Annotated in this window: 49 protein-coding genes, 2 tRNA genes and 3 pseudogenes (2 of these 54 cut by a window edge); 23 read left to right on the top strand and 31 right to left on the bottom strand. The window is 55.6% G+C overall.

The features are described from left to right. Together aroG and AB1287_RS05050 are read left to right on the top strand one after the other, a co-directional pair. Window positions 1-917, top strand: the 3' portion of a protein-coding gene (gene aroG, locus AB1287_RS05045) for a 3-deoxy-7-phosphoheptulonate synthase AroG (protein ID WP_435617132.1). The gene continues 136 nt to the left of window position 1, outside the view; 917 of the gene's 1,053 nt are visible here — the last part of the coding sequence; its start codon lies off the left edge, out of view; its stop codon occupies window positions 915-917. 130 nt (window positions 918-1,047) lie between these two features. Continuing rightward, entirely contained in the window at window positions 1,048-4,623 is a 3,576-nt protein-coding gene (locus tag AB1287_RS05050; protein ID WP_435617133.1) for a restriction endonuclease, read from the top strand. A gap of 14 nt (window positions 4,624-4,637) precedes the next feature. Here the strand turns inward: AB1287_RS05050 and gpmA are convergent, their stop codons facing one another. The 7 genes from gpmA to modE form a co-directional block, all read right to left on the bottom strand. Next, the gene (gene gpmA / locus AB1287_RS05055) at window positions 4,638-5,390 is read right to left on the bottom strand and encodes a 2,3-diphosphoglycerate-dependent phosphoglycerate mutase (RefSeq protein WP_312627151.1); all 753 of its coding nucleotides are present in this window, start codon (window positions 5,388-5,390) and stop codon (window positions 4,638-4,640) included. Window positions 5,391-5,594: 204 nt separating this feature from the next. Further along, complete coding sequence (gene galM / locus AB1287_RS05060; protein WP_435617134.1) at window positions 5,595-6,635, bottom strand: galactose-1-epimerase; 1,041 nt, start codon at window positions 6,633-6,635, stop codon at window positions 5,595-5,597. Further along, window positions 6,629-7,777, bottom strand: a complete 1,149-nt coding sequence (gene galK / locus AB1287_RS05065; RefSeq protein ID WP_312627153.1) for a galactokinase — start codon at window positions 7,775-7,777, stop codon at window positions 6,629-6,631. The genes galM and galK overlap by 7 nt, the downstream gene beginning before the upstream one ends. A gap of 5 nt (window positions 7,778-7,782) precedes the next feature. Then, a complete protein-coding gene (galT, locus tag AB1287_RS05070) occupies window positions 7,783-8,829 on the bottom strand; it encodes a galactose-1-phosphate uridylyltransferase (protein WP_435617135.1) in 1,047 nt (348 codons plus the stop codon). A gap of 9 nt (window positions 8,830-8,838) precedes the next feature. Then, window positions 8,839-9,855 (bottom strand): UDP-glucose 4-epimerase GalE, encoded by a 1,017-nt coding sequence (gene galE, locus AB1287_RS05075; protein WP_312627155.1) that lies wholly within the window; start codon window positions 9,853-9,855, stop codon window positions 8,839-8,841. A gap of 204 nt (window positions 9,856-10,059) precedes the next feature. Further along, window positions 10,060-11,529 carry a molybdate ABC transporter ATP-binding protein ModF gene (modF, locus tag AB1287_RS05080; RefSeq protein ID WP_435617136.1) on the bottom strand — a complete coding sequence of 490 codons (1,470 nt, stop codon included), beginning with the start codon at window positions 11,527-11,529 and terminating at the stop codon, window positions 10,060-10,062. A 66-nt stretch (window positions 11,530-11,595) separates the two neighbouring features. Then, a complete protein-coding gene (gene modE / locus AB1287_RS05085; protein WP_312627157.1) occupies window positions 11,596-12,384 on the bottom strand; it encodes a molybdenum-dependent transcriptional regulator in 789 nt (262 codons plus the stop codon). Window positions 12,385-12,511: 127 nt separating this feature from the next. Here modE and AB1287_RS05090 point away from each other — a divergent pair, with 127 nt between their 5' ends. The 4 genes from AB1287_RS05090 (at window position 12,512) to modC (ending at window position 15,357) form a co-directional block, all read left to right on the top strand. After that, window positions 12,512-12,664, top strand: a complete 153-nt coding sequence (locus AB1287_RS05090; protein ID WP_312627158.1) for an AcrZ family multidrug efflux pump-associated protein — start codon at window positions 12,512-12,514, stop codon at window positions 12,662-12,664. A gap of 166 nt (window positions 12,665-12,830) precedes the next feature. Then, a complete protein-coding gene (gene modA, locus AB1287_RS05095) occupies window positions 12,831-13,607 on the top strand; it encodes a molybdate ABC transporter substrate-binding protein (protein WP_435617137.1) in 777 nt (258 codons plus the stop codon). Next, window positions 13,607-14,296 carry a molybdate ABC transporter permease subunit gene (gene modB, locus AB1287_RS05100; protein ID WP_435617138.1) on the top strand — a complete coding sequence of 230 codons (690 nt, stop codon included), beginning with the start codon at window positions 13,607-13,609 and terminating at the stop codon, window positions 14,294-14,296. The genes modA and modB overlap by 1 nt, the downstream gene beginning before the upstream one ends. A 2-nt stretch (window positions 14,297-14,298) precedes the next feature. Beyond that, window positions 14,299-15,357: a molybdenum ABC transporter ATP-binding protein ModC gene (gene modC, locus AB1287_RS05105; RefSeq protein ID WP_435617139.1), complete on the top strand. Its 1,059-nt coding sequence runs from the start codon at window positions 14,299-14,301 to the stop codon at window positions 15,355-15,357. Here the strand turns inward: modC and AB1287_RS05110 are convergent, their stop codons facing one another. Then, a complete protein-coding gene (locus AB1287_RS05110) occupies window positions 15,358-16,176 on the bottom strand; it encodes a pyridoxal phosphatase (protein ID WP_312627163.1) in 819 nt (272 codons plus the stop codon). A gap of 129 nt (window positions 16,177-16,305) precedes the next feature. Here AB1287_RS05110 and pgl point away from each other — a divergent pair, with 129 nt between their 5' ends. Beyond that, complete coding sequence (pgl, locus tag AB1287_RS05115) at window positions 16,306-17,301, top strand: 6-phosphogluconolactonase (RefSeq protein WP_312627164.1); 996 nt, start codon at window positions 16,306-16,308, stop codon at window positions 17,299-17,301. Between the two features lie 60 nt (window positions 17,302-17,361). Here pgl and AB1287_RS05120 read toward each other — a convergent pair whose 3' ends face one another. After that, on the bottom strand, window positions 17,362-18,645 hold the full coding sequence (locus tag AB1287_RS05120) for a putative acyl-CoA thioester hydrolase (protein ID WP_435617140.1): 1,284 nt from the start codon (window positions 18,643-18,645) through the stop codon (window positions 17,362-17,364). Window positions 18,646-18,702: 57 nt separating this feature from the next. Here AB1287_RS05120 and hutI point away from each other — a divergent pair. The 5 genes and pseudogenes from hutI (at window position 18,703) to hutH (ending at window position 25,154) form a co-directional block, all read left to right on the top strand. Continuing rightward, window positions 18,703-20,089, top strand: a pseudogene (gene hutI, locus AB1287_RS05125) (imidazolonepropionase). Next, window positions 20,086-21,045 carry a formimidoylglutamase gene (hutG, locus tag AB1287_RS05130; protein WP_435617141.1) on the top strand — a complete coding sequence of 320 codons (960 nt, stop codon included), beginning with the start codon at window positions 20,086-20,088 and terminating at the stop codon, window positions 21,043-21,045. The pseudogene hutI and the gene hutG overlap by 4 nt, the downstream one beginning before the upstream one ends. Before the next feature lie 28 nt (window positions 21,046-21,073). Next, on the top strand, window positions 21,074-21,796 hold the full coding sequence (locus AB1287_RS05135) for a histidine utilization repressor (protein WP_435617142.1): 723 nt from the start codon (window positions 21,074-21,076) through the stop codon (window positions 21,794-21,796). 152 nt (window positions 21,797-21,948) lie between these two features. After that, entirely contained in the window at window positions 21,949-23,637 is a 1,689-nt protein-coding gene (gene hutU, locus AB1287_RS05140; protein ID WP_435617143.1) for a urocanate hydratase, read from the top strand. Beyond that, window positions 23,634-25,154 (top strand): histidine ammonia-lyase, encoded by a 1,521-nt coding sequence (gene hutH, locus AB1287_RS05145; protein ID WP_435617144.1) that lies wholly within the window; start codon window positions 23,634-23,636, stop codon window positions 25,152-25,154. Before hutU ends, hutH begins: the two co-directional genes overlap by 4 nt. A 93-nt stretch (window positions 25,155-25,247) precedes the next feature. Here the strand turns inward: hutH and AB1287_RS05150 are convergent. Continuing rightward, window positions 25,248-25,323, bottom strand: a tRNA-Asn gene (locus AB1287_RS05150). A 66-nt stretch (window positions 25,324-25,389) separates the two neighbouring features. Here AB1287_RS05150 and AB1287_RS05155 point away from each other — a divergent pair. Both AB1287_RS05155 and AB1287_RS05160 read left to right on the top strand, forming a co-directional pair. After that, window positions 25,390-25,569, top strand: a pseudogene (locus tag AB1287_RS05155) (hypothetical protein); the annotation flags it as partial. After that, entirely contained in the window at window positions 25,517-26,941 is a 1,425-nt protein-coding gene (locus AB1287_RS05160; protein ID WP_435617145.1) for an EmmdR/YeeO family multidrug/toxin efflux MATE transporter, read from the top strand. The pseudogene AB1287_RS05155 and the gene AB1287_RS05160, both read left to right, overlap by 53 nt. 142 nt (window positions 26,942-27,083) lie before the next feature. Here the strand turns inward: AB1287_RS05160 and AB1287_RS05165 are convergent, their stop codons facing one another. From AB1287_RS05165 to puuD, 4 genes are all read right to left on the bottom strand, one after another. Then, window positions 27,084-28,364 carry an NAD(P)/FAD-dependent oxidoreductase gene (locus AB1287_RS05165; protein WP_312627218.1) on the bottom strand — a complete coding sequence of 427 codons (1,281 nt, stop codon included), beginning with the start codon at window positions 28,362-28,364 and terminating at the stop codon, window positions 27,084-27,086. A gap of 2 nt (window positions 28,365-28,366) precedes the next feature. Continuing rightward, entirely contained in the window at window positions 28,367-29,854 is a 1,488-nt protein-coding gene (puuC, locus tag AB1287_RS05170) for an aldehyde dehydrogenase PuuC (protein ID WP_435617146.1), read from the bottom strand. Between the two features lie 132 nt (window positions 29,855-29,986). Next, window positions 29,987-30,544 carry an HTH-type transcriptional regulator PuuR gene (gene puuR / locus AB1287_RS05175; RefSeq protein ID WP_312627222.1) on the bottom strand — a complete coding sequence of 186 codons (558 nt, stop codon included), beginning with the start codon at window positions 30,542-30,544 and terminating at the stop codon, window positions 29,987-29,989. A gap of 25 nt (window positions 30,545-30,569) precedes the next feature. Continuing rightward, window positions 30,570-31,334, bottom strand: a complete 765-nt coding sequence (puuD, locus tag AB1287_RS05180) for a gamma-glutamyl-gamma-aminobutyrate hydrolase (protein WP_312627224.1) — start codon at window positions 31,332-31,334, stop codon at window positions 30,570-30,572. Between the two features lie 212 nt (window positions 31,335-31,546). Between puuD and AB1287_RS05185 the strand changes: the two genes are divergently transcribed. From AB1287_RS05185 to AB1287_RS05195, 3 genes are all read left to right on the top strand, one after another. Continuing rightward, complete coding sequence (locus AB1287_RS05185) at window positions 31,547-32,965, top strand: glutamine synthetase family protein (RefSeq protein ID WP_312627225.1); 1,419 nt, start codon at window positions 31,547-31,549, stop codon at window positions 32,963-32,965. Between the two features lie 416 nt (window positions 32,966-33,381). Continuing rightward, window positions 33,382-34,770, top strand: a complete 1,389-nt coding sequence (locus AB1287_RS05190) for an APC family permease (RefSeq protein ID WP_097164325.1) — start codon at window positions 33,382-33,384, stop codon at window positions 34,768-34,770. A 103-nt stretch (window positions 34,771-34,873) separates the two neighbouring features. Further along, window positions 34,874-34,949: transfer RNA gene (locus tag AB1287_RS05195), tRNA-Asn, on the top strand. A gap of 45 nt (window positions 34,950-34,994) precedes the next feature. Here the strand turns inward: AB1287_RS05195 and AB1287_RS05200 are convergent. The 3 genes from AB1287_RS05200 to AB1287_RS05210 all read right to left on the bottom strand — a co-directional run bounded on the left by AB1287_RS05200 (window position 34,995) and on the right by AB1287_RS05210 (window position 36,036). Next, a complete protein-coding gene (locus AB1287_RS05200) occupies window positions 34,995-35,129 on the bottom strand; it encodes a hypothetical protein (RefSeq protein WP_435617147.1) in 135 nt (44 codons plus the stop codon). Window positions 35,130-35,150: 21 nt separating this feature from the next. Further along, the gene (locus AB1287_RS05205; protein WP_435617148.1) at window positions 35,151-35,498 is read right to left on the bottom strand and encodes a hypothetical protein; all 348 of its coding nucleotides are present in this window, start codon (window positions 35,496-35,498) and stop codon (window positions 35,151-35,153) included. 367 nt (window positions 35,499-35,865) lie between these two features. Next, window positions 35,866-36,036, bottom strand: a complete 171-nt coding sequence (locus AB1287_RS05210) for a hypothetical protein (RefSeq protein WP_435617149.1) — start codon at window positions 36,034-36,036, stop codon at window positions 35,866-35,868. 160 nt (window positions 36,037-36,196) lie between these two features. On the opposite strand from AB1287_RS05210, the pseudogene AB1287_RS05215 reads away from it, so the two are divergent. Beyond that, window positions 36,197-36,541 (top strand): annotated as a pseudogene (locus AB1287_RS05215) (phage portal protein); the annotation flags it as partial. Window positions 36,542-36,585: 44 nt separating this feature from the next. Here the strand turns inward: AB1287_RS05215 and AB1287_RS05220 are convergent. The 8 genes from AB1287_RS05220 to bioA form a co-directional block, all read right to left on the bottom strand. Then, entirely contained in the window at window positions 36,586-37,161 is a 576-nt protein-coding gene (locus tag AB1287_RS05220; protein WP_435617150.1) for a hypothetical protein, read from the bottom strand. Beyond that, window positions 37,154-38,587 carry an AAA family ATPase gene (locus AB1287_RS05225; protein WP_435617151.1) on the bottom strand — a complete coding sequence of 478 codons (1,434 nt, stop codon included), beginning with the start codon at window positions 38,585-38,587 and terminating at the stop codon, window positions 37,154-37,156. The genes AB1287_RS05220 and AB1287_RS05225 overlap by 8 nt, the downstream gene beginning before the upstream one ends. Window positions 38,588-38,945: 358 nt before the next feature. Next, window positions 38,946-39,923: an HNH endonuclease gene (locus AB1287_RS05230; protein WP_435617152.1), complete on the bottom strand. Its 978-nt coding sequence runs from the start codon at window positions 39,921-39,923 to the stop codon at window positions 38,946-38,948. Beyond that, a complete protein-coding gene (locus AB1287_RS05235; protein WP_435617153.1) occupies window positions 39,880-41,010 on the bottom strand; it encodes a DNA cytosine methyltransferase in 1,131 nt (376 codons plus the stop codon). Before AB1287_RS05235 ends, AB1287_RS05230 begins: the two co-directional genes overlap by 44 nt. 196 nt (window positions 41,011-41,206) lie before the next feature. Further along, window positions 41,207-42,973 carry an aminopeptidase P family protein gene (locus tag AB1287_RS05240; RefSeq protein ID WP_435617154.1) on the bottom strand — a complete coding sequence of 589 codons (1,767 nt, stop codon included), beginning with the start codon at window positions 42,971-42,973 and terminating at the stop codon, window positions 41,207-41,209. An 18-nt stretch (window positions 42,974-42,991) separates the two neighbouring features. Beyond that, on the bottom strand, window positions 42,992-44,446 hold the full coding sequence (locus AB1287_RS05245) for an AMP nucleosidase (RefSeq protein WP_312627311.1): 1,455 nt from the start codon (window positions 44,444-44,446) through the stop codon (window positions 42,992-42,994). A 143-nt stretch (window positions 44,447-44,589) separates the two neighbouring features. After that, complete coding sequence (locus tag AB1287_RS05250) at window positions 44,590-45,066, bottom strand: kinase inhibitor (RefSeq protein ID WP_312627232.1); 477 nt, start codon at window positions 45,064-45,066, stop codon at window positions 44,590-44,592. A gap of 42 nt (window positions 45,067-45,108) precedes the next feature. Continuing rightward, window positions 45,109-46,398, bottom strand: coding sequence for an adenosylmethionine--8-amino-7-oxononanoate transaminase (bioA, locus tag AB1287_RS05255; RefSeq protein ID WP_435617155.1), 1,290 nt, complete (start codon window positions 46,396-46,398; stop codon window positions 45,109-45,111). Between the two features lie 87 nt (window positions 46,399-46,485). On the opposite strand from bioA, the gene bioB reads away from it, so the two are divergent. Genes bioB through bioD form a run of 4 tightly spaced genes read left to right on the top strand, consistent with a single transcriptional unit; the run spans window position 46,486 to window position 50,101 of the window. Continuing rightward, complete coding sequence (gene bioB, locus AB1287_RS05260; protein ID WP_435617156.1) at window positions 46,486-47,526, top strand: biotin synthase BioB; 1,041 nt, start codon at window positions 46,486-46,488, stop codon at window positions 47,524-47,526. After that, entirely contained in the window at window positions 47,523-48,680 is a 1,158-nt protein-coding gene (gene bioF / locus AB1287_RS05265; protein WP_435617157.1) for an 8-amino-7-oxononanoate synthase, read from the top strand. Before bioB ends, bioF begins: the two co-directional genes overlap by 4 nt. Further along, window positions 48,664-49,419, top strand: coding sequence for a malonyl-ACP O-methyltransferase BioC (gene bioC / locus AB1287_RS05270; protein WP_312627237.1), 756 nt, complete (start codon window positions 48,664-48,666; stop codon window positions 49,417-49,419). The genes bioF and bioC overlap by 17 nt, the downstream gene beginning before the upstream one ends. Further along, a complete protein-coding gene (gene bioD / locus AB1287_RS05275) occupies window positions 49,412-50,101 on the top strand; it encodes a dethiobiotin synthase (protein WP_435617158.1) in 690 nt (229 codons plus the stop codon). The genes bioC and bioD overlap by 8 nt, the downstream gene beginning before the upstream one ends. Here bioD and AB1287_RS05280 read toward each other — a convergent pair. Both AB1287_RS05280 and AB1287_RS05285 read right to left on the bottom strand, forming a co-directional pair. Next, window positions 50,076-50,798 carry an ABC transporter ATP-binding protein gene (locus AB1287_RS05280; protein ID WP_312627240.1) on the bottom strand — a complete coding sequence of 241 codons (723 nt, stop codon included), beginning with the start codon at window positions 50,796-50,798 and terminating at the stop codon, window positions 50,076-50,078. The genes bioD and AB1287_RS05280 overlap by 26 nt on opposite strands. A 384-nt stretch (window positions 50,799-51,182) precedes the next feature. Next, the gene (locus AB1287_RS05285) at window positions 51,183-51,320 is read right to left on the bottom strand and encodes a hypothetical protein (protein ID WP_435617159.1); all 138 of its coding nucleotides are present in this window, start codon (window positions 51,318-51,320) and stop codon (window positions 51,183-51,185) included. Window positions 51,321-51,562: 242 nt separating this feature from the next. Between AB1287_RS05285 and uvrB the strand changes: the two genes are divergently transcribed. Further along, on the top strand, window positions 51,563-53,581 hold the full coding sequence (uvrB, locus tag AB1287_RS05290) for an excinuclease ABC subunit UvrB (protein ID WP_312627242.1): 2,019 nt from the start codon (window positions 51,563-51,565) through the stop codon (window positions 53,579-53,581). A 282-nt stretch (window positions 53,582-53,863) separates the two neighbouring features. On the opposite strand, the gene pmrB is transcribed toward uvrB, so the two are convergent. The 4 genes from pmrB to yvcK form a co-directional block, all read right to left on the bottom strand. After that, window positions 53,864-54,940, bottom strand: a complete 1,077-nt coding sequence (gene pmrB, locus AB1287_RS05295; protein ID WP_435617160.1) for a two-component system sensor histidine kinase PmrB — start codon at window positions 54,938-54,940, stop codon at window positions 53,864-53,866. Then, window positions 54,941-55,612 carry a two-component system response regulator PmrA gene (gene pmrA / locus AB1287_RS05300; protein WP_312627244.1) on the bottom strand — a complete coding sequence of 224 codons (672 nt, stop codon included), beginning with the start codon at window positions 55,610-55,612 and terminating at the stop codon, window positions 54,941-54,943. Further along, window positions 55,613-57,253 carry a phosphoethanolamine transferase EptA gene (gene eptA, locus AB1287_RS05305; RefSeq protein WP_435617161.1) on the bottom strand — a complete coding sequence of 547 codons (1,641 nt, stop codon included), beginning with the start codon at window positions 57,251-57,253 and terminating at the stop codon, window positions 55,613-55,615. Between the two features lie 92 nt (window positions 57,254-57,345). Next, window positions 57,346-57,671, bottom strand: partial view of a uridine diphosphate-N-acetylglucosamine-binding protein YvcK gene (gene yvcK / locus AB1287_RS05310; protein WP_312627246.1) — the final stretch only. Its footprint extends 583 nt past the window's final position; 326 of the gene's 909 nt are visible here — the last part of the coding sequence; the start codon falls outside the window, past its right edge — the gene reads right to left on this strand; it ends in the stop codon at window positions 57,346-57,348.

The raw sequence follows: 57,671 nt of genomic DNA on the forward strand, positions 1-57,671 counted from the left end.
TCCTCAAAGGTCATGACGATCGCCTGCTGGTGGTGATTGGTCCTTGCTCAATTCACGATCCGCTCGCGGCGAAAGAGTATGCGAGCCGTCTGTTGACGCTCCGTGAAGCGCTGCAGGGTGAGCTGGAAATCGTTATGCGCGTCTATTTTGAAAAACCGCGGACCACGGTGGGCTGGAAAGGGCTGATCAACGATCCACACATGGATAACAGCTTCCAGATTAACGACGGCCTGCGTATCGCACGTAAGCTGCTGCTGGAAATCAACGACAGCGGCTTGCCGGCTGCGGGCGAATTCCTCGACATGATCACCCCGCAGTACATGGCGGATCTGATGAGCTGGGGCGCGATTGGTGCACGTACCACTGAATCTCAGGTTCACCGTGAGCTGGCCTCGGGCCTTTCCTGCCCGGTAGGTTTCAAAAATGGGACCGACGGCACGATCAAAGTGGCTATTGACGCCATCAACGCCGCAGGCGCGCCTCACTGCTTCCTGTCCGTCACCAAATGGGGACATTCCGCTATCGTTAACACCAGCGGCAATGGTGACTGCCATATCATCCTGCGCGGCGGCAAAGAGCCGAATTACAGTGCGCATCACGTGGCGATGGTGAAAGAAGGGCTGCATAAAGCGGGCCTGCCATCTCAGGTGATGATCGACTTCAGCCATGCCAACTCCAGCAAGCAGTTCAAAAAGCAGATGGACGTTGCAACCGATGTTTGTGGCCAGATTGCCAACGGCGAAAAAGCGATTGTCGGCGTGATGATTGAGAGCCACCTGGTGGAAGGTAACCAGAATCTGGAAAGCGGTGAACCGCTGACCTACGGCAAGAGCATTACCGATGCCTGCATCGGCTGGGACGACACCGAAGCCGTTCTGCGCCAGCTGGCGAATGCGGTTAAGGCGCGTCGCGGGTAATTTTTCATAATTTACTGAAACCGGCCCCGTGCCGGTTTTTTTGTATCTGTGGGCGGGGTGCGTTTATTCATTAAGGATACAGGCGTAGAATCAATAAGTTAATTTAACCCTCATGCTGAACGTGATGCCCATGCTTAAACCTAATTTATATAAAGGCCAGCCGCTCCCTCTGTCCCAATTGACTCCTGACGAGTTCGAGGATTTTGTTTACGTCGCCATGGGAGAGTTGGGCAGTAAAAAAGGTTTTACTCTTGAGGCGGGAAGACAAAAATCGACTGACGGTGGTTTTGATTGCACGGCAAGAAATACTAAAACGCAGGGGGTTATTTGCATTCAGTGCAAACGCTATGCGACGGCGCTCGGCACGGACACGCTGGCCGATGAAGTGGTCAAAATTGCGCTAAACGGTGTTTTACAAGGAGATACTCCTGAGCAGCATCTTATCGTCACGACGGGCGAGGTCGCAAAAACGACCAGAGTGCTGCTGCGACAGACCGATTTTATCGGCCTGAAGAAAAAATGTCAGGAGGTGCTCGGCAAAGCGTATGCGGCGCAGCGAAAAGGTCTGGAAGCACTGAATTTAGATCCGGTAAATGTGGTCCATCACTATATCGACACGGCAAAAATCATCGTCTGGTCCGCGCTTGATTTTGACAATGAGTTGACGCTGGTCTGGCCATCAATTACCCCAGTGCTGGATAAGTATTTTTCTGTTGATGTGGTAGTACGTGAATACCCACGTGCCAATTTTGATATCCACCGCTATCGTGCCGGTATTAGAAATACGCCATGTCGTTATACCGAGTTATTGTTAAGTCAAAGCCAGGCACCGGAGAATATTCTGGTGGAGAACTCCGCTTATCGCGATGACGCAAGCCTGAAGTTTTCTTACTCAGACTTTATTAACCCATCCTCAAATGCCTTTGCCGCACCGGGTAAGACGCTGATAGTTTGCCCCGGCGGAGGCGGTAAAACGGCGTTACAGCATTATATTCGCTTCCATTTGATCGAAGAGGGAAGTGACGTTGTGCCGGTACTTATCCCACTGAATACCTACAGTCGTGGTGGGTTGAATAAGATGATCGAGTCCAGCCTGGGCATTAGCTGGGGAAGCTGGCAGTCGCTGCCTTCGCGTTTCATCTTTTTATTTGATGGACTGGATGAATTACAGGAGTCGGAAGTTAACGCCTTCATCAATGAATTACAGGCTATTTCTGTGGATTACCCCTGCCTGATAACGGTAAGAGATACCGGGCTGCGGATACCCGTCTATATTGACGGCATCAGCGCTATCTTGCGTATTGAACCCTTAACCTATCGACAGATAGTCAATATTGCTCGCTTGAACCTCCCGGTAAAGATGCAAAGCACATTTAATGATGAACTCAGAACCCTCATCCAGCTGCCTCAGGCCGCTTTCTTACGTTCCCCTTTTGGGTTAACCAAAGCGCTCGAATTCTTTCAAAAACATTCCGCTTTGCCCAAGGCATTCGCGGGGATGTTAAGCACCATTGTCGGGGATAAAATTACCCGGAGCCGGAGCAGAGTGACATCTGCCGATACTCTCCTGAATAAGTTGGATGATTTCACCATTGTGCGGGCGATGTCAGCGATCGTCTACGAGATACGGGTTGGGTTTGGCGCTTACGCGCTTGCGCAGGATAAACTGAATGAACTTGCGCAAAGGGTTAATCAAGCGCTAAGTGGTGAGAAGCTTCTCTTTTCATTTCAATCCATTGGTGTATTTAGCGACTTTATCACTAAGTTTGAACTGCTTAAAAAAGAAAAAGAGAGCTTTATCTTCACTGAGCACAACATTTTGCTGGATTATCTCCTGGCGATGGGGCTAACGAAAAGCTGGCGTGAAGTGGACAGCCATACCTTCAAAAGCATAGGTCGGGATGCGTGTTTTTTTGTGGGTGAGCAACTTTCCCCCGCTGACGTTCCGGAATTTCTGAACACCATACTGAAACAGGACGCAATCTGTGGTGCGGAGATTGCGAAAGCCCGTGGCGGGGACGGGATTGCAACGGCGGAAGACTGGTTGCTCGAACAAGAGCAAAGCGTGGAGATTCTGACGCGGAGCGCGGCAATTGTGGCTCTGGGCGTGTTGGGCACAGGCAGGGCTTACGCGCGCCTGCGGTCGAGTGAAGGGTTGTGCGATCACCATCATGGCGGACAGCGGCTGGCGGCACTGGCGTGCTCCGGTGATGTCGCTTTGCTTCAGCATTCATACAACGACTCTTCCGCCATGTTGCAGGCGGTGACAAAAATATCTGGAGGCGAATATCAGAATTGGTGGCGTGGACCAGCTGCCGTTATTACTGATATTGCCAGGGAGAGGCTGGCAACGTGGAAAAAGGACGCACAAGTATTTACCTGCCTTGCATCGGACACCTTAGGGATTTATGGCGATGAATCCGACATACCTATACTCGAAGAGGTTGTCGCCGCAACGGAGTCTCTGAAAGATATGAGCTCCGCGCTGTATGCAATCCAAAAAATCGACCCCGTCAGGTTGAAGGGGGCGTTATATCAGGCGCTGAAACAGCAGAAAAAATATCAGTTCTATATCAAAAAGGCCCTGTTTGAAATGGGGGAAGAGGTTGATTTTGAAGACGAGCTAAATGACCTCATTGGCTTAGTGAATGATGACAGAGTCTTTGACCGTTTAAATTATAGCTATCTCGAAAGCACGGTAAACCTTTTGAAACTGTGGCCGGGCATGCTCGTTCATGAGCAGCGTCTGCTCGATGCATGGGAACAGGGCAAGCAGCCTGCTGATTTTATAATCTATAGCTATCTGTGGAGCATTGCCAGCGCCCATCAATTTGCCTTATTCGCTGAAGCAGCCCTTGATATTGTTAAACATGACGACATGGATGCGATGATGTATGCCCTTTCTTTTTTCCGGTCATCACCGCTCGACAAGCTTAATCTCTATTTTGCTGAATTCGCGGCCTGCTATGAACGAAATATTGTTCCGGGACATAATTTATCTGGCGTTGAGGCCGAACTAATTCGTCTGATTGAGAAATGTGACGATCGCGAATTGATGTTCGAGTGGCTCAACCGTTTCCTTGCGACGTCTTTTCCAGCTGAAAATCAAACTAAGTTGAGTGAAGACATTTTTAGCTATGCTATGTCATTAGGCATGATGATTGAGATGATTTCTCGTTATGCGAGCTCTCTGGATGAAGGGATTATCAATAAAATAATCTTGCTGAATTGCCAAACATTTACCGAAATCGACACTCATCAACGCAAGATGGTGGATGCGCTTTCAGATGACCGGGCAACGGCACTGCTGGAGCGGGCTATTGCCAGTCAGTCAGAGCAAATCATCAATAATTTTCTGGCGAAATTGCTGGACGCAAAAGCGCATTTGTTGACCAAAGATTTAACCATAGGTCTTATCCCCTCGCTGATCAGCCATCAAACATGGCATGACACCCTGTTATCGCTGCTGGCGTTGAAATGGGATGACGACGTGGCCGAGGCATTTCTTCATAACATTGTCACTGCACACTGGCATCCAACAGTGGCGCAACTCTTTGAAAGCAGAGCCGGAGAATACGCTCAACTGCTGCGTCCTGACCAACTGAATAATTATCTTGATGCAGGGGATAAGATTGCCAATCCGTGTATACAGCGGGTTTTCAGGCTGTGGATTGAACTCGCCAGAAATGAAAGGCCCTCTCCGTAGAGAGGGCGGTTTTCTTACTTCGCTTTACCCTGGTTCGCGACCGCAGCGGCTTTCGCGGCGATCTCATCCGCGTTGCCCAGATAGTAGTGCTTGATTGGCTTGAAGTTTTCGTCGAACTCATACACCAGCGGCACGCCGGTCGGGATGTTCAGCTCAAGAATCTCATCTTCACCCATGTTGTCCAGGAATTTGACCAGGGCACGCAGGGAGTTACCGTGCGCGGCGATAATCACGCGCTCGCCGCTTTTAATGCGCGGCAGAATGGTTTCGTTCCAGTATGGCACTACGCGATCGATGGTCAGCGCCAGGCTTTCGGTGACCGGCAGCTCTTTATCGGTCAGCTTCGCGTAGCGCGGATCGTGGCCCGGGTAACGTTCATCGTCTTTAGTCAGCTCAGGTGGCGTCACGGCAAAACCACGACGCCACTGCTTAACCTGCTCGTCGCCGTACTTTTCAGCAGTTTCTGCTTTGTTGAGACCCTGCAGCGCACCGTAGTGGCGCTCGTTCAGCTTCCAGGACTTCTCAACCGGCAGCCAGGCCTGATCCAGTTCATCCAGCACGTTCCACAAGGTGTGAATGGCGCGTTTCAGCACAGAGGTATAAGCAAAATCAAAGCTGAAGCCTTCATCCTTCAGCAGTTTCCCTGCCGCTTTCGCTTCGCCAACGCCTTTTTCAGACAGATCAACATCATACCAACCGGTGAAGCGGTTTTCATTATTCCACTGGCTCTCGCCGTGGCGAACAAGCACAAGCTTAGTAACAGCCATACTGTGACTCCTGAACTAGATTGAATGATAACAATTCTCATTATATTGCCGCCTCGTTACGGTCGGCAACGCTTATCCTTAACCATAGCGAAAATAGCGGCGCAGTGTAAGCAGCATGTGAACCGGCCGTTATGTTTTTGCAGGTAAGTGGCGCGACTTTCAGCAATCTGGCGAAAAAAAGCCCTCAGTGAAGAGGGCTGGAGATTACAACGAGGTGAACTGGTATTCGGTGACGCTGATGTACTCTTCACCGGGCCGCAGTACGCAGTCCGGCTGAGTCCATTCCGGATGGTTCGGGCTGTCGGGCAGATATTCGCTTTCCAGCGCCAGGCCTTGCCAGTCGGCATAAGGTTCGGTTTCTCGCGATGGCGTGCCGCCCAGATAGTTGCCGGAATAGAACTGTAGAGCCGGAGCCGTGGTGTACACCTGCAACTGAAGCTTCTCGTCGGATGACCACATCGCCGCAGCTACCCGGGAAGGATCTCCCTGAGCCGAAAGCAGGAAGCCGTGATCGTAACCCTTCACTTTGCGCTGATCGTCATCGCTCAGAAACTCGCGGGCGATCGTCTTCGGCTGACGGAAATCAAAACTGGTATTGTCAACGGCTTTCAGGCCTGAACGCGGGATACCCATCTCATCCACGGGCAGATACGCTTCTGCTGCAATCTGCAGCTTGTGTTGACGAACATCGCTCTGCCCGCCGTCGAGATTGAAATAGACGTGGTTAGTCATATTTACCGGGCAGGCTTTATCGACGGTCGCCCGATATTCAATGGCGATGCGGTTATCATCCGTCAGACGGTAGTGAGCGGTGGCGCTGAGATTTCCCGGGAAGCCCTGATCGCCATCGGCAGATTCCAGCCCGAAGAGCACCGAATTGTCATTCTGATTCACGACCTGCCAGCGACGTTTATCAAAGCCCTCTGGCCCGCCGTGGAGCTGATTAGGGCCCTGGCTCGGCTTGAGCGTATATGTCACACCCTCAAGCGTAAAGCGGCTGTCGGCGATCCGGTTTGCGTAACGCCCTACGGATGCGCCGAGAAATGCCGCCTGTTGCGGATAGTATTCCGGGCTGGCGCAGCCGAGGAGTGCCTCGCGCACGCTGCCGTCTTTCATTGGAATACGGGCAGACAGCAGCGTTGCGCCCCAGTCCATCAGCGTCACTACCATCCCTGCGCCGTTGCGCAGGGTCAGCAGACGGAACGGCAGGCCGTCGGGGGCAAGAGTTGGCGTTTCAGTCAGCACTGGCCCGCTCCTTGAGATGCTTTACAGACGTAGAAGGTTTCTTTAATGCCGGTTTTCGCCTGATACTGCGCGGCAACGGCTTCTTTCACCGTTGGCACCAGCTCTTCCGGTACCAGAGCCACGATACAGCCGCCGAAGCCGCCGCCGGTCATGCGCACACCGCCTTTGTCACCGATAGTCGCTTTCACAATCTCAACCAGCGTATCGATTTGCGGTACGGTGATTTCGAAATCATCACGCATGGAAGCGTGAGATTCTGCCATCAGCTCACCCATGCGTTTCAGGTCGCCTTTTTCCAGCGCGGAAGCGGCCTCTACGGTACGGGCATTTTCAGTCAGCACATGGCGCACGCGTTTGGCTACAACCGGGTCAAGTTCATGGGCTACAGCATTGAATTTTTCCAGTGATACGTCGCGCAGGGCTGGCTGCTGGAAGAAACGCGCGCCTGTTTCACACTGTTCGCGGCGAGTGTTGTACTCGCTGCCGACCAGCGTGCGCTTAAAGTTGCTGTTAATGATGATCACCGCCGCGCCTTTCGGCATGGAAACGGCTTTGGTGCCGAGCGAGCGGCAGTCCAGCAGCAGCGCATGATCTTTCTTACCCAGCGCGGAAATCAGCTGATCCATAATGCCGCAGTTACAGCCGACAAACTGGTTCTCCGCCTCCTGACCGTTCAGCGCAATCTGCGCGCCGTCGAGAGGCAGGTGATAAAGCTGCTGGAACACGGTACCCACCGCAACTTCCAGCGAGGCCGAGGAGCTCAGGCCTGCGCCCTGCGGTACGTCGCCGCTGATGACCATATCCACGCCGCCAAAATTGCGGTCGCGTTTTTGCAGATGTTTTACCACGCCGCGCACATAGTTAGACCACTGCTGGGTATCGTGGCTGACGATAGGGGCATCCAGTGAGAATTCATCCGTCTGATTTTCATAATCGGCGGCAATGACGCGTACCGTGCGATCGTTACGCGGTGAACAACTGATAACCGTCTGGTAATCAATGGCGCAGGGCAGCACAAAACCGTCGTTATAGTCGGTGTGCTCGCCAATCAGGTTGACGCGGCCCGGTGCCTGAATAACGTGGGTGGCAGGGTAGCCAAATTTTTCAGCAAACAGGGACAGGGTTTTCTCTTTCAGACTCATTATTTTTAGACTCCTGATTCGCGATAGTGGACATCACTGACGGCGCGCAGGCGTTCGGCGGCCTGTTCGGCCGTCAAATCGCGCTGGGTTTCAGCCAGCATTTCGTAACCGACCATAAATTTGCGCACGGTGGCCGAGCGTAGCAGCGGCGGATAGAAATGGGCGTGCAGCTGCCAGTGCGTATTTTCTTCGCCATTAAACGGCGCGCCGTGCCAGCCCATGGAGTAGGGGAAGGAGCACTGGAACAGGTTGTCGTAGCGGCTGGTCAGTTTTTTCAGCGCCAGCGCCAGATCGGAACGCTGGGCGTCGGTTAAATCGGTGAGGCGAAGAACGTGGACTTTCGGCAGCAGCAGCGTTTCGAAAGGCCATGCGGCCCAGTAAGGCACGACGGCCAGCCAGTGCTCGGTTTCCACCACGGTCCGGCTGCCGTCAGCCAGCTCGCGCTGCGCGTAATCCACCAGCATCGGTGAGCCCTGCTCAGCGTAATAGGCTTTTTGCAGGCGATCTTCCCGCTCGACTTCGTTTGGCAGGAAGCTGTTCGCCCAGACCTGGCCGTGCGGGTGCGGGTTGGAGCAGCCCATTGCCGCGCCTTTATTCTCAAATACCTGCACCCATGGGTATAGTTTGCCCAACTCTGCGGTCTGCTGTTGCCAGGTTTGCACAACGTCTTCCAGAGCCTGAAGGTTCAGTTCCGGCAGCGTTTTGCTGTGATCCGGCGAGAAGCAGATAACCCGGCTGGTACCGCGCGCGCTTTCGCAACGCAGCAGAGGATCGTCACTCTGCGGTGCGTCCGGCGTGTCGGTCATCAGCGCAGCAAAGTCGTTGGTGAAGACAAACGTGCCGGTGTACTGCGGATTTTTATCTCCGGTGACGCGGGTATTACCCGGACACAGGAAGCAGTCCGGATCGTGTACCGGCAGCGTCTGCTGGGCGGGCGTTTCCTGCGCCCCCTGCCAGGGGCGCTTGGCGCGATGCGGTGACACCAGAATCCACTGCCCGGTGAGCGGATTAAAGCGGCGGTGTGGGTGATCGACAGGGTTAAAATGTGTCATGACAAATCCTTAGTCGGGATAGCCCTGCGGATGGCGTGACTGCCAGTGCCAGGTATCCTGCGCCATTTCGTCGAGCGTTCGGGTTACGCGCCAGCCGAGTTCACGGTCTGCTTTGCTGGCATCCGCCCAGTATGCCGGGAGGTCGCCATCGCGACGTGGGGCAAAGTGATGATTCACCGGTTTGCCACAGGCTTTGCTGAAGGCATTGACTACGTCCAGCACGCTGCTGCCGACGCCCGCGCCGAGGTTGTAAATGTGCACGCCTGGCTTATCCGCCAGTTTTTCCATCGCGGTAACGTGGCCATCGGCCAGATCCATCACGTGGATATAATCGCGCACGCCGGTGCCGTCTTCGGTCGGATAGTCGTTGCCGAAGATTGCCAGCGATTCACGACGGCCTACTGCTACCTGCGCGATGTACGGCATCAGGTTGTTCGGAATGCCCTGCGGATCTTCGCCCATGTCACCTGACGGATGCGCGCCGACCGGGTTGAAGTAGCGCAGCAGCGCGATGCTCCACTCAGGCTGTGCTTTTTGCAGGTCAGCCAGAATCTGTTCAACCATTAGCTTGCTTTTGCCATATGGGCTTTGTGGCGTGCCAGTCGGGAAGCTTTCGACGTAAGGGATTTTTGGCTGGTCGCCGTAGACGGTGGCGGAGGAGCTAAAGATAAAGTTTTTTACGTTAGCGGCTCGCATGGCGGCAATCAGGCGCAGCGTGCCGTTAACGTTGTTGTCATAGTATTCGAGGGGTTTGACGACGGATTCGCCCACGGCCTTCAAGCCGGCAAAATGGATCACGGTGTCAATCGCGTGATCGTGCAGGATTTCAGTCATGAGCGCTTCGTTGCGAATATCGCCTTCAACGAAAACCGGCTGCTTGCCGCCGAGACGTTCAATCACCGGTAACACGCTGCGCTTACTGTTACAGAGATTGTCGAGGATGATGACGTCATGGCCTTGCTTCAGTAACTGCACGCAGGTGTGGCTGCCTATGTAACCGCTACCACCTGTAACCAGTACTCTCATTTTTCGCTCCGTTAAGCCTATAGTATGGAATAAGCCTAGCATAACAGAGATGTGAAAAGTGTGACACGGCCGAAATTAGTGGAATCGTTTACACGGCGTGATTTTAGCCAGTCATCTGCGCATTTTGCATTATAAATCAATGAGCATCAGAAGGGAGAATGCTCTTTATCCGAAAAGCAGGAGCACCGGGCTCCTGCAGTGAAATCAGCATTTCCCTGTTGCGTAACGGTAGCCCTCTTCGCTGGCGATGAACTCCATGCGATGCGTGATGCACTCTGGCGCATCTTCGGCATGGTGTGAAACAAACAGCAATTGCGTTTTTCCTTCGCCAATCAGGACATCGACAAAACGGCGAACCAGCTGGCGATTCAGCGGATCCAGTCCCTGTAGCGGTTCATCCAGAATCAGCAGCGTCGGGTGCTTCACCAGCGCGCGCACGATCAGCGCCAGGCGCTGCTGGCCCCAGGACAGGCTGTGGAATGGCGCATCAGCGGTGCGGTTGTCCATGCCCAGGATATCCAGCCAGCCCTGCACCAGCTTGTGCTGCTTGTCGGATACCGCCTGATAAATCCCTATCGAGTCAAAATAGCCGGAAAGGATCACATTGCGCACGTTGGTGCTGACGCGATAATCGAGATGCAGGCTGCTGCTGACGTAGCCGATGTGTTTTTTGATATCCCAGATGGTTTCCCCGCTGCCGCGACGGCGGCCAAACAAGGTGAGATCGTTGCTGTAGCCCTGAGGATGGTCGCCGGTCACCAGGCTGAGCAGCGTGGATTTGCCCGCGCCGTTTGGCCCGACGATCTGCCAGTGTTCCCCCGGGTTCACCGTCCAGCTAAGATCGTTGATGACCGGCTTGTCGTTATATGAGACGACACCGTGCTTCAGCACAATGCGCGGCTGATCTTCCGGAAGCGAAAGCCTGGCCGAAGGGGCATCCGGTTCCGGCAGCGCAATGCCGGAAAGCTTTTCGCTGTGCGCCAGCTGGGCGATCAGCGCCTGATCGAGCAGCGCTTGTTTGGCACCCGTTTTCAATAGCGTGCAATCCGCCAGCACGCCTGCAAATTCAATAAAGTCGGGGATTTCGTCAAAGCGGTTAAGCACCAGCACCAGCGTGATGCCGTCCTGATGCAGCGTGGCGAGCAGTTCTGCCAGCGCCTGACGTGATGCAACGTCCAGCCCGTCGAAGGGTTCATCAAGGATCAGCAAATCCGGATTGCCCATCAGCGCCTGACACAGCAGCGTTTTGCGCGTTTCCCCGGTCGAGAGATATTTGAAGCGCCTCTCCAGCAGGTGAGCAATACCGAAGCGGCGGGCTAACGCCTCGCAGCGGCCTGCGTCTTTGACCTCATCCTGAATGATTTCGGCGGTCGTGCGTCCGGTATCGTCCTCATCCGGGCTGAGCATATCGGTGTTATTGCGCTGCCACTCGTCGCTGACCAGCTTTTGCAACTGCTCAAAGGAGAGGCGAGTGGTGCGTAAAAATTGACTGTCGCGGCTGCCGGAAAGCAGCTTCAGCTCACCGGAAAGGGCGCGGGCCAGTGCGGATTTCCCGCTACCGTTGCTGCCCACGAAGGCCCATGACTCACCAGAACGCAGTGTCAGACTGTCAATGGAGAGCGTTTTGGTATCGCTAAGACGAAACGTGCCTTGCGAAATTTGCAATAATGACATGATGTATCCCGTTTTTTGCAGCGAATTACTTCAGGGATACGTCTTCTGTGGGGCAATGTCAAGCCATCAGCACAGCGTGGCGAGGATCACCCGATCGGCGTTAAAGCAGGCAATTGCGCTGTCGCCTTCCTGCAGCGCTTTGGTTTCATCAACCGGCATGGTCGCGCAAAGCACCTGGCCGTCTGGCAGGGTCATCAGCACTTCGCTCTGCTGCGTACCTCGCTCAATATGGCTGATGGTGCCGGAAAGCTGGTTATCTGCGACGGCGGCAACGGCTTTATCGCGCGTAATACTGACCCACGGCGCTTTCAGCAGCACCAGCACCTCTTTACCTTCTTCCAGCCCAAGTCGCTCGCCGCTCTGGGCGGTGATGGCTACCTTCAGCCGGGTTTCTCCGTCGGCAAGCAGTACGTCAACATGCTCCTGCACTTGCTGATGATCGCGGCGGGTGAGGGTGCCGAACCACTGGTTGCGGGCGCTGGTCTGCAGGGAAAAACGGGAGATTGCCGCCAGCAGGCTGTTCAGCGGCAGGGCGTCGTCGTCGCTCAGAACATCGAACGCTTTTTGCTGAATTTGCGCCAGCAGATCGTAAAGCTGAATCAGGCGCTGGCCGTAGCGGGTCAGTACCGCGCCGCCGCCGCCTTTTCCGCCCGTTGCGCGATCGACCAGCGGCTGCTCGCTCAGCTGGTTCATTTCATTGATGGCGTCCCAGGCGCTTTTGTAGCTGATCCCGGCATTCTTCGCCCCCTGGCTGATGGAGCCGGTGACGTCGATTTGCTTCAGGAGTGCAATACGGCGCGGATCGGCAAAAAGACGCTGCTGAAGCTTGAGGGTAAGAAGAATTTCGGCCTGCATATCAATGTCCTGCTAAAAAGAGAAGAAGACTTACCTCACTATTATTGCACAGGGCACCGCACAAAAGGGGAGTGAATTTCCGCATTTACGGGTTACAATGATGAAATCACAATGTCAGGAGCTGACCATGTTAGAGTTGTTGAAAAGTCTGGTATTTGCCGTAGTCATGGTTCCCGTGGTGATGGCTATCATCCTTGGGCTGATCTACGGTCTGGGTGAAGTGTTTAACGTTCTGTCGAACGTCGGGCACAACGATAAAGCCCGCCAGCAAAATCACTGATTTCGAGACGCCCGGTACCACCGGGCGTTTTTTTATCCCGTCATAGTATTTAAGTTCCTCTTCTTCCTGCCGATATTAGCTTCTGTATACCCCTATTTAATTCTGGGAAAAGCCTGGGGTTGCCGCTATATTGTTGCGTACATAACGACACTCACAGGAGTTACAGATGGAACGTACATGGTTACGCCTTTTTGCGGGCGCTACATTATCCCTTGCTGTTGTTGGACACGCCGCTGCGGCAGACGCAGGCAAAATCACCGTTTTCGCCGCCGCTTCGCTGACTAACGCGATGCAGGACATCGCGAAAGAGTACAAGAAAGAGAAAAACGTCGACGTCGTCTCTTCCTTCGCTTCCTCTTCTACGCTGGCCCGTCAGATTGAAGCCGGCGCCCCGGCCGATCTTTTCATTTCCGCCGATCAGAAATGGATGGACTACGCGGTAGAGAAAAAAGCCATTGATACCGCCACTCGCGAAACGCTGCTCGGCAACAGCCTGGTGGTTGTTGCCCCTAAAGCAAGCGAACAGGGTGACGTGACCATTGACGCCAAAACCAACTGGGCCAGCCTGCTGAAAGGCGGTCGTCTGGCCGTGGGCGACCCGGACCATGTTCCGGCGGGCATTTATGCCAAAGAAGCGCTGCAAAAACTGGGCGCATGGGACACCCTGTCACCAAAACTGGCTCCGGCGGAAGACGTCCGCGGTGCGCTGGCGCTGGTGGAACGTAACGAGGCGCCGCTCGGCATCGTTTACGGCTCTGATGCCGTTGCCAGCAAAGGCGTAAAAGTGGTGGGCACCTTCCCGGAAGACTCCCACCAAAAAGTGGAATACCCGATTGCCATCACCGACGGGCATAAAAATGCCACCGTGACGGCGTTCTACGATTACCTGAAAGGCCCGCAGGCCTCAGCCATCTTTAAACAGTACGGATTTACAACGCACTAATGATATTGACGGATCCCGAATGGCAGGCGGTACTGCTGAGCCTGAAAGTTTCATCCCTGGCGGTGGTGTTCAGTTTGCCCTTTGGGATCTTCTTTGCCTGGCTGCTGGTGCGGCGTAATTTCCCGGGCAAAGCGCTTCTCGATAGCCTTATTCATCTTCCTCTCGTGCTGCCTCCGGTGGTGGTCGGCTATTTGCTGCTGATTGCCATGGGGCGGCGCGGGTTTATCGGCTCCTGGCTGTACGACTGGTTCGGGCTGACCTTTGCCTTCAGCTGGCGTGGTGCGGTGCTGGCCGCGGCGGTCATGTCCTTCCCGTTGATGGTACGTGCCATCCGTCTGGCGCTCGAAGGCGTCGACATTAAACTTGAACAGGCGGCACGCACGCTCGGCGCCGGGCGCTGGCGAGTATTTTTGACCATCACCCTGCCGTTGATGCTGCCGGGCATTATTGTCGGTACCGTGCTGGCATTTGCCCGATCGCTTGGCGAATTTGGCGCGACTATCACTTTCGTCTCCAACATTCCCGGCGAAACGCGCACCATTCCTTCGGCGATGTACACCCTGATTCAGACGCCGGGTGGCGAAGGGGCCGCCGCGCGCCTGTGCCTGATTTCTATCGTACTGGCGCTGGTGTCCCTGCTGATTTCCGAATGGCTGGCGCGCCTGAGCCGTGAAAGGACGGGGAAATAATCATGCTGGAACTCAATTTCACCCAGACGCTCGGTACCCATCGCCTGAGCATCAATGAATCCCTTCCGGCCTCCGGTATTACGGCGGTGTTTGGCGTGTCCGGCGCCGGGAAAACGTCGTTAATAAACGCCATCAGCGGGCTGACAAAACCGCAGCAGGGGCGGATCGTGCTGAACGATCGCGTGCTGAACGATACCGATAAGAACATTTGCCTGTCGCCAGAGAAACGGCGCGTGGGCTATGTATTCCAGGATGCACGCCTGTTCCCTCACTACAAAGTGCGCGGCAATCTGCGTTACGGCATGGCCAAAAGCATGGCCGGGCAGTTCGACAAACTGGTTTCGCTTCTCGGCATTGAAGCGCTGCTCGACAGGCTGCCGGGCAGTCTCTCCGGCGGCGAAAAACAGCGCGTGGCGATTGGCCGCGCCCTGCTGACGGCGCCAGAGCTGCTGCTGCTGGACGAGCCGCTGGCGTCGCTGGATATCCCGCGTAAGCGCGAACTCCTGCCGTACCTGCAACGGCTTGCCCGCGAAATCAATATTCCCATGCTCTACGTCAGCCACTCGCTGGACGAAATTCTGCACCTGGCCGATAAGGTGCTGGTGCTGGAAGAGGGGCGCGTGAAGGCGTTTGGCCCGCTGGAAGAGGTCTGGGGAAGTTCGGTGATGCACCCGTGGCTGCCGCAGGATCAGCAGAGCAGCATTCTGAAGGTGACGGTGCTCGAGCATCATCCGCATTACGCGATGACCGCCCTGGCGCTTGGCGATCAGCATCTCTGGGTCAGCAAACTTGAACGTCCGGTGCAGTCGGCGGTGCGTATCCGCATTCAGGCATCGGATGTGTCGCTGGTGCTCCAGCCGCCGGTACAAAGCAGTATCCGTAATATTCTGCGTACCAAAGTGATTCAGTGCTATGACAACGACGGCCAGGTGGAAGTCCAGCTTGAAATTGGCGGAAGAACGCTGTGGGCACGCATCAGCTCGTGGGCGCGGGATGACCTGGCGGTGAAGCCAGGCCAGTGGCTGTATGCACAGATTAAAAGCGTGTCGATTACCGCCTGATTACAGCAGCTGTTTATAGATAAAATCGGCGATGCTCTTATCCGTGTTGTCGCCGATCACCATGTTAGCGCGGGCTTTCACCGCATCATCGGCATTCCCCATCGCCACGCCGGTTCCGGCGGCTTCCAGCATGCTGATGTCGTTAAAGTTATCGCCAAACGCCACCACGTCTTTCATCGACAGACCCTGAGACTCAATCCAGCGGGCCAGGCGATTGCCTTTGCTGTTGCCCTTGCGGGCGACGTCTACCTGGTAAATCCAGGAGCGCTCGCAGGCTAAATCCAGCGTTTCCTCAACCTGCTGCACAAACGCATTCAGGCGGTCGCTGTTTTCATCGGTGAGCGCAAATTTCCAGATAGCGCCTGTCTGCTGGGCGGCGTGGGCGAAGGAATCCACCTGGCTGAAGACAGGGCGCTGGGCCGCAGGGAGCGTCATTGCCCATTCGATGCCGCGCGTGATGTGGCCCGCAGGCTTTTCATACAGCATGGCATCTTCAACGTACATCAGGCCGTGAACGTTATACTCGTTAAGCATGTCGATCATCTGCATGGCCTGGGAAAGGGTGAGCGGATCGGACTCCAGCACCTTTTTTGCCTGATAATCATACAAATAGGTGCCGTTGCAGCAAATTGCAGGTGTATCGAGCGCCAGTGCCTGATAAAAAGGATGGATGGCAACGTGATGTCGGCCAGTGACGATCAGAATCTGGTAGCCTGCCTCTTTGGCACGCGCCAGCGCCTCAAGGGATTGCGGAAGAATGGTTTTCGCCGGGGTCAGCAGGGTGCCGTCTAAGTCGAGGGCTATCACGCGTGATGTCATGTCGCAGTCCAGGTTAATGTTGAAAAATGTGCAGCTCACGATGGTACACCGCAGCGCGCGCAGGGCAAATTTTTCAGCACTCACTATTCTGTTAATTTGCTTCCACGTGCAGTAAGGAAAGGAGTTTTCATGAAACAAACCGTATATACCGCCAGCCCGGAAAGTCAGCAGATCCACGTCTGGAGCCTGAACCACGACGGCAAACTGACGCTGGTGCAGGTGGTGGATGTGCCAGGTCAGGTACAGCCGATGGTCATCAGCCCGGATAAGCGCTATCTGTACGTTGGCGTGCGCCCTGAATTTCGCGTGCTGGCCTACCGCATCGCGCCGGACGACGGTGCGCTGACGTTCGCCGCCGAATCCCCGCTGCCGGGCAGCCCAACCCACATCTCCACCGACCATCAGGGCCAGTTCCTCTTCAGCGGTTCCTACAACCAGGCCTGCGTAAGCGTGACGCGTCTGGAAGATGGCCTGCCTGTTGGCGTGGTGGACGTGGTTGAAGGGCTCGAAGGTTGCCACTCAGCCAATATTTCGCCGGACAACCGCACCCTCTGGGTGCCGGCGCTGAAGCAGGATCGTATCTGCCTGTTTACCCTGAGCGACGACGGTAAACTGGTGGCGCAAACCCCGGCGGAAGTCACCACCGTGGAAGGCGCAGGCCCGCGCCATATGGTGTTCCACCCGAATCAGCAGTACGCCTACTGCGTGAATGAGCTGAATAGCTCCGTGGATGTCTGGGAGCTGAAAGATCCGCATGGCGAAATTGAGTGTGTACAGACGCTGGACATGATGCCGCCGCATTTCGACGGCACCCGCTGGGCGGCAGATATTCACATCACCCCGGACGGACGTCACCTCTACACCTGCGATCGCACCTCCAGCACGCTGACGGTCTTTACGGTATCGGAAGACGGTAGCGTGCTTGAAGTGCAGGGCTTCCAGCCGACGGAAACCCAGCCGCGCGGCTTCAACGTCGATCACAGCGGGAAATTCCTGCTGGCGGTCGGGCAGAAATCGCATCATCTGGCGGTTTACGAGATTCAGGGTGAGCAGGGCCTGCTGCATGAGAAAGGGCGTTATGCCGTTGGCCAGGGCCCAATGTGGGTGGTGGTCAACGCGCACTAAGCCTGGCGCTGAAAAGAAAAAACCTCGCAGTGCGAGGTTTTTTTTATGTCAGAAGTCAGATTACTTCTTCGGCTCTGCCACAACATAGCTTCCCACGCCGCGGTTGTTGTATTCCCACATGCGGTTGAAGTTGCTGTCGTTCAGGTTACGCTCGATTTCGCCTTTGTCATTTTCAGCACCGGTGTTACCGCTGAACGGACGTTTGGAGATAGCGGCATCAGCCCATGGTTTGGCGGTGTTGAAACCTTCGTTGATCGCGCTGTCGCGGATCACAACCTGACCGTTGGTGTTGCCGTCTACGTCCAGCGAGCGACCAAGCTGTGCCACGCCGTCACCGGCAGCGTTAAAGCGGCTGTTGGTAGCGAGGAAACCGTAGAACAGGTTGGACTGCGTTGCCGGGGCAAACACGTAGCCTTCCTGCTGGGTGCGGGAGTTCACCACGCGGAAGTCGGTGTTATCAAACACCACTGCGCCGCGGCCGGAGACGATATCCACATCCCCTTCGAGATAGCTGTTGGTGACCAGCGTACGGGTAATGCGGTCGTTTTGCAGTTTATTCTGCACGCCGCTGTTGGTCACAAAGAAGGTATTCTGACGGCCAAGAATGTTGACCTTATTCAGCTGCACCTGGTCACCGTCGTTGCGGAAGGCTACAGCCTGGTGGTTACCGGCGTCAACGCTGTCACCGAGGTTGTTTTCGATGGTCAGGTTCTGCAGTTGTAGGCCGTTATTCTGTGACCAGAAGACCGCCGAGCACATCACGCCAACGGTGGCGGCACGCTTGCTCTGGCAGGTGTCGAACATGTACCACGCCGGTTTGCCTGGCATATATTTGCCCGCCGGATTCACCAGGCGACGCCAGTCGTTCGGGGCGATTTCAGAGTCGATGGCCAGGCCGATTTTCACATCAGCGGCTTTATCGCCCAGACCGTAAATCGTCACGCTGCCCGGTGCGGCAGGCACATAAACAGTGCCCTGGTATTCACCTGGCATTACCGCAATGTAAACGCGTGAAGTGTTGCGACGGTTGATCGCGGCGTCCACGGCGGCCTGGATTGTCGTATGGGTCACGCCCGCGGTGCCTGCCGGGCCAACCACGAAGTCAGCTTTTGCCGGAGTAGCAATGGCGGAAGGCGACCACGGTGCCGCATTCGGATCCATCGTGGTGAAATAACGCGCCTGCACGAAGTTTTTCGCCTCACCAGCCGTCAGAACTGGACGGGAAGCGGTGCCCGGGGCGGTCTGAGTAGACGGCTGCTGGTCGGGTGGCGTAGAGCTACAGGCGGTCAGCGTCGCGCCAAAGGCGAGCGCCAGCGCCAGACGGGAAACCGATAATGTGTTCATGGTGCTCCAGACTGATGAAAGTGGAAAGGTCCCTAAAACCTGACTTTTTATACTAAGTTGAGCGAAACGGGAAGCGATGCGGTAAAAAAAGTCCGCTGCGGCGAGGCGGCAGCGCGCGTGGAATATCACAAAAAAGCAACATATTCGTTCGGACGGTTGACATCGTTCGCCTTGCCCTTAATAAATGTCTATACAACCCATGACAAGTGACCCGCTCATGTCTGAATACGCTGATACCGATGTAATCTGGCACAACGCTCGTTTGGCCACCTTCGATCCTCAACTTTCACAGCCCTACGGTTTACTGGAGCATCATGCACTTGTTGTCCGGGACGGGCGCATCGCAGAGATTGTGCCAGAGTCCTCGCTCGCAGCCCGCAAAGGCAAGCGAATCGATCTGCAGGGGCGGCTGGTCACGCCGGGCCTTATTGATTGTCACACCCATCTGGTGTTTGGCGGCAGTCGGGCAACGGAGTGGGAGCAACGCCTGAACGGTGTCTCCTATCAGACCATCAGTGCCAACGGCGGCGGCATCAATTCAACCGTCCAGGCGACCCGTTCGGCTACGGAAGAAGCACTTACCCGTCTGGCCCAGGAGCGCCTGGAAAGGCTGATGCGCGAAGGCGTGACGACGGTTGAAATCAAATCCGGCTACGGACTCGACCTGAATAATGAAGGCAAAATGCTGCGTGTGGCTCAACAGCTTGCCGCCAGCAATGCTGTTGAGATAAGCCCGACGCTGCTGGCCGCTCATGCCATCCCGGCAGAATATAAAGGGCGCGGTGATGACTACATCACGCTCGTCTGCGAGGAGATCCTGCCGACGCTCTGGCAGGAGGGGCTGTTTGAAACCGTCGACGCGTTCTGTGAAAACGTCGGCTTTTCGCCTGAGCAAACCGAGCGCGTGTTCTGCGCCGCGCAGGTGCTGAACATTCCGGTCAAAGGCCACGTGGAGCAACTTTCTTCGCTCGGTGGTGCGCAACTGGTCAGCCACTACAAAGGGCTTTCGGCCGATCATATTGAATATCTGAATGAAGAGGGCGTCAGCGCGATGGCCGACAGCGGCACCGTGGCCGTTCTGCTGCCCGGCGCGTTCTATTTCCTTAATGAAACGCAAAAGCCGCCCGTCGAATCGCTGCGCCGTCACGGCGTGCCGATGGCCGTGGCGACGGATTACAACCCCGGCACCAGCCCGTTTGCCAGCCTGCATCTGGCGATGAACATGGCCTGCGTGAAGTTCGGCTTAACGCCGGAGGAAGCCTGGACCGGCGTTACCCGCCACGCGGCACGTGCTCTGGGTCGACAGGATTCACATGGTCAGCTGGCGGCAGGTTTTGTCGCCGACTTCGCTATCTGGGGTGCTGAACATCCGGTTGAGATGGTTTACGAACCGGGGCGCAACCCGCTCTGGCAGCGAGTTTTCCGCGGTGAGGTGACGAAATGACGCTCTGGCAACCAACCTCCGCCGACCTCTGGCAAGGGCGCGACGACAGCGCCGAATCGCCGGAGGCAAAACGTCTTTTTCAGACCATCACGGTGTCGCGCGACTTTGCCCCAGAACGGTATCGTGGGAAAATAGCCCTGCTGGGCTTTGCCTGCGATGAGGGCGTTAAGCGTAATAAGGGGCGACCCGGTGCGCAGCTTGGACCAGAAACATTGCGCAAAGCGCTGGCGAATATGGCGAGCCATGAAGGGCATGACAGGCTGGTCGATCTCGGTAGCGTTCATGCTGAACCCGAAAAGCTGGAAGAGGCACAGCAGGCATTGCACGATGCGGTGTTGGCCTGCCAGCGCTCGCAAATGAAAACGCTGGTATTGGGCGGTGGTCATGAAACGGCGTTCGGTCATGGCGCGGGCGTCCTGGATGCCTTTCCCGGTGAGAACGTGGCGATCGTCAATCTCGATGCTCATCTGGACCTACGCCGCGCCGCCGAGGCCAGCTCAGGTACGCCGTTTCGCCAGCTGGCGCTACACTGCGAAAGCCAGCAGCGGGGCTTCAGCTACACCTGCTATGGCGCAAGCCGTGCGGCGAATACCAAAGCGCTATGGCAGGAAGCACACGAGCGTAACGTCACCGTACTGGAAGATTTAACCCTGCTTGACCCGGCGTTTCGCGAGGTACAGCAGGATGTAGCGCGAGTCATTGCAGAGCATGACCGCATTTATCTGACAATCGATCTGGATGTCCTCCCGGCCGGGGAAATGCCCGCAGTGTCTGCTCCGGCGGCGCTGGGCGTGCCGCTGGCAATTCTGTTGCGCATCGTGATGCCGCTGTGTCAGAGTGGCAAACTGCAGGCGGTTGATTTAGTTGAATTCAACCCGCACTACGATCGCGACGGACAAGGTGCCCGCACGGCGGCGAGGCTGGCCTGGCAAATTATTCATTGCTGGCAGGCGTAACCGCACCCGCCACATCAAAGGAAGAGACATGTATTCACCGCAAAACGGCGCACCTGCGCCGTTCTATGAGAAGATCAAGCGCGTCATCAGCGACAATATTGCTGCCGGGATCTGGCGTCCTCACGATCGCATCCCCTCGGAAGCTGAGCTGGTGGCGCAGTTCGGCTTCAGCCGAATGACCATCAACCGCGCGCTGCGGGAGCTGACCGATGAAGGGCTGCTGGTGCGTTTGCAGGGCGTCGGCACCTTTGTCGCCGAGCCTAAAGGGCAGTCGGCGCTGTTTGAAGTACACAGCATCGCCGATGAAATCGCCGCGCGTCAGCATCAGCACCGCTGCGAAGTGTTGCTGCTGGAAGAGGTGAACGCGAATAAACAGCAGGCTCAGGCGCTGAACGTGGCGGAGGGCACCCGCATTTTCCACTCGCTGATGGTGCATTTTGAAAACGACGTGCCGGTGCAAATTGAGGACCGCTGCGTCAACGCTACCGCCGTGCCGGAATACCTGCAACAGGATTACACCGCCACCACCGCGCATGACTATTTATCGCTGATTGCGCCGCTTACTGAAGGGGAGCACATTGTAGAAGCGGTGAAAGCCAGCGCCGAAGAGTGCCGGTTGTTAGGCATCCACGAGCACGATCCCTGCCTGCTGATCCGCCGCCGCACCTGGTCGCGATCGACCATCGTTTCTCATGCTCGCCTGATTTTCCCCGGCAGCCGCTATCGTTTACAGGGCCATTTTGGTTCCTGATCCTCCTGCGTCAGCATTCTCTGCTACAGAAAAGCGTGATTGCTGACGCAAGATAACAAAAATGTATCAAAGTTGTTAATTTCTGGCTTGCGAACGATTGTATAGACAAGTATATGTTTCTTATCTTCATCGTATCCGTCAGGAGTTTCCCGATGTCTCAGAATAAACACCGTCCTCAGGACATTCGCGCCCCGCGCGGCACCACGCTCACGGCAAAAAGCTGGCTCACCGAAGCGCCGCTGCGCATGTTAATGAACAACCTCGATCCGGACGTAGCGGAAAACCCGCACGAGCTGGTGGTGTACGGCGGTATAGGCCGCGCCGCGCGAAACTGGGATTGCTATGATGCCATCGTCAATGCCCTGACGAAGCTGGAACACGATGAAACGCTTCTGGTGCAGTCCGGCAAGCCGGTGGGCGTGTTCAAAACCCACGACAACGCTCCGCGCGTACTGATTGCCAACTCCAACCTCGTGCCGCATTGGGCAACGTGGGAGCATTTCAACGAACTCGACGCAAAGGGGCTGGCGATGTACGGCCAGATGACGGCTGGAAGCTGGATTTACATCGGCAGTCAGGGCATCGTGCAGGGCACCTATGAAACCTTCGTTGAGGCCGGGCGTCAGCATTATGACGGCAACCTGCAAGGGCGCTGGGTGCTTACCGCCGGGCTGGGAGGGATGGGCGGCGCGCAACCGTTAGCGGCCACGCTGGCGGGGGCCTGTTCGCTGGTGATTGAGTGCCAGCAAAGCCGTATCGATTTCCGTCTGCGTACCCGCTACATCGATGAGCAGGCCGATTCTCTCGACGACGCGCTGGCGCGGATTAAAAAATACACCGCCGAAGGCCGTGCCGTTTCCGTGGCGCTGTGTGCCAACGCCGCCGACGTACTGCCGGAGCTGGTGAAACGTGGCGTGCGCCCGGACATGGTTACTGACCAGACCAGCGCTCATGACCCGTTGCACGGTTATCTGCCACAGGGCTGGAGCTGGGAAACGTATCAACAAAAAGCCGGGAGCGACCCGCTGGGAACAGTGAAAGCGGCGAAGCAGTCGATGGCGGAGCATGTCAAAGCGATGCTGGCGTTTAACGCCCAGGGCATACCAACCTTTGATTACGGCAATAACATCCGTCAAATGGCAAAAGAGATGGGCGTAAGCAACGCCTTTGAATTCCCGGGGTTTGTACCTGCCTATATCCGCCCGCTGTTCTGCCGCGGCATTGGCCCGTTCCGCTGGGTGGCGCTTTCCGGCGATCCGCAGGACATCTACAAAACCGATGCCAAAGTGAAAGAGATTATCAGCGACGATAAGCATCTGCACCGCTGGCTGGATATGGCGCGCGAGCGCATCAGCTTCCAGGGCTTACCGGCGCGTATCTGCTGGGTCGGTCTTGAGTGGCGGCAAAAGCTCGGCCTGGCGTTTAACGAAATGGTACGCTCGGGCGAAGTCTCCGCGCCGATCGTGATTGGCCGCGACCACCTGGATTCCGGCTCCGTTGCCAGCCCGAATCGCGAAACCGAAGCCATGCGTGACGGTTCTGATGCGGTTTCTGACTGGCCGCTGCTGAATGCGCTGCTGAACACCGCCAGCGGTGCTACCTGGGTGTCTTTGCACCACGGCGGCGGGGTGGGAATGGGCTTTTCACAGCACGCCGGAATGGTTATCGTCTGCGACGGCACCGACGAAGCCGCGGTGCGTATCGCCCGCGTGCTGCATAACGATCCGGCTACCGGCGTGATGCGCCACGCCGACGCAGGCTATGAAATCGCGGTAGAATGCGCCGCAGAACAAGGACTGAATTTACCGATGGTTGCTGCAACCCAGGGGCAGAAAAAATGAGCACGCTTAACCTGATTCCGGGTCAGTTGACCCTGGCCCAACTGCAGGCCGTATACCACCAGCCACAAACGCTGACCCTCGATGAACGCGCGATCCTTGGCATCAACGCCAGCGTTGCCTGCGTCAATGCGATCATCGCTGAAGGACGTACCGCCTACGGTATCAATACCGGCTTTGGCCTGCTGGCCTCCACCCGTATTTCCACCGAAGATCTGGAAAATCTCCAGCGTTCGCTGGTGCTTTCCCACGCCGCAGGCGTAGGGGAAGCGCTGGACGACGCAATGGTACGCCTGATCATGGTGCTGAAAATCAACAGCCTTGCGCGCGGTTTTTCGGGCATTCGCCTGAGCGTGATCGAGGCGCTGATGGCGCTGGTGAATCACGAAGTTTATCCCTGCATTCCGGCGAAAGGCTCCGTTGGGGCGTCTGGCGATCTGGCTCCTCTGGCGCACATGTCGCTGACGCTGCTGGGTGAAGGCAAAGCGCGCTGGCGCGGCGAATGGCTTCCGGCGAAAGAAGCGCTGAAAAAAGCCGGGCTTGAACCGTTAACGCTGGCGGCGAAAGAGGGGCTGGCCCTGCTGAACGGCACTCAGGCATCCACGGCGTTTGCCCTGCGTGGCCTGTTTGAAGCAGAAGAGTTGTTTACTTCGGCGGTCATTTGCGGCGCGCTGACCACTGAAGCGGCACTCGGTTCACGTCGTCCGTTTGATGCCCGCATCCACGAAGCTCGCGGCCAGCGAGGGCAAATTGACGCCGCCGCGCTGTACCGCCACGTGCTGACGGACTCCAGCGCCGTGTCGCAGTCACACGCGAAGTGCAGCAAGGTGCAGGATCCGTATTCACTGCGCTGTCAGCCGCAGGTGATGGGCGCTTGTTTGACCCAGCTGCGCCAGGCCAAAGAGGTGTTATTGACCGAAGCCAATGCGGTGTCCGACAACCCGCTGGTATTTGCCGATGAGAACGAGGTGATTTCCGGCGGTAACTTCCATGCCGAACCGGTGGCAATGGCGGCGGATAATATTGCTCTCGCGATTGCCGAAATCGGCTCTCTCGCAGAGCGACGCATTGCGCTATTGATGGACAGCCACATGTCGCAGCTGCCGCCGTTCCTCGTGAAAAACGGTGGGGTGAATTCCGGGTTTATGATTGCTCAGGTTACGGCGGCGGCGCTGGCAAGTGAAAACAAGGCATTGTCGCATCCGCACAGTGTCGACAGCCTGCCGACCTCCGCCAACCAGGAAGATCATGTTTCAATGGCGCCGGCCGCCGGTCGTCGCCTGTGGGAAATGGCCGCTAACACCCGCGGCGTGATTGCCGTAGAGTGGCTGGCGGCGGTGCAGGGCATTGATATGCGCGAAGGGCTTACCACCAGCCCGCTGCTGGAGCAGGCGCGTCATCTGCTGCGTGAGCAGGTGCCGCACTACGTGCAGGATCGCTATTTTGCGCCGGATATCGAAGCCGCGATTGCAATGCTTGCACAGGGGCAGCTACAGAAGCTTGCGCCGAAGGTGCTGTAAGCCATAAGGGAAGGTCGCGCGCCTTCCCTTAACCGTCTTCTGTGAGGAATGCGGAAAAGCAAAAAGCCTGCTCGAAAGCAGGCTTTTTAAATTTGGCTCCTCTGACTGGACTCGAACCAGTGACATACGGATTAACAGTCCGCCGTTCTACCGACTGAACTACAGAGGAATCGTGTAGGAGGCTTATCTTAGCGGCGAAAAAACTTTTGTCAAACGGCAAAACGCGACTTTCGGCACGACTGTCGTTTCTGTCAACAATTTGTTGTATTTGCCCACAATTTTACGTCAAAACCACATTGCAGGATCGGCGTTTCTCCCTCATTATTTAAAACGAGGTTTCAACTTTCTCTCTAAGGCACCCTTTGAACGTCTCTGCCGCAGTTCGCCAGGCCGTCACCCGCACCACCTGGTATAAAAACCGTAAAACTTACCGTGTCCTGTTCTGGCGTGAAATCACCCCGCTTGCCGTGCCTATCTTTCTGGAAAATACCTGCGTCCTGCTGATGGGCGTGCTGAGCACCTTCCTCGTAAGCTGGCTGGGTGCGGACGCTATGGCGGGCGTGGGCCTGGCCGACAGTTTCAACATGGTGATTATGGCGTTTTTCGCCGCTATCGATCTCGGCACCACGGTCGTTGTGGCCTTTAGCCTCGGGCGACGCAACCGAAAACAGGCGAGGGCGGCAGCGCGCCAGTCGCTGGTCATCATGACCCTGTTCTCGATTATTCTTGCGGCGGTTATCCATCTGTTTGGACGTGAAATCATTGAAGTGGTCGCAGGTGCTGCTACGGAGCACGTCAAAGAGCTTGCGCTGACCTACCTCGAACTGACGGTATTGAGCTACCCGGCGGCGGCTATTGCGCTCATCGGCAGCGGCGCGCTGCGCGGTGCCGGGAACACCAAAATTCCGCTGCTGATTAACGGCGGAATGAACATCCTCAATATTATTATCAGCAGCATCCTGATTTACGGCGTTTTTTCCTGGGACGGACTCGGTTTCGTTGGCGCGGGTCTGGGCTTGACCATTTCCCGTTATATCGGCGCGGTGGCGATTGTTGCCGTGCTCGCCGTGGGCTTTAACCCCGCGCTGCGCATTCCGTTGAAGAGCTACATCAAGCCGCTTAACTTCGCCATCATCTGGGAAGTGATGGGGATTGGGATCCCGGCGAGCATTGAATCCGTGCTGTTTAACAGCGGTAAACTGCTGACGCAGATGTTCGTAGCCGGGATGGGAACGGACGTCATCGCCGGGAACTTCATCGCCTTCTCGGTAGCGTCTCTGATTAACCTGCCGGGGAACGCGCTGGGATCGGCATCCACCATTATCACCGGCAAGCGCCTCGGCAAAGGGCAAATCGGCCAGGCCGAGAAGCAGCTCCGCCACGTGTTCTGGATGTCGACTATCGTGCTGACGGCGATTGCCTGGGGTACAGCACCCTTTGCCGGACTGTTCGCTTCGTTCTATACCCACGAGGCAGACGTAAAAGCCGTGGTGAAAGAGCTGCTGTGGCTCAACGCGGCGTTTATGCCCATCTGGTCGGCTTCCTGGGTTCTCCCGGCCGGTTTGAAGGGCGCGCGTGACGCACGCTTTGCGATGTGGGTTTCCATGTTCAGCATGTGGGGCGCACGTGTGGTGGCCGGCTATCTGCTGGGTATTGTGCTTGGCATGGGCGTAGTCGGCGTCTGGCTCGGCATGTTCCTCGACTGGGCCGTGCGCGGCGCCGCATTCTACTGGCGAATGGTCAGCGGGCGCTGGTTATGGAAGTATCCGCGAATCAGGCAGGAATAAAAATGCCTGGTGGCGGCTGCGCCTTACACAGGTCTACGAAGCCCAATGGATTCCAGGCCTGGCAAGCTGAGCGCCGCCGGGCATGAAAAAAAACGCACAAGGGGGGATCTCCCTTGTGCGTCGGGCAAAACACCAGAGCTCATTACACCCCAAGGCGATCGCGAAGGCTGTAGTACGCGGCTCCCATAGCCGTGAAAGGAATACGGAACGTGCGGCCGCCCGGGAACGGATAGTGCGGCAGATTAGCAAAGGCATTGAAGCGTTCGGCATCCCCGCGCAGCAGCTCGGCAATCAGACGACCCGCCAGATGGGTATAAGTGACGCCGTGCCCGCTGCAACCCTGGCTGTAGTAAATATTGTTTTCCAGACGGCCAACCTGCGGCAGGCGAGAGAGCGTCAGCAGGAAGTTGCCGGTCCAGCTGTAGTCAATTTTCACGCCTTTCAGCTGCGGGAAGGTCTTCAGCAGGTTTGGCATCACCAGACGCTCAATATCCGCCGGGTCACGCGCGCCATACACCACGCCGCCGCCGTACAGCAGGCGGTTGTCGGCGGTCAGACGGTAGTAATCCAGCAGATAGTTACAGTCTTCCACGCAGTAGTTGTTCGGAATAAGCGAACGGGCAACGTCTTCACCCAGCGGCTCGGTGGTTAACACCTGCGTTCCGCACGGCATGCTGCGCTTCGCCAGATCCGGCTCGAGCTTATTACCGAGGTAGGCATTCCCCGCCACAATCACATACTTCGCCGTGACCTGACCTTTGGCGGTGCTCACCACCGCCGGGCTGGTGTGCTGAATGTTGGTAACCGGCGATTGTTCAAACACGCGGCCGCCGTTCAGACGAATCGCGTTCGCTTCACCAATCGCCAGATTCAGCGGATGAATATGGCCGCCGCTGTGGTCGAGCAGGGCGCCGACGTAGCGATCGCTGTTCACTTCACGCTTCAGCGCGTTGGCATCCAGCAGCTCAAGCTGGGTGTTACCGTAACGCTCCCAGTTGGCTTTCTGCTCTTCCAGTTTTTCCAGCTGCTTGTGGTTCATTGCCACGAACAGGCCGCCTGGCCGATAGTCGCAGTCAATCTGATAACGCTTGATCCGCTCGCGGATAATCTCCGCGCCTTCAAACATCATGCCGCCGAGCTGTTTTGCCGCTTCGGGACCGTAGCTGCGTTCGATAACGTCGATGTCGCGGCTGTAGGAGTTAACCAGCTGCCCGCCGTTGCGGCCGCTGGCGCCAAAGCCGATGCGCGCCGATTCCAGCAGCACCACGTCATAGCCCATTTCAGACAGATGCAGCGCGGAGGAAAGCCCGGTGTAGCCGCCGCCGACCACGCACACGTCGCAGGTCAACGATTCGTTCAGCTCCGGGAAGGGTTCATACTGGTTCGCGCTCGCGGCGTAATAGCTGGTGGTATGTTCAGTCATGATTAAGGCTCCAGGGCAATCCAGATAGTTTTCAGTTCGCTAAATTTTTCCAGTGCGTGCAGGGACTTGTCGCGTCCGTTGCCGCTCTGCTTGTAGCCGCCAAACGGCACGGTCATGTCGCCGTCGTTGTAGTTATTGACGAAGACGGAACCTGCTTTCAGGCGGCGGCTCATGCGGTGAGCGCGGGAGAGATCGCGCGTCCACACGGCGGCGCCCAGGCCGTATTCGCTGTCGTTCGCCAGCTCCAGCGCCTGGGCTTCCGAACTGAAACGGGTAACGACCAGCACCGGTCCGAAGATCTCTTCGCGGCCCACGCGGGCATTGGGCGTGGTATCAACAAAAATGGTCGGGCCGATGGCCGCCGGGTGCTTGCCGTCGCGGCCGTCGAGGGCCAGCTTGCCCTGGGTTTCGCCGTCACGGATAAAGCTGTGCACGCTGTCGGCATGAGCGCTGTCAATCAGCGTGCCCATGGTGGTCTCCGGATCGAGCGGGTTGCCCGGCTGCCAGTTTTTGGCCTGCTCTTTCAGCAGCGCGATAAACTCATCGGCGATGCTCTCTTCCAGCAGCAGACGCGTGCCGGCGATGCACACCTGGCCCTGGTTGTAGAAAATGCCTGCGGCGGTGGTTGCGGCAGCTTGTTGCAGATCCGGACAGTCGGCGAAAACGATGTTGGCGCTCTTGCCGCCCGCTTCCAGCCAGACGCGCTTCATGTTGCTGTCGCCCGCATCTTTCAGCAGCTGCTTCCCGGTACGCGTGGAGCCGGTGAAGGCGATCGCGTCAACGTCCGGATGCTGCGAAAGCGCCTGACCTGCTTCATGGCCAAAGCCTGGAATGACGCTGAACACGCCGTCCGGCAGGCCCGCTTCTTTCGCCAGCCCCGCCAGGCGAATGGCGGTTAACGGTGATTTTTCAGAAGGTTTGAGGATCACGCTGTTGCCCGCCGCCAGCGCCGGGCCAAGCTTCCAGCAGGCCAGCAGCAGTGGGAAGTTCCACGGCACGACGGCAGCCACCACGCCAATCGGCTCACGGACGATCATCGCCAGGTCGTTCACGCCGGTGGTAGCGACTTCGCCATACACTTTGTCAATCGCTTCGGCGTACCAGCGGATAGCGCGGGTCGCGCCGGGAATATCATCACGCAGGCTATGGCGAATGGGTTTGCCGGTATCAAGCGTTTCCAGCAATGCCAGCTCCTCGTGATGCTGCTCCATCAAATCCGCCAGCCTGTTCAGCACGGCTTTACGTTTGGCAGGGGAGGCCTGTGACCAGTCGCCGCTTTCAAATACGTCGCGGGCGCCGCGTACGGCATGATCCACATCGGCTTTTTTACCGCGAGCCACCTGCGCCAGCGCGCGCTGTGCCGCCGGATCGACAATCTCAAAGGTGCTGCCGTCCTGCGCCTGGCAGTATTCGCCGTTAATAAACAGACGCGTCTCTGGCTGCGCCTGATTTGCCTTATCCTGCCAGTAACTCAGATGCTGAAAGTTCATGATGATTCCTTCTTAATCACTCAGTTAAACGCTGCCGCCGATGAATTCAGGCTGCAAAATGCCCCAGGAAATGAATCCTGTTAAAAAAGCATCGTCTTTAAGGTGGCCTGAGAAACTCAGGCCAGAAGGAAATCAGAACGTGGTGGGGGTATGGGCACTGATGATGCGGCAGATGCCTGCCGAGGTGTTGCTGAAGCTGTGTGGTATGCCGGTGTTGATGGCATAACTCTGCCCTGCAACGAGGTGATAATCCTGGCCGTTGATGGTCAGAATCACGTCACCTTCCAGTATCGTGCCGATCTCCTCACCCTGGTGTTTGATCCGCTCTCCGGTCGTTGTGCCGGGTTGGTAAGTCTCGAAGATCATTGCCAGCGTACGGTTCGGATTTCCATTGTGAACCAACTTCATTGATACACCCTGACTGCCGATCTCAATCAGGTCATCCTGATTGATAACCACCTGCGGCTCGTCAGGTTTTTCCGGTTCCGCGAAGAACTCGGAGAGCGACAGCCCGTAGACTTTCAGCAGCTTTTGCAGCGTACTGATGGCAGGACTGACTTTGTCCTGTTCTATGGTGCTGATGGCGCTATGCGTTAATCCAGACAGTTCGGCGGCACGACGTTGAGAAAGACCCAGTTGCTGGCGGATCTCTGACAAACGTTTACCCGGCGCCAGGCCGTCATCGCTCATATTGGTATTTCCTTAACAGTAGGGGTCAGAGTCGCTGCTTTTCAGCGAGGTGGTTCTGACAGGCGGTGATAAAACCTTCCAGCAACATACGCGAAAGAGCGTATTCGCTACTGTTCCATTCCGGATGCCACTGCACGCCGAGGGCGAACGGGTGATCGTGAACGCTGGCGGCTTCTACCAGACCATCCTGCGAGCGAGCTTCTACGCGCAGTGAAGGGCCCAGCGTTTTCGCGCCTTGTCCGTGTAATGAGTTCACCCAAAACGTGTTGCAACCCGGTATTAATGTCGAAAGCAATCCTCCCTGTTGAACCTGGACTTCATGAGATGGCGCATATTGCTGCTCCACCGGGAGTTCCGGATCTTCACGGTGCTCCAGGAACTGAGGCTGATCGCACAGGCGACGATACAGAGTCCCGCCTGTGGCGACAACCAGTTCCTGCAAACCCCGGCAGATGGCGAAAATGGGAATGCGCCTTTCAAGCGAGGCTGCAATCAGCGCCATGCTCAATTCATCACGCCCGGGATCGGCGTCAGGCTCATCGCCGTTTTCACCATAGAGGTGCGGCTGCACGTTGCTGGGGCTGCCCGGCAGGAAAATACCGTCGAGTTTAGGAAGCAGAGCGTTCAGCAATTCCGGCTCTGCCAGCGCGTGCGGCAGGGCGATTGGCAAACCGCCAGCGTTTAATACGGCATTCAGGTACTTTTCTTGCAATGTCTGGGTCTGGTGACCCTTAAGCCTGTTTCTGCACATCACAACACCGATAACCGGTTTGTCAAATATATTGCCCATGATCAACCTCACAGTCTGGACTAAATTATTGCCAAAAACTTCCATGTGGCTCTGTTCCGTTCAATATTTTCTCAATCTAGCAGCGGTATAACCTCTTTGCAAACTCAATTTAACATTTGACAAACATTTGGATTGGTATCATTGTCGAAAAGTGGACATTATATTTAACGGTCTGAATCAGTGACCGGCATTCAAAGCAACGGCGGTGAATCATGGAAACCAATATCGTAGAAGTTGAGAATTTTGTTCAGCATTCTGAAGAGAGACGAAGTAGCGCGTTTGCGCGCGAAGTAAAGAGCTACCTCGAGCGCTACCCGAATACCCAGTACGTTGACGTGCTGCTGACCGACCTGAACGGCTGCTTCCGCGGAAAACGTATCCCGGTTTCCAGCCTGCCCAAGATAGAGAAGGGCTGCTACTTCCCGGCTTCCGTATTTGCGATGGATATTCTTGGCAACGTAGTAGAAGAAGGCGGCTTAGGGCAGGAGCTTGGCGAGCCCGATCGCAACTGCATTCCGGTGCTGGGGACCTTAACCCCATCAGCGGCAGACCCGGAATATATCGGTCAGGTGCAGCTGACCATGCTGGATGAAGATGGCGCTCCCTTTGACGTTGAGCCGCGGAACGTGCTGAACCGACTCTGGCAGCAGCTGCGCCAGCGCGGCCTGTTCCCCGTGGTAGCGGTAGAGCTGGAGTTCTATTTACTGGACCGTCAGCGTGATAACGAAGGTTACCTGCAGCCGCCCTGCGCCCCGGGCACCGATAATCGTAATACCCAGAGCCAGGTTTACTCCGTTGATAACCTGAATCATTTTGCCGCCGTGCTGGAAGATATTGACGACCTGGCGCGCCTGCAGCTGATCCCGGCCGACGGCGCCGTGGCGGAAGCCTCGCCGGGCCAGTTTGAAATCAACCTGCACCATACCGATAACGTGCTGGATGCCTGCGACGATGCGCTGGCGCTCAAGCGCTTGGTTCGCACCGTTGCGGAAAAGCACAAGATGCACGCCACCTTTATGGCGAAGCCATATGAAGAGCACGCCGGGAGCGGGATGCACATCCACATCAGCATCCTGAACAGCAAAGGCGAAAACGTGCTGGCCGACGCCGATGGCGAAGATTCCGCCATCCTGAAGCGCGCGCTGGCGGGAATGATAGATTTAATGCCCGCTTCTATGGCACTGTTAGCCCCTAACGTAAACTCCTACCGTCGTTTCCAGCCGGGTATGTATGTGCCAACGCAGGCTTCATGGGGGCATAACAACCGTACCGTCGCGCTGCGTATCCCTTGTGGCGATCGTGACAACCACCGTGTCGAGTACCGAGTAGCGGGTGCTGATGCCAACCCTTATCTGGTGATGGCGTCAATCCTTGCGGGCATTCTGCACGGTCTGGATAACGATCTGCCGCTGCAGGAAGAAGTGGAAGGAAATGGTCTGGAGCAGGAAGGGCTGCCGTTCCCTATCCGCCAGAGCGATGCGCTGTGGGAATTCACTCAGAACGACCACCTGCGCGAACTGCTGGGCGAGCGTTTCAGCCACGTCTACCACGCCTGTAAGAACGATGAGTTAATTCAGTTCGAGCGTTTGATCACAGAAACTGAAATTGAGTGGATGCTGAAAAACGCGTAATTGCGATGTTGCCCGGTGGCGCTTCGCTTACCGGGCCTACCGTACTGTTGTAGGCCGGGCAAGCAACGCGCCCCCGGCAATCAAAAAAAAGAAGCAGCATCATACGGCCTGAGCGGAGCCAGACCGGACGTTTTAGCAGGGCAACCTGCCATTTTCCGAAGTCGCGTAACGGAGCGCAGGCGACAACGGGTCTTCAGTTAAACGACAGATTGTATGACGAGGAAATGAGATGATGCAGATGTTCAAATACCCGCACGGCGAAGGCGAATGCCGCTGCCGCATTGATTACGACGGACCAGCGCAAGGTCATTGCCCGACGTTCACCCCCCTTACTTCACGACTTCCCCCCAGGCTGAGCAGGTTTGCTACCACAATGATTTCACCGCAAACCCGCACGCGCATGGGGGGGCTTCGTCATGGCGACTAACTCATCTCTCGATCTCCCCTCGCAGGCGGGCAAACCGCAGCTGCGTAAATCTTTAAAACTCTGGCAGGTGGTGGTGATGGGGCTCGCCTATCTCACGCCAATGTCGGTGTTTGACACTTTTGGTATCGTATCCGGCATCAGCAACGGCCACGTTCCGGCTTCCTATCTTCTGGCGTTGGCGGGCGTGCTGTTCACCGCCATCAGCTACGGCAAGCTGGTACGCCAGTTCCCGCAGGCGGGTTCTGCTTATACCTACGCTCAGAAGGCAATCAGTCCGCACGTTGGCTTTATGGTCGGCTGGTCATCGCTGCTCGATTACCTGTTCCTGCCGATGATTAACGTCCTGCTGGCGAAAATCTATCTCTCCGCGCTGTTCCCCGGCGTTGCGCCGTGGATCTGGGTGGTGGGTTTTGTCTGCATTCTGACCGCCGCGAACCTGAAAAGCGTCAACCTGGTAGCAAACTTCAATACCCTGTTCGTGCTGGTGCAGGTGGCCATCATGGTGGTGTTTATTTTTCTCGTGGTGCAGGGGCTGCACAAAGGCGAGGGCGTCGGCACCGTCTGGACGCTGCAGCCGTTTATCAGCCAGAACGCGCACCTGATCCCAATAATCACCGGGGCGACGATCGTCTGCTTCTCGTTCCTGGGCTTTGATGCTGTGACAACGCTTTCGGAAGAAACGCCCGATGCGGCGCGCACCATTCCGAAGGCCATCTTCCTGACGGCGGTCTACGGCGGCATTATCTTTATCGTGGCGTCCTTCTTTATGCAGCTGTTCTTCCCGGACATCAGCCGCTTCAAGAATCCGGACGCTGCCTTGCCGGAGATTGCGCTCTACGTGGGCGGGAAGCTGTTCCAGTCTATCTTCCTGTGTACGACGTTCGTGAACACCCTCGCTTCTGGACTTGCGTCTCATGCCAGCGTTTCGCGTCTGCTGTACGTGATGGGCCGCGATAACGTCTTCCCGGAAAAATACTTCGGCTACGTGCACCCGAAATGGCGTACTCCGGCGCTGAACGTGCTGATGGTTGGCGTTGTGGCGCTCTCCGCGCTGTTCTTCGACCTGGTCACCGCGACGGCGCTGATTAACTTCGGTGCGCTGGTGGCGTTTACCTTTGTGAACCTGTCGGTGTTCAACCACTTCTGGCGTCGTGAAGGGCGTAACAAAACCTGGAAGGACAAGGTGCACTATTTGATCCTGCCGCTGATGGGCGCTGCAACCGTCGCCGTGCTGTGGATCAACCTGGAAATGACCTCGCTGACGCTGGGTCTGGTGTGGGCTGCTGTTGGTATTCTGTACCTGACCTATCTCACCGGTCGCTTCCGTAAGCCGCCGCCGCAGTTCGATGCGGCGAAAGCCGAGCAGGCCTGGGAGTGATTTTTACCCGCTCTGGAGAAGAAAGCAGCAAACGAGTCAAAATGTGAAAAACAGGCTTTGACAAGCCGGGGGCGCATCGCTAATATGCGCCCCGTTAACCGATTCCTCTGTAGTTCAGTCGGTAGAACGGCGGACTGTTAATCCGTATGTCACTGGTTCGAGTCCAGTCAGAGGAGCCAAATTTAGAAAAGCCTGCTTACGAGCAGGCTTTTTGCTTTTGTGAGTCAGGCGTTATCATCGTCCTGCTCTTCATTTTTGTTCTTATCGTATTCCTTCCGCAGTTCCTGATAGCTCCTTTCTGCCTCTGCTAAGACTTCCGGATTTTCATTTTTAAGAAGTTCGTCCAGCGATTTAGCCATGTTTTCCCCTTGTTAGTATGTTCAACACATTACGCCGCGCTTCATTAAATCCATTTTCAGGTAGCTGGATAAATCCGTCAGGGCTGGCACCAGCTGGCTAATGCTGCTAAGCGTGTGGCCAATTTGATGAAGATTTGCCGGGGATAATTCTTCAGCATGCTCTTTGGTCAGCACGTCCCCTAAAAAGCTCAGGCAGTGATAGAGTCCGGCGCGGGCCTCATCACAGCTGTGCATCAGGAACTGACAGTTGATGCTCTCCATATCGTTGAAGTTGATATCGACGAGAGCTGCTGACATGTCGGAGAAATAGATATCCGCGCTAGGGTGAGAATCGAGATAGTGGTTCGTGTTAGTATCGGCAGTAGCCATGGCATTACTCCTGGTAATGTTTGTGGTCAGAGGCCCGGCATGTGTTGGCGCACTGCCGGGCTTCGTTTGTAAACGGGTAACAACATAAGTACTATTGTCGTTACCATGCTCAAAAATTACTCTTGGTACGTACCAGTGTCAATACCGGAAGAAAAAAGATCTCCCCAATACCAAATGCGCCTGCCAGAGAAGTTTCGTGAGCAGCTTGAAGAACAGGCTCTCAAGGATGGTGATGCTTCGTTGGCTACCTGGATTAAGAGAATTTTGCGTAAAGAGCTACGTGAAAGAGGCGTTGAGCCGAAGGGATAATTCAAGGAAGGCTTACTTCATCAGGCTGGCCGGGCTACAAGCGCCCGGCAATATCAGATTAGCGGCGGAGTGGGTGATGCTGTCTTAATTCTGCTTCTCTTGTTCCTTCTTTCTTCACCTGGTGTTCTGCTTTCTCAATATCCAGCAGTATTTTTGCTGCCAGTTGGCGTGCTTCCGCGACCATCTGTGGATCTTCCTGCACCAGGATTTGTTCCAGAGTTCTTCCCATTATTTACCTCAGTTGCGTCGTTTTTATAACCCACACATCCTACGCCATGAATTTTTCGATTGAAATCTGTACAGCCTTAATTCTGCACAGGAAGTGTGGCTAAAGAGGGGTTTTCAGAAAAGCGCCCGGTTTGAGAACAGGAAACGTGCTTCTGGGAGTAGATCAGATGTGTGGCTCGAAGGAGCTGGGAAATTTTAAGAACCTGTTTTTCTACACCCCGAAAGGTAAGACCGACGGCATTAAAATCGTGCCGCTGAGCGAGGTCGCGACGAAGGATGATTTTTTAACATCAAAAAGGTGAATACCGCCGATATGCTCGATGCGCATCGGGTCACGTTTCAACTGATGGAGTGCAGCCTGAGAATGTGGGGTCATTTGACGACATTGAAAGGTTGCAAAGATGTTTGTTCGTAATGAATTAATCCCCCTTCAAAACGGAACTAAAGAGCTCAATGATTGGATTAGGGAGGATATGATTAATTTTAAGATGTACTCACTAGATTGAAAAAAACCTTGAAATCATTTACATGATTTCAAGGGGGAGGGGAGCTAACTTATGCGCCTTGCTTCAATGTTTTTACAAATTTCAGTCAATGAAATTCTGTTGTAGTCATTTAATCGATATATCGGGTAGCTGTAATGTATGTCAGGATCTGGCAAGGGCGCCCTAGCAGTAGTTCTTTTTGATGCTTGCGTTCTTTTTGATAGCTTACTTATAACTCCAATGAATTTCACGCTTCGCTGCAAATGTCCATGTAGATTCAACACTGAGTAGATCCATTGGCAAAGATGAATTCCTGTAACTACCTGTTTTGTCGCCCCGCTTGCTTTAGTGGATTTTAGATCTATAACTATAAAGTAATCAATGGAATTATATGTTGTAACAAATATTCCATCGCAAACTGAACTCATCCCACTTAAAGCAGACGGTTTTAAGAATTTCCAGACAGGTTTTGGCACTGAACTGCAATCGAGAGAAAATCCATAGATTCCATTCCCATTAACTAGGAGTTTTTTATTTGCAGCCCCGGGGTTATCTTCTTTTATAACCCAACACTCTTGCTCTCTTGGTAACTCAAAAGCAGGTTCAATACATCCTTGGATAATACTTGTTATATTACTCATCTTTTTCATCCTCAGATGAATCGATGTCGATTAAAGAGTAATATATTTCATCATTGTCCTCGTTGATAGAGTTAATAACTTCATCAAACGTGTTGGCATTAATTCCTTCGGCAGATTTTACCATTTCTTTTACCGATGAATTGTCGAATACATAGGCTGCTACATCATTGGGATTAAGCATGGAGTCCAATGAAATTCCTTGTTTTTTCATTATGGCATTGCGGTTTTCTATCTGGGTGCTATTAGCGTTGTGGAGCATCATTAAGCTATTGATTTCTTTTACGAAATAATCGCTATGAGTACTCACTATAACTCGGAGACCTGCGTTGACAAGTTTAGCAATAAATCTTGCGATGACCCGTTGGTTTTTTGGGTGAAGATTTAATTCTGGCTCGTCGATCATTAATATATCGCCTAATTTAGCTTGGTGTTCAAGATAGAACCACAAGCCGAAAAGGCTTTTTACAGTTGAGGACGATAAGTGCAACTCTATTTTCTTCGAAGCAGATGCTCCACGCTTATACGTGGAAAAATATATTTGCCCCTCTGGATCAACGGTATATTTTCCAGAAATAACTTTTTTTAGCTCTTCCGCAGCGTGATGGAAATCACTGTTTTTATTTTTACGATTGGTTCTAATTTCATTAAGCCAATCTATATAATTTGCTATTGGCGCCGAATATTTTGATTTTAATACATCATTAAGTAAGGAGCTTAAATCAAACTGTTCTTTTGACGCGTGATGTAACAGGGCTGTACGTCGAGAGCTAAGTTCGTTGAAAAAGAGATGTAGACCATTTCGTTCGGCAGGGATTAAAAATGAAGGGTTAGAGTCATGCTCTATTTTTAATAGTTGACTAAGTGCCATGTTTATGAAATTTTCTAGGCGCGGAAAAGAAGTGTCTAACAGCGTCATCTGAATAATGCTACTTCCTGGTCCTTTAGATATTAGAACTATTTCTTTTTTACCTGTTCCAACAACAAGGCTAACGGTTAATTCCTTGGAGTAAACATGATCTATCAATTCATTCTCTTCAATAAGCCAATCAAAACTTGAGTGAGAAAATATATCCTTATCATTTGTATTAAATACATCTGAAAGCATCTTTGCTGCGTTTTTGTTAAAATCTTTTTTTATTGCGGCAAAGTTTTCTTTAATCCAATCAATTACATTAAATTCTAAGTTACCTTTTTCAATCAATTCCTTAGACATGGATTGAGTCTGTGGCAAAACGAGATTGGACACTCCAATATTTAAAAATCCATAAAGCCCATACATTACCCATGTTTTGCCAGTATTATTCTTTCCACATAAAATAGTTAATGGTTTTGCATCAATTTCACCATTGGTTATGCAACCGATATTTTTAAAGGAAAATTTCCATGAAGCTAGTTTTTCAATGTGCTGTGTCTTAGTCGTTTCCATTTAAAATTCCTAGGGTTACAAGCAGAGTTTTGTAGATCAAACCTTGCCGACATTAAAAAGTCAACAAACAACTTCCGATAGCTGCGCGCAATGCTTTCCCCGCAACGCCTGCCTGCTTCAGATGACACTTTTAATGCGCCTGCCACGCTCCTCTACCTGCACGTCAACTGGGCCGGTGCAGGGATCCAGATGTGATCCAAAATACATGCAGATTCATGCGGCTTGTGAATGCATAGATGAATTCGTTGCCTTTTAGTGAGGAAAATCACATTGATATCGATTCTGGATAATCATAGTTGTGGCGTAGACGATGGTGTCGGGGGAGAGAACAAGGCCGCGAAAGCGGCCGTTTCTGCAACTAACGCAGCAATTTGAATAAATCGTCCTTAGGAATTTTTTTCCTGTGGACTTCGTCATGGCATACGTTGCAGAGCGTAATAAGGTTTGCCAGTGTGTTTTCACCGCCGTCAGCATGATGCTCTATGTGGTGAAGTTCAAGGAAGGTCCTCGGGTCATTAGCCGCCTTTTTGGCATGAGACCATTGACAGTTCCTACATGAGTGGTGGTCTCTTTCGAGCACACTAACGCGAACAGGATCGGGGATTTTACGATCATGGACTTCAGCTTGCCGGTCCTCTTCGAGCAAATAAGCTCCAACCTCAAGCTCTGGGCGACCTGAGTTTTTGGTTGCGATGGGCCACCCATCTTCAGTTCTTAATTCACGTGTTCGACGAGCCCATTCCTTACTATCGTTTGCCAAATAACGAAGCTCTTCACCTGTTACTGGGCGACCGACGTTTTTTCGCAGGTAGGAAAGAATTTTATCTTTAGTTGAGATTTTGCTGCGACGGAGCACATTTGCTTCATTCCAGCGTAGTGCAGCCTCTCTGTCCTGCTCAGTTGCCATCAAGGCATAAACATCTGTCTTAAGGCCGTTTATGGTGGTAATTTGAAGCTCCTCAAGAGAGATTTCTTGCTGTTCAATCATCTCTTTAAGCGTCGTTCCACTTAATACGGACCAGCCGAACTGGACTCGCAATTCACGTATTCGGCGAGCATATTCACTTATACCTGCGACGACCATGAGCTCATCACCGTGGATGATCGCCCGAGGATATTTGAGTAAATATGCCAGGATGCGGTCTCGAGCTGAGTTGCAATTCTCCTCATTCAACAGAGAACTGCCTAAGTCTCGTAACAAATGGTTTGCGGGAACTAGAGTAAGTACTTGTTCCCGTAACGAATCTTCCAGAAGTTTATGCTCAAAATCAGCAATTAGGGCTAAGAGCTGTTTACGCAGCGTTTCCGGTTCGCTCTTCTTCGATCTTCTCGCCATCTTTGATTCTACATTCCATTAAATTGATAACATAGGAGGCAATTTTTTGAGCAAAAACAGGTGGGACAGCATTCCCAATCTGACGAGCAATTTCTGTTTTCGTTCCCTCAAAAACAAAACTATCCGGAAAACTCATTAATCGTGCTGCCTCACGGTGCGTGATTGGACGGTGTTCTTCGGGATGAAGATAGCGTCCTTTCTCCGGTTTAAAGAATTCTGTACGAATGGTTACTGATGGGCGTTCCCACCACAGCCGGCCAAACAGATCGGTACCGCCAGATGTCTTCTTTATCCAGCATGCGGGGGTAATATCAGGCCTGTTTTTTTGTAAATCAAACCTGTTCCCTCCTACTGGAACGGCACGATAACGCTCTTGCGATAGTGCTGTTGGGTTTCTACCAAAATGTAGGTCCAACGGAGGATTCATATCCCGAACTTCAGTGCCTACTGGTTCCGGAAGATCATTGATGAAATCTTTCACCGTTAACCATGCAGGCAGTGTTCCTGGCTTATCCGGATTTTGATGTGACGGCGCGGGTGGGAAATCAGGTAAGTTATCCAGATTAAAACGTTCTTTCTTAATCCCTATCGCAATAGCACGTTTACGGGTTTGCGGAACGCCGTAATCAGCGGTGTTGAGTACACAAGGATTCAGAAGTACGAATCCCATGCGCTCTGCGCGAACTTTTATATCCTCAAACTCGTCACTCTTCAGGAGTCCTGGAACATTTTCCATGACGAACACCGAGGCTGATGATCTCTCGATGATATCCATGTAAGGCTCCCATAGCGCACGACGATGGTCACCGTCGCGGTTTTTATTCAGCAAGCTAAAACCCTGACATGGTGGTCCACCTATAACGATGTCAGCCTCTGGGATCGGATTATCGGCAATCCATTCTTCGATGTTTGCAACAATCCCATGTGCCCCAAAATTTGCGTTATAGGATTTTATCGCGGCTTTATCATTATCAAGGGCCAGAACGCTTTCAAAATGAGCACTATTTGCATCTTTCATGAAGCCGCAGGACAATCCTCCAGCACCACAAAATAAATCAATTATTTTTAATTTGCTGATTTTGCTCATTAAAATGCATTCCCATTTCTGGCATAGATAAACTTTTATCAGTGTATCATAAACTAAGGCTGTATGAATTCACAGTGCATGAGTGCAACCTGAAACTCAGCTCGAGTAGCTGAGAGATAATGCGAAGAGGTGCGAAATGGTGAATTTTGTTTATCCGCTATTTGCAAAAAGGCGGGCGTCACCCCGCCAGTAAATCTTATCCCAGTTGAACCCGCACAGGAGCCGTAGCCGAGAACAGCCACGGCCTTGCATCGCTGTCCACCAGCGGTGACAGCGTTTCACGCACCAGCTGGTGATACTCATCCAGCCACTGCTTTTCCTGCTCGCTCAGCAGATTGATGTCCACCTGGCTCAGGTCGATGGGGATCATCGTCAGTGAGGCAAACTTGCAGAAGCCCGGTTGCGATTCCACCACTTCCACCTGATTTTCGATGCGGATCCCGTATTCACCTTCCAGATAGTAACCCGGCTCGATGGTGATGATGTTGCCTGCCGCCAGCGGCCACGGGTTGACCTTTTTGGCGATGCGGTGCGGCGCTTCATGGATCAGCAGCTGGTGGCCCACGCCGTGACCGGTGCCGTGATCGAAATCGACGCCCAGCTCCCACAGGGCACGACGCGCGAAGGCATCCAACTGATGACCGAAGCTGCCGGACGGAAACTGCAGCGTAATCAGCGACAGAAATCCTTTCAGTACAGCGGTGTAGTGCAGTTTCCGCTGCGGATCGAGCGGGCCATATGCCAGCGTACGGGTGGCATCGGTGGTGCCGTTGCTGTACTGGCCGCCGGAATCATTCAGATAGAAGCTGTCCGCGGTGATGGCGGCGTTAGTGGCTTCGCTCGAATGATAATGGCACATCGCGGCGTTAGCGCCCGCGGCGGAAATGGTGCCAAAGCTTGGCTCGATGAAGGTGGCCTGCTGCTGACGAAAGGCAAACTGTTTTGCCTGCGCTTCCAGCTCGGTTAGCGGATTGCCTGCGGCGATACGCGCCGGCACCTCGTGCGCCAGCCAGGCGAGGAAATTCACCCAAGCCGCGCCGTCAAAACGGTGGCTGTCGCGATAGCCTTCCAGCTCCGCGTCATTTTTGGTCGCTTTGATAAAGGTGATCGGATCCGCGCTCCACAGCACTTCGCCGCCGTGCTGCTCCACGGCAAAACGCAGGGCTACTGGTGCGCTGTCGGCATCCAGCTGAATACGCTTACCGTTGGCAATTTGCTGCGTGTGTGGCACTAACTGCTCCATCGGTGAAAGCGTCAGGCTGGCAAGCAGTGCCTGCGACAGGCCCGTTGTCTTGGCGGCATCAACAAACCACTCCACTTCACCCGAGCGGCTCAGCAGCACAAACGACAGCGGCACCGGGCTGGTGGCGATATCCGCACCGCGCACGTTCAGCAGCCAGGCGATGTTGTCCGGCTGGGTGATAGCGAGGTAATCCGCGCCGTTAGCCTCAAGCTTTGTCGCAATACGCGCGCGTTTGGCCTCGCTGCTTTCACCGGCGATATTAAGCGGCATTTCACGGATTGCGCTGCAGGGTGCGGCAGGGCGATCGTGCCAGATGCTGTTAAAAGGATCTTCTGCCAGCGCGACCAGTTCGGTGCCAGAAGCGTTCAGCGTTGCAAACTGGCTGTTGACCATCAGCAGCGGTTCGAAACCAATGCGACTGCCCGCCGGGAGGTGCTTCTCCAGCGGATCGTTATGCAGGTGGTGGATTTCCCACGCCTGAAGATCCACTTCGTTGCGCACCTGCACCTGGTAACGACCATCGACGAAAATCAGGGCGCGATCTGCCAGCACCAGCGCAACACCCGCAGAACCCGTAAAACCGGAAACCCAGGCGAGCTTATTATCGTGCGGGGCGGCGTATTCGCTTTGCCAGGCATCGGCCCGCGGGACGATCATGCCATCAAGATTTTGCGCCTTCAGCCAGTCGCGTAGCGCGGAAAGAGAGGAGGTCATTTGCATTCTTCTTAATCCTGAAAATTAACGGAACGGCGGTTCGTTGAAAGTGCGAAGCTTGCGGGAGTGCAGCTTGTCGCCTTCGGCACGCAGCAGGTCGATGGCGCGAATGCCAATCTGCAGGTGCTCGGAAATTGCGCCTTCATAAAAACGGTTCGCCTGGCCGGGCAGCTTGATTTCGCCGTGCAGCGGCTTATCGGAAACGCACAGCAAAGTGCCGTAAGGTACGCGGAAGCGGTAGCCCTGAGCGGCGATGGTGGCGCTTTCCATGTCGATGGCGACGGCGCGGCTGAGGTTGAAGCGCAGGGCCGAGGCGGAATAGCGCAGCTCCCAGTTACGATCGTCGGTGGTGACGACGGTGCCGGTGCGCAGGCGATGCTTAACTTCCTCGCCCGGCATGCCGCTCACTTGCTTGGTGGCGTCGTACAGTGCGCGCTGCACTTCGGCGATGCTTGGAATTGGAATGTCCGGCGGCAGAACAGCATCCAGCACGTGATCGTCACGCAGATACGCGTGCGCCAGCACGTAGTCACCGATGGTCTGGCTCTCGCGCAGGCCGCCGCAGTGGCCGATCATCATCCACACTTCCGGGCGCAGCACGGCAAGGTGGTCGCAGATGTTTTTGGCGTTCGCCGGGCCGACGCCAATGTTAATCAGCGTGATCCCCTGGCCGTCTTTGGTGATCAAATGCCATGCGGGCATCTGGTGCTTTTTCCATGCCAGATCGGAAATGGCTGTCTCCGGCGCTTCGGTATCGGCGGTGATCCACACGCCGCCTGCGCAGGAAAGCGCGACGTATGGGCTGTCCGGATCGAGAATCTGGCTGCAGCCCCAGCGGACAAATTCATCCACGTAGCGGGTGTAGTTGGTGAACAGGACGAACGGCTGGAAGTGTTCCACCGGTGTGCCGGTATAGTGACGCAGGCGGGCGAGGGAGAAATCCACACGGCGGGCATCGAAGTGCGAGAGGGGGTAGAGCTCCGTCGGGTGGAACAGGCCGTCTGCGGTTTCATCGCCAATCTGCGCCAGATCGGTGGTCGGGAAGTGGCGCGTCAGCCCGGCGCTCATGGAACGATCCAGCGTCAGCGTTGAGCCGTCAATCACGTACGGGTAAGGAATTTCGTGCTGCGACAGCTCCACGGTGATGTGCGCGCCGTAATCCTGATACAGCGAGGTGAGCTGCTCCAGCAGATAAGGACGGAACAGGGTTGGCTGAGTAATGGTTGTCGTGTAGCAACCCGCGTGAGTAAAGCGGCCCCAGGCGCGGGTTTTCAGGGCGCTGTGCGCTTCACCGTCCCAGGAGACGGAGAGGGAAGGGTAAACGAACAGCCCTTTCAGGCGATCTTCGGGCGTGGGCAGCACGCCTTCATTAATGTAGCGACCAATCGCTTCACGCAGGGCGGCGACGGATTGATTGTAAAGCGCATCGAGCTGTTCCAGCGCTTGTTCCGGCGTCAGGCCGGTAGCCTTCTTATTCATCATTCGCTTCCTGTGTCGTTGTTGCGGTATTACCCGATAGTATGTCACAGGAATGTGAAACAAAAGCCAGCGGAAAAGGCTGAAGTATAAAGAGAATGCAGAAAAGCAAAAAGCCTGCCCGCAGGCAGGCCGGGGATCGGATGTCAGCTGAACATTGCCGTCAGAGAAGCGCTTGCCAGGCTGTGGAAATGGACGTTAAAACCGACCATTGCGCCGCTTGCCCCTTCATCCACTTCGATTTTTGCCACGTCTAACGCATGCACCGTAAAGATGTAGCGATGGGTTTCGCCCTTTGGCGGAGCCGCGCCGCCGTAGCCCGCCTTGCCGAAATCGGTACGCGTCTGAATTGCACCCTCAGGCAGATCGGCAATGCCCGAGCCTGCACCCTGCGGTAAGACGCGGGTATCCGCCGGCAAGTTAGCGACAATCCAGTGCCACCAGCCGGAACCGGTCGGCGCATCGGGGTCGTAACAGGTGACGACAAAACTTTTGGTGCCGGAAGGCACCTCATCCCAGGCAAGATGCGGCGACAGGTTGTCGCCGTCATAGCCCATACCGTTGAACACCTGGCGGTGCGGCAGCTTGTCGCCATCCTTAAAATCGTGACTGATCAGTTTCATTCGGGTTGCCCTTCAGCATGTTGAATAATCACGAAGTTTAGCTCAGGCCATAAAAAGCGTGTTGTCGTTGAGAGCGGCTTTGACCGCGTCCGTGAGGCGGGTGAGCTGCGCCGGGGTGATGATATACGGCGGCATCAGGTAGATAAGCTTGCCGAATGGACGGATCCAGACACCATGCTCCACAAAGAATTTTTGTAGCCTGGCCATGTTTACGGGATTCTTCGTTTCTATCACGCCGATTGCGCCAAGGATACGCACGTCGGCTACGTTTTCTGATTCGCGAACGTCTGCCAGCTCCCGCTTCAGTTGGGTTTCAATGTCTGCCACCTGCTGCTGCCAGTGGCCTTCTTCCAGCAGTGCCAGGCTTTCTGCCGCCACGGCGCAGGCCAGCGGATTGCCCATAAAGGTCGGGCCATGCATAAAGCAGCCCGCTTCGCCGTTGCTGATGGTTTCTGCGACGTCCCGGGTGGCGAGCGCAGCGGACAGCGTCATGGTGCCGCCCGTCAGCGCTTTGCCAAGACACATAATATCCGGGGCGATGCCTGCATGGTCGCAGGCGAACAGCTTGCCGGTGCGGCCAAAGCCGGTGGCAATCTCATCGGCGATCAGCAGGATGCCTTCGCGGTCGCACATTTTGCGTAAACGACGCAGCCACTCCGGATGATACATCCGCATGCCGCCCGCGCCCTGCACAATCGGCTCGACGATAACGGCGGCGATTTCACTGCGGTGCGCCGCCATCAGGCGGGCAAAAGGCACGATGTCCATCTCATCCCACTCACCGTCAAAACGGCTCTGCGGCGCGGGTGCGAACAGGTTTTCCGGCAGGTAGCCTTTCCACAGGCTGTGCATCGAGTTATCCGGATCGCAGGCAGACATCGCGCCAAACGTATCGCCGTGATAGCCGTTGCGGAAGGTGAGAAAGCGTTGGCGCGGCTCGCCTTTGGCATGCCAGTACTGCAAGGCCATTTTCATTGCCACTTCTACCGCCACCGAGCCGGAATCGGCCAGAAACACGCACTCCAGCGGGTCTGGGGTCATGGCGACCAGCTTGCGGCACAGGGTGACGGCGGCCGGGTGAGTGATCCCGCCGAACATCACATGCGACATCTGTGAAATCTGCTGCGTCATCGCCGCGTTCAGACGCGGGTGGTTGTAGCCATGGACTGCCGCCCACCAGGAAGACATGCCGTCGACAAGCTGTTCACCCGACGCCAGCTCCAGCACGCAGCCGTGTGCGGCGACCACCGGGTAAATGGGGAGTGGGGCAGTCATTGAGGTATAGGGGTGCCAGATATGTTGTTGATCGAAGAGGAGATCGTCTTGAGTCATAATTAACTTGTAAACCATTTTTAAAAGTTTTAGGTTTACAAGTCTACACCGAACCGAGAAACAACTGAACCCCTTTTGGAGATGCTCATGGCTCACCACACTCATTGGACAATGTCGCAAGTCACTGAACTGTTTAATAAACCCCTGCTGGAACTGCTGTTTGAAGCGCAGACCATCCACCGTCAGCACTTCGACCCGCGCCAGGTCCAGGTCAGCACGCTGCTGTCGATTAAGACCGGCGCCTGCCCGGAAGACTGTAAATACTGCCCGCAAAGTGCGCGCTATAAAACGGGGCTTGAGGCCGAAAGGCTGATGGAGGTCGAGCAGGTGCTGGATTCGGCGCGTAAAGCAAAAAACGCCGGGTCGACCCGTTTCTGCATGGGCGCTGCGTGGAAAAATCCGCACGAGCGCGATATGCCTTACCTTGAACAAATGGTCAAAGGCGTGAAGGAAATGGGGCTCGAAGCCTGCATGACCCTCGGCACGCTCTCCGACTCGCAGGCGCAGCGCCTCGGCGAAGCGGGGCTCGATTACTACAATCACAATCTTGATACCTCGCCGGAGTTCTACGGCAACATCATCACCACCCGTACCTATCAGGAGCGTCTCGACACCCTTGGTAAAGTGCGTGATGCCGGGATCAAAGTCTGCTCCGGCGGCATTGTCGGCCTTGGTGAAACGGTGACCGATCGCGCCGGACTGCTGCTCCAGCTGGCGAACCTGCCGACGCCGCCGGAAAGCGTGCCGATCAACATGCTGGTGAAGGTCAAAGGTACGCCGATGGAGAACAACGAAGACGTTGATGCCTTTGATTTTATTCGCACTATTGCAGTGGCGCGCATCATGATGCCGACCTCGCACGTGCGCCTGTCTGCGGGCCGCGAGAAGATGAACGAGCAGACCCAGGCGATGTGCTTCATGGCCGGGGCGAACTCGATCTTCTACGGCTGCAAGCTGTTGACCACTCCGAATCCGGAAGAAGATAAAGACCTGCTGCTGTTCCGCAAGCTTGGCATCAACCCGCAGCAGACGGCGGTGCTGAGCGGCGATATCGAACAGCAGCAGAAGCTGGAACAGGCTCTGATGACGCCGGACACCGACACGTATTACAACGCGGCGGCGATATGAGCTGGCAGCAGCGTATCGAAGAGGCACTAAACGAGCGTCGGGCAGCGGATGCATTTCGCTCCCGTTCGCCTGTCACTCAGGGAGTGGGGCGTTGGCGGGTCGCGAACGGGCAACGCTGGCTCAATTTTTCCGGCAACGATTATCTCGGCCTGAGTCAGCACCCTGCTATCGTCAGCGCCTGGCAGCAGGGGGCCGAGCGTTACGGCACCGGCAGCGGCGGCTCCGGGCACGTTACCGGCTACAGCGAAGCGCATCAGCAATTCGAACAGCGGCTGGCTGAGTGGCTGGGCTACCCGCGCGCACTGCTGTTTATCTCAGGCTTTGCCGCGAATCAGGCGGTCATCGCGGCGCTGCTGCGTAAAGAGGACCGCATTGTCGCCGACCGGCTCAGTCACGCCTCGCTGCTGGAGGCCGCCAGCCTCAGTCCGGCTCAGCTTCGCCGGTTTGCTCACAACGACAGCGCACAGTTGGCAACGCTGCTGGCAAAACCCGTGGACGGCCTTCAGCTGGCAGTGACCGAAGGTATTTTCAGCATGGACGGCGACAGCGCGCCGCTGGCGGAAATTGCCTCGGTGACGCAAACAGCAGGCGGCTGGCTTATGGTGGATGACGCCCACGGCATTGGCGTCAGCGGGCGTGAAGGGCGCGGCAGCTGTGACGCTCAGGGCATCAAACCCGATCTGCTGGTGGTGACCTTTGGTAAAGCCTTTGGTCTCAGCGGCGCGGCGGTGCTGTGCAGTGATGAAGTGGCAGATTACCTGCTGCAGTTCGCCCGTCATCTGATTTACAGCACCAGTATGCCGCCTGCGCAGGCCGTGGCGCTGAACGAGGCGCTGGCGGTGATCCGCAGCGATGACGGCGAAGCACGTCGCCAGCGTCTTCATGAGCATATCTCGCGCTTTCGTCGTGGCGCTGAACAGCTGGACTTACAGCTAACAAACTCGGGCAGCGCCATTCAGCCAGTCATCGTCGGAGAAAACAGCCGCGCGCTGGCGCTGGCGGAAAAGCTGCGGGATGCGGGCTGCTGGCTGACGGCGATTCGTCCGCCGACGGTGCCCGCTGGCACGGCCCGCCTGCGGGTGACGCTCACTGCTGACCACCGGACAGAAGATATCGACAGATTGCTGGAGGCGATGCATGGCGTACGTCAATAAGGCGGCGGTAGCGGCAGCGTTTGGTCGCGCCGCCGGCCATTACCAGCAGCATGATGATTTACAGCGCCAGAGCGCGGCGGCACTGCTGGCTCAGCTTGAGGACCGGGCATTTCCGCAGGTGCTGGATGCGGGCTGCGGGCCGGGCACCATGAGCCGCTACTGGTCGGAAAAGGGAAGCCTCGTGACTGCCCTGGATCTCTCTTCGCCAATGCTGGAGGAGGCGCAGCGGCAGGGCGCGGCGCAGCATTACGTCCAGGCCGACATTGAAGCGATGCCACTGGCCGACGGGAAATACGATCTTGCCTGGAGCAACCTCGCCGTACAGTGGTGTGAGTCGCTGCCTTCGGCGCTGGGCGAGCTACATCGGGTGGTGCGACCGGGTGGGGTTGCTGCTTTCAGTACGCTGGTTGCTGATTCGTTGCCCGAGCTGAACCAGGCCTGGCAGGCGCTTGACCGCCATCCGCACGCCAACCGCTTCCTGTCACAGGAGGCGATTCTTGATGCGCTGCGCGGGTACCGCGCGCGGCACCGGCTGCACACGCTGCGAGTGACCTTTGACGACGCGCTAAGCGCCATGAAGTCCCTGAAAGGCATTGGCGCGACGCACCTGCATGAGGGCCGGGCGGTACAGACGCTCACCCGCAGTCACCTGCAGCGGCTGGAGCTGGCGTGGCCAAAAGAGCAGGGCCGCTGCGCCCTGACGTACCATATTTTGACAGGAGTGATTGACCGTGACTGAACGCTATTTTGTCACCGGCACCGATACCGAAGTGGGTAAAACGGTCGCCAGCAGCGCGCTGCTACAGGCGGCCAACCGGGCCGGATTCCGTACCGCAGGCTATAAGCCGGTGGCCTCCGGTAGTGAAATGACCAGAGAAGGTTTACGTAACACCGATGCGCTGGCGCTTCAGCGCAACAGCAGTGCGGCGCTAAGCTATGACCAAGTAAACCCGTACACCTTTGAGGAGCCGACGTCGCCGCATATCGTCAGCGAAGATGAAGGGCGGCCGATTGAGGCATCCCTGCTTTCTGCCGGGCTTCAGGCGCTGTCGGGCAAAGCCGACTGGGTGCTGGTGGAAGGGGCGGGCGGCTGGTATACGCCGCTCTCGTCCTCTTACACCTTCGCAGACTGGGTGCAGGCTGAACGGCTGCCGGTGATCCTCGTGGTTGGCGTGAAGCTGGGCTGCATTAACCATGCCGTGCTGACCGCGCAGGCCATCACTCAGGCCGGGCTCACGCTTGCGGGCTGGATTGCCAACGACATTATCCCGCCGGGAAGGCGGCATGCTGAATATCTGGCAACCCTGACCCGGATGCTACCTGCGCCGCTGCTGGGTGAAATTCCGTACCTCGCAGACGGGCCGGAACACGCTGAACCGGGGCAGTATCTCAACCTTAAGGCGCTTCGTCCGGGGTCATAAATTGTTCCAGCAGCCGGGTATCCAGCTGGCTGACGGCCCCCTGCGCCACATTGCGCCCGCGATGAAGCAGGCAGAACTTATCCGCGACCCGACGAATAAACGGCAGGTGCTGTTCGGCAAGCAGCACCGTCATTCCCAGCTCGCGGTTGAGGCGCAGCAGGCATTCGCCTAGCTTGTGCATAAAACCGTGGCCCATTCCGCGGGTTGGTTCGTCGAGGATCAGTAATTTCGGACTACTCACTAGCGCGCTGGCGAGCGCAAGCTGATACTGGTCATCGTCGGACATCGCCGCGCCCTTTACCTGACGCAGCGGCCAGAGATCCGGCATCAGATCGAAGATGGCGCTGCCGACGGCGCTGCTGCCCTCGTGACTGGCCCGCATCGCAATCTGCAGGTTTTCCTCCACCGTCATCTGCGAAAAAATACGCTTGTCCTGTGGTACATAGCCAATGCCCATTGCAGCCCGCAGCGGCGGCGAGAGCGCGAGCAGATCCTGCGGCGGCCCGCTGGCTTCCTGCCAGAAAATGTCTCCGCTTTCCACCTTCTGATATCCGGCGATGCAGTTAACCAGCGTCGTTTTGCCCATACCGGGCAGGCCCAGCAGCCCGGTGCATTCGCCGGGGGCAAGATCGAGGCTGAGATTCCACAGTATGTGCTGGCTTCCGTAGTAGTGATTCACAGCGCGCAAACTCAACATCGGCCTCTCCTTTCATTTTGCCGTCGGTGGCGGAAAGATGGTGCAATTCGCTTGCCAGAAGAATGCGGGCAGAGAAAAGGGATGATTCTTTCAGATTATTCCCCGAAAAACGCTGTTGGCCGGGGGAAATTAACGCAGCGGCTGCACTCTGTCAGTGCCGTTAGTCCGTCATTCTGAAGGGTTTTGGTGCAGCGTCATTGCTGGATTTGTGAGCGATCTCTCACTACAGGACAAGTCACTTTTTCGATGACGAAAGACAAAAAACAGCGATAAATAATTTTTGCTGTGCCTTTTGCGGGGTCAGGACCATTTTGCCCGAGTGGCAGGGGCGTAGGGCTGCAGACAGTTATCCACCATTCCTGTGGATAACCATGTGTATTAGAGTTAGAAAACTTGCGACAGGCAAGAGAATACGCGGGCTGCGCCCAAATTGATGCGAAACGCGGCTTTTTGATATTTTCTTTTTATTTCAATAGGTTCAATAAAAGCAATGCCTGTCAGAAAAGTGTCACCGGCTGCCATAAAAGTTTCATTACGCATCTTGACAAATGTTAAAGGCGAGAATGTTCTGGGGATAACCCTGTTTCGGGAGCGTTTTATCTTGTCGCAGAAGAAATTTTCGCCATGCTGGCTTGCTGATGAACGCGCTAACACAGATACGATAATGCGTTACTGTTTTTTTATCCAGTATTTATTTGTGGCAAATTTTGGTGCGGCGAGTAGAATTAATCGTCTGCCCGTTTCCCTTCATCAGGTTGTCGTTCATGAGTAAACCGTTAAAACTGCATTCTGCTTTCCGTCCGTCCGGCGATCAGCCTGAAGCCATCCGTCGTCTGGAAGAGGGGCTCGAAGATGGTCTCGCGCATCAGACGCTGCTCGGCGTAACCGGGTCAGGGAAAACGTTTACCATTGCCAACGTTATCGCCGACCTTCAGCGTCCGACCATGCTGCTGGCGCCGAACAAAACCCTGGCGGCGCAGCTTTACGGCGAAATGAAAGAGTTTTTCCCGGAGAACGCCGTGGAGTTTTTCGTCTCCTACTACGACTACTATCAGCCGGAAGCCTATGTTCCCAGCTCCGACACCTTCATCGAAAAAGACGCCTCGGTAAACGAACATATCGAGCAGATGCGTCTTTCTGCAACCAAAGCGATGCTTGAGCGCCGTGACGTCATCGTGGTGGCGTCGGTCTCGGCGATTTACGGCCTGGGCGACCCGGATCTCTACCTGAAGATGATGCTGCACCTGACGGTCGGGATGATCATCGATCAGCGCTCCATCCTCCGCCGCCTGGCCGAGCTGCAGTACAGCCGTAACGATCAGGCCTTTCAGCGCGGCACGTTTCGCGTGCGCGGCGAGGTTATCGACATCTTCCCGGCGGAATCGGACGACATCGCGCTGCGCGTGGAGCTGTTCGACGAAGAGGTTGAGCGGCTGTCGCTGTTTGACCCGCTGACCGGGCATCTGGAATCGACCATTCAGCGCTTCACCGTCTACCCGAAAACCCACTACGTCACGCCGCGCGAGCGCATTCTGCAGGCGATGGAAGAGATCAAAGATGAGCTGGTCGACAGGCGTAAGGTGCTGCTGGAAAACAATAAGCTGCTGGAAGAACAGCGCCTCTCCCAGCGTACCCAGTTCGATCTCGAGATGATGAACGAGCTGGGCTACTGCTCTGGTATCGAAAACTACTCCCGCTTCCTCTCCGGGCGCGGGCCTGGCGAGCCACCGCCGACGCTGTTTGACTATTTGCCGGCCGACGGCCTGCTGGTGATCGACGAATCCCACGTCACCGTGCCGCAAATTGGCGGCATGTATCGCGGCGACCGGGCGCGTAAAGAGACGCTGGTGGAGTATGGCTTCCGCCTGCCGTCGGCGCTGGATAACCGTCCGCTCAAATTTGAAGAGTTTGAAGGGCTTGCCCCTCAGACCATCTACGTCTCAGCGACGCCGGGCAAGTATGAGCTGGAGAAATCCGGCGATGAGGTGGTCGATCAGGTGGTGCGCCCGACCGGATTGCTGGATCCCGTCATCGAGGTGCGCCCGGTGGGCACACAGGTGGACGATCTGCTGTCGGAAATTCGCAAGCGTGTGGCCATCAACGAGCGCGTGCTGGTGACCACGCTCACCAAGCGTATGGCTGAAGACCTGACGGAATACCTTGAAGAGCACGGCGAGCGTGTGCGCTACCTGCACTCGGATATCGACACCGTCGAGCGAATGGAGATTATTCGTGATTTGCGCCTGGGTGAATTTGACGTCCTGGTGGGGATCAACCTGCTGAGGGAAGGCCTCGATATGCCGGAAGTGTCGCTGGTGGCGATTCTGGATGCTGATAAAGAGGGCTTCCTGCGTTCCGAACGCTCGCTGATTCAGACCATTGGTCGTGCGGCGCGTAACATCAACGGCAAGGCCATTCTCTACGCCGATAAAATTACCCCGTCGATGGAGAAAGCCATTGGCGAAACGGAGCGCCGCCGCGAGAAGCAGCAGCGCTATAACGAAGAGAACGGCATTGTGCCGCAGGGGCTCAACAAGAAGGTTGTCGATATCCTGTCGCTCGGTGAGAGCATCGCGAAGGTCAAAGGTAAGGGCCGTGGTAAACGCTCGCCTGCCGACGTGGAAGCCGCTGAGCTGGCGCTGACGCCAAAAGCGCTGCAGCAGAAAATCAGCGAGCTGGAGGCGCAGATGATGAAGCACGCCCAGAACCTCGAGTTCGAAGAAGCGGCAGAAGTACGCGATCGTCTGCATCAATTACGCGATTTGTTTATCGCGGCATCTTAACCGCTAATGCCGGGTGGCGGCTACGCCTGACGCCGGCCTACGATGTTATCGCTCTGTAGGCCTGGCAAGCGTAGCGCCGCCGGGCAACGAATAAAAAAATAAGGCCCCGGTCACACAACGTTCCCGGGGCCTTAATGTTTGGTTAATCTTCTTTAGCGATACTGTCCTCACTTTAATGAGGATAGCGCCATGCCTAAAGCACACTTTTCAACTGCTCTGATCGTACTCGTTGCCTTTCTGATCGTCATTGCCTTCTTCCATCAGTGGATCCTGACTTACTGATCAGTGCGTTCTGCGCGGAAATTTAACCCACGCTTTCACGCCTGGCCCAGGCCTGCGGTTATGGAGGAAGAACTGCGCATCGTGCAGTTGAGCGATGCGGGTAACAATACTCAGCCCAAGCCCAATCCCGCCGTAGCGGCTGTCCATGCGCACGAACGCTTTGCTGAGTTCGCCGCTTTTGGCCTCATCAATGCCCGGTCCTTCATCTTCCACCGCCAGCATGCCTGCTTCCACCAGAATGGTGATGGTGGCGTTTTCCGGGCTGTAGCGGTGAGCATTTTCCACCAAATTCCGCAGCAGTACCCGCAGCAGCGTCGCGTCACCTGAGACGGTCACATCCCGATCTTCTGAGGGCAATTGTAACTTCTGGCCTCGCAGGCTGAGCATGGTCTCCAGCTCGTCCTGAATCGGCAAAACGACCCCTTGCACCAGCGGCACCTGCTGGTAGCTACCCGCCGAAAAAGATTGCCCCACGCGCGCCAGCTGCAGCAGCTGGGAGATACTCTGCGTCATCTGATCGAGTCGCTGCAGTAGCGGATCAACCATGACGCTGTGGGATTTCGCCATCAGCTCCAGATGCAGGCGTAGCCCCGCGAGCGGCGTGCGTAGCTCATGAGCGACGTCGGCGGTAAACAGGCGTTCACGCTCCAGCGTCATGTTGAGGCGTTCGACAAGCTGGTTAATGGCCGAGGTGACGGCGTCTACTTCGCTGACGGACTGCGGCAGCTCGATGGGCTGAAGGTTGTCCGGCGTGCGGCTGTTGAGCTCTTGCTGAAGATGCCAAAGCGGGCGGGTGATGCGCTTCACCGCCTGCAGACAAATCCACAGCGCCAGGCCAATGATAAGCATGCTGGGGATCAGCAGGCTGGCGACGGCCTCCCGCACTTCATGCTCGATATGCTTGTGGTTGTTGTGCCCGTTCACGGCGCTTTGTACCAGCAGCTGGATTTGCTCCTGGCTTTCATGCCACAGCCAGAACACGCTGATGAGCTGGCAAACCAGCAGAATGGTGGCGATGGTCAGCAGCAGCTGGCGGCGCATGGTCCACTGAATATTGAGGATCGCCGGTAGCTTCATTTACGCGTCCTCGTGGGTTTTCACCAGCATGTAACCGAAGCCGCGCACCGTGCGAATGCGGGATTTCCCAATTTTGTCGCGCAGGTTGTGGATATGCACCTCCAGCGTATTGGTCGACGGTTCGTTATCCCAGCTGTAGATGTCGTTATAAAGCACTTCCCGGTGTACCGGGCTGCCCGCTTTGGCCATCAGGCGCGAGAGCAGGGCGTACTCTTTCGGCGTCAGCTCAAGCGGCGCATCGCCAAGGGAGACGAGACGGCGCGTGATATTGAGGTGCAGGTCGCCAATGTTGATTTCGTTATCGCCCTGATTGTTATGACGGCGCAGCAGGGCGCGTACGCGGGCGTTAAGCTCTTCCAGGGCGAACGGTTTCACCAGATAGTCATCGGCACCGGTGTCGAGACCGGCGATGCGGTCGGCGACGGTATCGCGAGCCGTAAGAATGAGCACCGGCAGGCTAATTTTCTCCCGACGAATGCGGGTGAGGAAACTCAGCCCGTCTTCATCGGGCAAGCCCAGATCGAGGACGATCAGGCTGTAGTGCCCGTTAGCAAGGCACAGCGCTGCTTCGTGCGCGGTAGTCACCCCGTCGCACACGTAGCCTTCGCTCTGCATTGCGAGGATCAGTCCCTGTAACAGCAATGCATCGTCTTCCACCACCAGCACTTTCATTTACTTCGCTCCTCTGCACGGCGTCAGGATATCGTCGCTTGCCTGATACTCTTTCGTGCTGACGCCCGCCAAGCCTAACATGGTTGAGAACAGATTATCCTGCGAATAGTGGTTCGCCTGCGCATCGCTTTTCAGACAGGCGTAATTCACGTTATAGCGCTGCTGATAGTCGTCCGACAGCCAGATGAGCATCGGCACATGCTTTTGCGTATCCGGCGCGATGGAATACGGCAGGCCATGCAGATAGACCCCGTTTTCACCAAGTGACTCACCGTGATCGGACAGGTACACCAGGCTTGTGGTGAAGCGGTTCTGTCTGGACTGCAGCAGCTTAATGGCCTTATCGACAATGTAATCCACGTTGACGATAGTGTTGTCGTAGGTGTTCACCAGCTGCTCTTTGGTGCAGTTCTGGATTTCGTTGCTGTCGCAGGTCGGGCTGAAGACACGGCGCTCTTTTGGATAGCGGTTGTAATAGGTCGGGCCGTGGCTGCCGATAGTGTGGAGCACAATCACGCCGTCGCCCTTCAGGTTGTCGATATACTCTTCAAGGCCATGGAACAGCACGTCGTCGTAGCATTCGCCGTCTATGCACTGACCCGGTAAGTTCAGGCGAGTCATGTCCTGGTGCGGCACACGATCGCAGGCACCTTTGCATCCGCCGTCGTTTTCATTCCACAGCACATTGATACCCGCTCGCTGAATGATATCCAGCAGACCTTCCTGATGCTGCGCCAGCTGCTCATCATAATGCGCGCGCGGCATGTTGGAGAACATGCAGGGCACGGATATCGCCGTGGCGGTGCCGCAGGATGTGGTATTCGGAAAATAGACCACGTTGTCCTGCTTCAGGCGCGGGTTGGTTTCACGGGCGTAGCCACCGAGGGAGAAGTCCTCCGCGCGGGACGTTTCACCGAGTACCAGGATGGTGAGGTTATGGCGCGGGCCGTTTTTCATTTCTGGTTTTTGGCTGGCGTCTTCGCCGATGTGCACCAGCGGCAGATGAGCAAGGCGATTGTGGGCATACCAGGAGTTGACCGCAACGATGCTGTTCGACGGGTTAATGGATTTCACCAGCTCTTTGTTATTGCGAAACAGCGAGGCGTAATCTTTGTAGAACAGCAGCGCGACGGCCATGATAACCAGCGCCGACACCACAATACTGCCCACGCGCAATGTCAGGCTGCGCAAGGGGCTGGCGGGCTTTTTCAGCTTAATCCACCAGGCGATGACCACCGCCAGCAGACCGGTTGTCGCCAGCGTCAGCACCAGTTTGCCCGACATCAGGGCGAAGCTTTCGGCGGGCGTGGTGTCGATAATATTGGTGATCATCGAGCGATCAATGATCACGCCGAAGGTCATGATGAAGTACTGGGCGGCGGCGCTCAGCAGGATAAACAGGCTGATGACCAGCCGGTCAAGCCACAGAAGGGAGGCCAGCGTCACCAGGATATTGATGATGCAAAACAGCACCAGCGGCATAGTGGCAAATACCAGCGCGTTATGCAGGGAATCAACAGGCAGCAATGAAAACGCCTGCTTAAAGAAGGCAACGTTCAGAAACAGCGCGATATAAAGGGCAAACAGCACAAGGTAGAAAACGTGCCCCATCGCGGGGCGACGTAAAGCAAAACGTGACATCAGGATCATCCGCAAGGCTAAGATGACGGCAGGATGACAGCCCAGCTTTAAGACAACCTTAAGAACTTAAGGAAAGCTGCCCGACGTCTGCCTTAGCCAAGGGCCTGAATGGCTTGCTCCAGCGCCTCGCGCAGCAGGTGGCGGTCGTGACGGTAGCGTATATCGCTGGCTTCAAGCGGCGCCTGAATGACCACGCGGTTTTCCATGCCCGCGACGTCCACTTTGGGGCCAACCACCACGGCATCAATCACCGGTTTGCCGACGTAATGCTCCATCAGCGCCAGCTTATCCTTCAGCGACAGGCTGGCGGCGGCGGGGCTGAGTTCTTTCCCCAGATTGCCGATATAGACCATCGGGGCGGGCGTCCGGCGCAGCGCCTGTGCCATGTCGTTCAGCAGCAAAATGGGCATCAGGCTGG

It is taken from the genome of Scandinavium sp. UTDF21-P1B (genome assembly GCF_040750395.1).
Taxonomy (GTDB): Bacteria; Pseudomonadota; Gammaproteobacteria; order Enterobacterales; family Enterobacteriaceae; genus Scandinavium.

Coding starts and splice junctions, on each gene's coding strand:
- bioC (WP_312627237.1), top strand. CDS start 48,664: ATGGCGTACGTCAATAAGGCGGCGGTAGCGGCAGCGTTTGGTCGCGCC.
- AB1287_RS05235 (WP_435617153.1), bottom strand. CDS start 41,010: ATGAGCAAAATCAGCAAATTAAAAATAATTGATTTATTTTGTGGTGCT.
- AB1287_RS05050 (WP_435617133.1), top strand. CDS start 1,048: ATGCTTAAACCTAATTTATATAAAGGCCAGCCGCTCCCTCTGTCCCAA.
- AB1287_RS05285 (WP_435617159.1), bottom strand. CDS start 51,320: ATGGCAGCCGGTGACACTTTTCTGACAGGCATTGCTTTTATTGAACCT.
- AB1287_RS05205 (WP_435617148.1), bottom strand. CDS start 35,498: ATGGCTACTGCCGATACTAACACGAACCACTATCTCGATTCTCACCCT.
- AB1287_RS05185 (WP_312627225.1), top strand. CDS start 31,547: ATGGAAACCAATATCGTAGAAGTTGAGAATTTTGTTCAGCATTCTGAA.
- modA (WP_435617137.1), top strand. CDS start 12,831: ATGGAACGTACATGGTTACGCCTTTTTGCGGGCGCTACATTATCCCTT.
- bioB (WP_435617156.1), top strand. CDS start 46,486: ATGGCTCACCACACTCATTGGACAATGTCGCAAGTCACTGAACTGTTT.
- AB1287_RS05190 (WP_097164325.1), top strand. CDS start 33,382: ATGGCGACTAACTCATCTCTCGATCTCCCCTCGCAGGCGGGCAAACCG.
- puuC (WP_435617146.1), bottom strand. CDS start 29,854: ATGAACTTTCAGCATCTGAGTTACTGGCAGGATAAGGCAAATCAGGCG.
- AB1287_RS05250 (WP_312627232.1), bottom strand. CDS start 45,066: ATGAAACTGATCAGTCACGATTTTAAGGATGGCGACAAGCTGCCGCAC.
- pmrA (WP_312627244.1), bottom strand. CDS start 55,612: ATGAAAGTGCTGGTGGTGGAAGACGATGCATTGCTGTTACAGGGACTG.
- AB1287_RS05245 (WP_312627311.1), bottom strand. CDS start 44,446: ATGAATAAGAAGGCTACCGGCCTGACGCCGGAACAAGCGCTGGAACAG.
- AB1287_RS05165 (WP_312627218.1), bottom strand. CDS start 28,364: ATGACTGAACATACCACCAGCTATTACGCCGCGAGCGCGAACCAGTAT.
- AB1287_RS05220 (WP_435617150.1), bottom strand. CDS start 37,161: ATGAGTAATATAACAAGTATTATCCAAGGATGTATTGAACCTGCTTTT.
- puuR (WP_312627222.1), bottom strand. CDS start 30,544: ATGAGCGATGACGGCCTGGCGCCGGGTAAACGTTTGTCAGAGATCCGC.
- uvrB (WP_312627242.1), top strand. CDS start 51,563: ATGAGTAAACCGTTAAAACTGCATTCTGCTTTCCGTCCGTCCGGCGAT.
- bioF (WP_435617157.1), top strand. CDS start 47,523: ATGAGCTGGCAGCAGCGTATCGAAGAGGCACTAAACGAGCGTCGGGCA.
- AB1287_RS05210 (WP_435617149.1), bottom strand. CDS start 36,036: ATGGGAAGAACTCTGGAACAAATCCTGGTGCAGGAAGATCCACAGATG.
- AB1287_RS05230 (WP_435617152.1), bottom strand. CDS start 39,923: ATGGCGAGAAGATCGAAGAAGAGCGAACCGGAAACGCTGCGTAAACAG.
- puuD (WP_312627224.1), bottom strand. CDS start 31,334: ATGGGCAATATATTTGACAAACCGGTTATCGGTGTTGTGATGTGCAGA.
- hutU (WP_435617143.1), top strand. CDS start 21,949: ATGTCTCAGAATAAACACCGTCCTCAGGACATTCGCGCCCCGCGCGGC.
- modB (WP_435617138.1), top strand. CDS start 13,607: ATGATATTGACGGATCCCGAATGGCAGGCGGTACTGCTGAGCCTGAAA.
- modF (WP_435617136.1), bottom strand. CDS start 11,529: ATGTCATTATTGCAAATTTCGCAAGGCACGTTTCGTCTTAGCGATACC.
- galK (WP_312627153.1), bottom strand. CDS start 7,777: ATGAGTCTGAAAGAGAAAACCCTGTCCCTGTTTGCTGAAAAATTTGGC.
- AB1287_RS05090 (WP_312627158.1), top strand. CDS start 12,512: ATGTTAGAGTTGTTGAAAAGTCTGGTATTTGCCGTAGTCATGGTTCCC.
- modE (WP_312627157.1), bottom strand. CDS start 12,384: ATGCAGGCCGAAATTCTTCTTACCCTCAAGCTTCAGCAGCGTCTTTTT.
- AB1287_RS05240 (WP_435617154.1), bottom strand. CDS start 42,973: ATGCAAATGACCTCCTCTCTTTCCGCGCTACGCGACTGGCTGAAGGCG.
- AB1287_RS05225 (WP_435617151.1), bottom strand. CDS start 38,587: ATGGAAACGACTAAGACACAGCACATTGAAAAACTAGCTTCATGGAAA.
- hutG (WP_435617141.1), top strand. CDS start 20,086: ATGACGCTCTGGCAACCAACCTCCGCCGACCTCTGGCAAGGGCGCGAC.
- pgl (WP_312627164.1), top strand. CDS start 16,306: ATGAAACAAACCGTATATACCGCCAGCCCGGAAAGTCAGCAGATCCAC.
- modC (WP_435617139.1), top strand. CDS start 14,299: ATGCTGGAACTCAATTTCACCCAGACGCTCGGTACCCATCGCCTGAGC.
- AB1287_RS05135 (WP_435617142.1), top strand. CDS start 21,074: ATGTATTCACCGCAAAACGGCGCACCTGCGCCGTTCTATGAGAAGATC.
- AB1287_RS05120 (WP_435617140.1), bottom strand. CDS start 18,645: ATGAACACATTATCGGTTTCCCGTCTGGCGCTGGCGCTCGCCTTTGGC.
- AB1287_RS05280 (WP_312627240.1), bottom strand. CDS start 50,798: ATGTTGAGTTTGCGCGCTGTGAATCACTACTACGGAAGCCAGCACATA.
- galT (WP_435617135.1), bottom strand. CDS start 8,829: ATGACACATTTTAACCCTGTCGATCACCCACACCGCCGCTTTAATCCG.
- AB1287_RS05200 (WP_435617147.1), bottom strand. CDS start 35,129: ATGGCTAAATCGCTGGACGAACTTCTTAAAAATGAAAATCCGGAAGTC.
- eptA (WP_435617161.1), bottom strand. CDS start 57,253: ATGTCACGTTTTGCTTTACGTCGCCCCGCGATGGGGCACGTTTTCTAC.
- gpmA (WP_312627151.1), bottom strand. CDS start 5,390: ATGGCTGTTACTAAGCTTGTGCTTGTTCGCCACGGCGAGAGCCAGTGG.
- galE (WP_312627155.1), bottom strand. CDS start 9,855: ATGAGAGTACTGGTTACAGGTGGTAGCGGTTACATAGGCAGCCACACC.
- AB1287_RS05110 (WP_312627163.1), bottom strand. CDS start 16,176: ATGACATCACGCGTGATAGCCCTCGACTTAGACGGCACCCTGCTGACC.
- bioA (WP_435617155.1), bottom strand. CDS start 46,398: ATGACTCAAGACGATCTCCTCTTCGATCAACAACATATCTGGCACCCC.
- pmrB (WP_435617160.1), bottom strand. CDS start 54,940: ATGAAGCTACCGGCGATCCTCAATATTCAGTGGACCATGCGCCGCCAG.
- hutH (WP_435617144.1), top strand. CDS start 23,634: ATGAGCACGCTTAACCTGATTCCGGGTCAGTTGACCCTGGCCCAACTG.